This is a genomic window from Candidatus Amarolinea dominans (genome assembly GCF_016704685.1).
Lineage (GTDB): Bacteria > Chloroflexota > Anaerolineae > SSC4 > Amarolineaceae > Amarolinea > Amarolinea dominans.
Window position 1 is genome coordinate 173,014 of sequence record NZ_JADIZS010000001.1, and the last position, 56,601, is coordinate 229,614.

The window sequence follows — 56,601 nt, forward strand, 5'->3', positions numbered from 1 at the left end:
CTCCTGCGAACTGGGCGATCGGCATGATCTGGATTGCGTTGACGCCGAGCTTTCTCAGATGCTCCAGCCGGGCCGACACCGTGGCAAACTTGCCGGGGACATTGTCGTCTACCTCGTTGAATGTGCCGACATGCAGCTCGTAGACGACGAGCTCGTTCCAGGGGGCGAGCTGAAAGTCGTCCCCCGCCCAGTCGAAGCTCGGGTCGTGGACGATGGCGTTGCCGACCGAATTGGTTACCTCGCGGGCATATGGGTCAATGCGCTTGAACTCGCCCTGCACGGTGGTCAGCAGGAACTTATACTGATCGCCGACATGCGCCCCGGCTACGTTGGCGTACCAGGAGCCGTTCTCCTCGGCCTGCATGGGGTGTTTGCCACCGTCCCATTCGTTGAATGATCCGATGACGGCGACCTGCTGCGCATAAGGGGCCCAGACGCGAAAGGCGACCCCCCCTGCGTGAGGGATCGCGCCCATGCCCTGGATCCTGGTTTCATCGCTCATGGTTGCTCCTGACGTGATGACTGTTCTGTCTGCTCGAAAGGACAGACAGGACAGTCACTTTTCATGTTTACCCTAATGCGCGGCGGCCCTGCAACAGATTCACCGCCATGACGACCAGGGCGACCACTAACAGAATGTGAATCAGCCCACCGCCGATGTTGGCTACCAGACCTAGTAGCCACAGAACCACGAGAATCACTACAATCGTCCATAACATTGGAACACCTCCTTTGTGAAAACTTCGATTTGCCATGCCGCAGACACCGTTTGGCGATGTCCCGCAGCCCGATTCGCGCTATAGTCCGCGCCCTGGCTAACGCCTGCGGCCGGATATCAAGCGCAGGAGCGCAATTAAGACCACTGCGCCGAGGAAGGTCAACAGGACGCTGGTGACAATGTACCTTGATGCATCATCCGTCGCATCCTGGACTCTGCTCTTCGTATCATGCGCCGCATCCTTGACGGCGATCTTGGCGTCGTGCGCCACATCCTGGGCGGCGATCTTGGCGTCGTGCGCCGCGTCCTGAACCGCGTACTTCACGTTGCGCGCCATGCCCGCATCCTGGACCTTGTCTTCGGCATCGTGCGCCGTGTCTGCATCCCGGACCTTGGCCTTGGCGTCGTGCGCCGCGTCCTTGACAGCGTTCTTCAGGTCGTGCGCAGTGTCCTTGACAGCGTTCTTCACGTCGTGTGCCGTGTCCTTGACGGCGTTCCTCACGTCGTGTGCCGTGTCCTTGAGCTTCTGTTCGGTGTTCGACATACGTTTTTCCTCCTATACCACGGGGTGCGCCTGTCTTAATGTTGACATAATGTCGCTAAAGGCATCCAAATCGCCGTAGCCGACGAATTGCAGGGCCTGTCCGTCCAGGACGATCAGGATGACGCGCGCTGGCTCGCCGCTGAAGGTGACGATGTCGGCGCGCACCGCGGGCACGCCATTAATGGCTGTTTGACGCAAGGCGGGGGGCGCGCCCTCGTGCGCCTGCATCAACTGTGCGGCCAAATGCGCCAGGATGGTCACGCCGGCGCGACCTTCTGCGGAAACGTCGGGTACGGGCACAATCTCGATTTTGCTCTGCGGTGCCTGCACCGTGCCCACCTCAGTCGTGGCCGGGTAGGAGTAGAGGGTCGTCAGCCAGCCTTCGTCCGCTTCCACCCGCCAGCCGGCCGGGTAATCGAGTTCATACCCGGCAATGCCATCGCGCAGCGTCAGCCGAGCCGACGCTGTGTTGATTTCCTGCGCCATGGCTGCACTCGACGTGGCGCTGCTTGCGCGCACGACGGTCTCTCGTACCACCACGCCGGCAAGCACAAGAATTGCGGCCACCAGCCACGGCCAATGGGTCGTTCTCGGCATGGACCGTGGCTTCGTAGATGACCACTCAGTTTTCACCATTTCCCCCAGGCGCCTTGACCTTTGCACATCCCTATGCTCCATAATTCGGCGTTCAACATTCCCTGTAGCAGTTCCGCCAGTTCAAGTCATTACGGCAGATCACGTATGCCCAAGGTGCGATGTCGGCCGCGGTCCCTTCCAAATCAGTACGATGGCGAGCAGCCCGAGCACCAACAAGGCTACCATCGCCGTCAGGGTCCAGGTGTCGGCCGGGACATCGGCAATGGCACGGGGCAACACGGCCGGCAGGACTGGTGCGACCAGCAGTGCAACCGGCGCCGGATTGAGCGCCAGGCGTGCTGGCTCGGTATTGATTTCACCCAAAGCCCAAGCGGCCTGGGCCTGCACCGCGGGATCCGGGTCCGAGAGCAGGCGGGCCAGATCGGCCACCGCGCTCGCAGGTTTCAGCCAACCGAGCATTTCTGCGGCATTCGTGCGCACCACGGCGCTCGAATCATTCAGGGCGGCCACCACTGCGGCCACGGCGGGTTGGCCGGCCCTCTCAAGGGCACCCATCGCCGCGTGACGCGCCGGCGTCATCGGTTGGTCGGCAAGCGGCGCCGTCAGGCCGGCCATCGCCGCAGGGGTCCCGATGGTTGCCAACGCCTCGGCCGCGTGCCGGCTGGCCCAGGGCCCATCGTGTCGCAGCATGGCGCTCAATGACGGGATCGCTTCTTCAGCATGCAGCCAGCCCAGGGCCGTGGCCGCGCGGGCGCGGATGATCTCGTCGGTATCAGACAGGGCAGGCATGAGCAAGGGCACGGCGCTTGCATCGCCTAACCGGCCGATGGCCTCAGCCACCTGATCGCCGGCAAGCAGGTCAGGATCGCGCAGGTCCAGCAGGAGGATAGGCAGCAGCGCGCGATCATGAGAGAAGCCTATGGCGCGAGCGGTCGCGGCACGCATGCCGGGGTCGGGGTCAGACAGCCCGGTCGCGAACGCGAGGCCTACGTCCAAACCAACCACCTGAGTTCCGTGAGGGGTTGGAATCAGGACGGCGAGCAGCGGGCCAACGAGCGGGGTCATTTGCGCGATGGATTGGTCAAGATGTTGTGCCGGCGTCATTTCAAACCAATGGCGGCCGTCGTCAACACTGATGAACGCAAGCTGAATGCTGTGCAGCCCTTGGGGAGTAGCCATGCTGAACGTTGCGGTCGCATAGACGACCTGCTCATCACCAGGGCTTACCGCGAGGGCGTTGATCGCGAGCGAGCCTGCCCCCACCTGAGACAGCCTGCCGCCGGCCGCCTGCCAGGTCTCGCCGCCATTGAGGCTGGTATAGAGACCCTGGGTATCGGTCCCCAGGAAGAGCAGGCCCGATGGGTCGGAATGGCCGGTCATCGCCAGAGCCAGCGGCCGGCCGGGCAGCGAGGCCACGCTTGCCCAGTTGACGCCACCGGTCTCGCTGTGCCAGAGGTTGGCGCCGGTGCGGGCGAACACCACGGTGTCGTTCATAGGGTTGGACACCAACTGCAACACACGCTCAGGGACCATGCCCGCGTCCGCCCAGGTGCGGCCGCCATCGGTACTGCGCTGCACCTGCGTGGTGCCATCTGTCTGGCTGGTGTAACGATACGTGGCCTGTGGCGCATCGAGCGCGGGTGTGCCCGCCTGTTGCGGAACCGTCGCATCACGATGCGAAGCGGCCGCGATTGGCGCCATGCTGCCGATGAGGGCGCAAAGCGCCAGGCAGAACATCACCCGCATGGGTGTTATCTGCCGCGAATCGGCGTGTATCCCAACTATCTTGTGAACCTGCGAAGCATTTTGTACGATCATGATTGCCCTCTCCCGGGGCGTCCTTCACTAGGCACGACCCGTGTACATTCCTATTGATAAATCACATATAGGACGGCCCCTGAGTAGACAGGCAGCGGCATCGGGCCGACGAGGCAGTAGGGCGGGGTTGCTACCACCTCGTCGGGCGTCATAACATAGGCGGGGAGCTACATGGGCGGGGAGCTATTTAGCGGCCGATTCTGCGCTTGCTGCGATTTGCCGCGGCCTTGACATCGCTTTTGGCGTCGTGAGCAACGTCCTCAACCTTGTGCTTGGCGTCGTGAGCAACGTCCTCAACCTTGTGCTTGGCGTCGCGAGCGACATCCTCAACCTTGCTCTTTGTGTCGCGTGCGGCGTCCTTGAGCTTGTTCTTCACATCGTGAGCGGCATCCTTGACATCGTTCTTCACGTCGTGTGCCGCGTCTTTGACGGTGTTCTTCGCGTCTTGAACGGCATCCTTTGCCTTCTGTGTGTTTTTGGACATAGTTCCCTCCAGATTGACGAAATGGTGAACTGCAGAATGCAGATTCAACGGCTAATTTTGACTAACGCCTGCGGCCGGACACCATCCGCAGAATGGCGATCAGGATCACCGCGCCGACAAAGGCGACGAGAATACTGGTGACGTTGATGCCGTTCACGGCATCCGGCATGTTCAGCAGGTTGGCGGCCAGGAAACCGCCGATCAAGGCGCCTACCACACCCAGAATGATGTCACCGATGACGCCGTAACTCCCACCGCGCATCACCTGGCTGGCCAACCAACCAGCGATTAACCCAACGACGATCCATGCAAGAATACCCATAATCCTACCCTTCCCTTCCTACCCTTCCTTTTGCCGAGAGAAGACTAGCTCCGCCAACAACCTGGCAGATCACTTTTCTTTCTGGTCGTAGTCTATCGGAAGCGGTCAGCCCTGTCGTCTGCAATTACGATTGATTTTACATAGCAAAAAGGGCCGCCTGAGAAGGCAGCCCTTGATACGTTTAATGTACATGGTTTGGTGTAGACGTTCCACATTCTCTAGCCTTGGGTGACAGAGGAAAAGCACACGGGTTCTAAAGTAAGAACTATTACACCGCTTGCCTCACCTACGTGAGATACTATGTATACTCTGTTCATTCTTTCCAGGGAGCATAACCTATGCCAAGCACATTGACCTATCCGGGCGTCTATGTCGAGGAAATTGCCAGTGGTGTGCGCACCATCACAGGGGTCAGTACGTCCGTTACTGCGTTTGTCGGTTCGGCGCGGCGCGGGCCGATCAATCAGGCCACTCGCATGTTGAGCTTCAGCGACTTCGAGCGCCGGTTCGGCGGTCTCAGCGCCAATTCGGAACTGAGTTACGCGGTACGCCAGTTCTTTACGAATGGCGGCAGCGAAGCGTGGGTGGTGCGACTGGCCAAGGATGCCGGCCCCGCCGCGCGCATCTTGCAGAACAGCACGCTGACCAACGTCCTGGAGCTCACAGCACAGGATGAAGGCTTCAGCGGCAACGGCATCGAGGTGCGCATTGACACCAGGACCGCGAACCCGGCCAGCACCTTCAATCTGACGCTGAGCTACACCTCGCAAGAGGCGCCCGATGAGAACCGCAGCGAGACCTTCCAGAATCTCTCCATGAACAGCCACGATGCCCGCTACGTGGAGAATATCTTGCGCACCTCACAACTGGCGATTGCCAAGCGGGTGGCATCCCTCGCCGTGCTGGCGGCGTTGGGCGCCGGCACGAGTCTCAGCGATGACCTGGCTTCGGGTGGCGCGTTGGTGGACGTAGCAACGCTGAAAGATGCGAACCACGACCAGTTCCAGGTTTCCGTCAACGGCTCCCCTCCTGTACCCGTCCAGATCGCCGACGCCGACCTGGTCGGCGCGAACGATGTCGCACGGCTGGCCGCCCTCTGCACCGCGATCACGGCCAAGGTTACCGCCGCGGCAGGCAGCAACCCGCTGGTGGCCGGCTTCACCTGTGCGCCCGACGGCAACCGCATCCGCATGACCTCCGGCGTCGCGGGCGAGGCTTCCAGCGTGCGTGTGCTGCCCGGGGCTCGCAACGACCTTTCGGCCCGCCTGAAGTTGGGCACAGCCAACGGCGGCGCCGAAACCGATGCCGTGGCGACGCTTCGTCCCGTGGAGCTGCCCGATCACGGCACACTCACCGGTGACGTGTTGGTTGCGGCTGATGTGCCCGCCAACGCTGCTGATCCTGCTGCGATCCCCAGTCCAACCCACAACAGCTTCAAGATCAGTCTCGATGGCGATACAACTGCCGTCGTAAACCTGGGCAATACGGCTGTTGGAGGCGGCAGCCTTGGGGACCGGCTGGGCATTATCGCCGACCGGATTCAGACGGCCGTGCGTGCCCTCAAGCCGTCCAAGCCCGCTTATCGCGACTTCACGGCCTCAGTGAGTGGCGGCAACCGGCTTGTCCTGACATCCGGCTCACGCGGGGCTGGCTCGTCCGTCGTCGGCGGCGCTGCCGACAGCAGCGACATCGCCGGTAACCTCAAACTGTTGGTCGGGGCCACGACCACGCTACCGCAGAACGTGATGTTGCAGGGCGGTACTGAGAGCGCCTTCACCGCGGACGAGGCCTACAACCTCTTCATTGGCAACCGTTCCCTGCGCAAAGGCATCTACGCGCTCGAGTCGGTTGATCTGTTCAACATCTTGTGCCTGCCAGGGGTGAGCGATGCAGGCATCCTGCAGGACGCGGATGCGTACTGCCAGGAGCGGCGAGCGTTCTTGATCATTGACCCGCCGGAGATCACGACGAAGCCCGACGCCATGGGCACATTGGCCACCGGCAGCTCGCTGCCCAAGTCCAAGAACGCCGCGGTGTACTACCCATGGATCTCGGTCGCCGATCCACTGAACGGCGGCAAACTGCGCAACACCGCTCCCAGCGGCGCCCTCGCCGGTCTCTATGCGCGCACTGATGCCACCCGGGGCGTGTGGAAGGCGCCAGCCGGCACCGAGGCGACCCTGGGGGGCGCACAGGGTGTTGCCTACCTCCTTACCGACGGGGAAAACGGTACGCTGAACCCCCTGGGCGTCAACTGCATCCGCAGTTTCCCCGTCTTCGGCACGATCTCTTGGGGCGCCCGGACATTGCGCGGCGCCGATCAGATGGCCGATGAGTGGAAGTACGTTCCTGTCCGCCGGACCGCGCTCTACGTCGAAGAAAGCCTGTACCGCGGGCTGAAGTGGGTAGTCTTCGAGCCGAATGACGAGCCACTCTGGGCACAGATTCGGCTTAACGCCGGGGCATTCATGCACAATCTTTTCCGGCAGGGCGCTTTCGCCGGCAAGACCCCGCGCGAGGCCTACTTCGTCAAGTGCGACAGAGAGACGACCACCCAGAATGATGTCAATCTCGGCATCGTCAACATCCTGGTCGGCTTCGCCCCGCTCAAGCCGGCAGAGTTCGTGATTATCAAGCTTCAGCAGATGGCCGGCCAGATCGAGGCATGAGGGGGACACCATGGCACAATTCACGGTCAACGCGCAACGGTTCGATCCATACAAGAACTTCAAATTCCGCGTCAAGTGGGACGGCCGCTACGTGGCAGGAGTGAGCAAGGTCGGTTCCTTGAAGCGCACCACCGAGGTCGTCAAGCATCGGGAAGGCGGCGATCCCAGCAGCACCCGCAAGTCGCCGGGCCGCACCGAGTACGAGGCGATCACGCTGGAACGCGGGGTGACCCACGACACCGAGTTCGAGCAGTGGGCCAATAAGGTCTGGAATTTTGGCTCGGGTCTGGGCGCCGAGGTCTCACTGAAGGATTTCCGCAAGGACATCCTCATCGAGATCTACAACGAGGCGGGCCAACTGGCCATGACCTATAAGGTGTACCGCTGCTGGGTCTCCGAGTTTCAGGCCCAGGCCGACCTGGACGCCAACGCCAACGCCGTGCTGATCCAGCATATCAAACTGGAGAACGAGGGCTGGGAACGCGATCGGGAAGTTCCCGAGCCGAGTGAACCGATCCTGGCCGCGTGAAGATGCCACGGCCAACTTCAGCATCGAGATTGCTTGACACCTGGGAGCAAGGCCTGGGCCAGCCCCAGGCGCTGCAGGCGCTGGCCTTTCTGCAATGGGCCAGGCCGGACGCCGAGCGGGCCGCCCTGGAGCGCCTGACCATCGGTCAACGCAACGCCGAGCTGTTGGCGCTGCGCCAGCAACTATTCGGCCCCGATCTGGCGGCGCTGGCAAGCTGCCCCAACTGCGGCGAGACGCTGGACCTCAGCTTCCGGACGGCCGATATCCGGACTCCGCCCCCCCCTCTGACAGATGAGCGGGTGGGGGGGGAGATCCTGCATGAGGGCCACCGGGTGCAGTTCCGCCCCCCGGATACCGCCGACCTGCTGGCGGTGGGACAGGTGGCGGATGCGGCGGCTTTCCGCCAGGCGTTGCTGGCACGTTGCGTGGACGCACCGCTCGACACATTGCCAGGGGCCTTGCTGGACGAGATCGTGGCGCGCATGGCCGAGGCCGACCCGGGGGCCGATGTGCAGTTGAACCTGACCTGCCCGGCCTGCGTCCATGCGTGGCAGGCGCCCTTTGACATCGCCTCCTTCTTGTGGCGCGAGGTGGACGACTGGGCCGGACGTACCCTGCGTGAGGTACACCTGTTGGCGTCGGCCTACGGCTGGCGCGAGGCGGACATCCTGGGATTGAGCGCGCAGCGCCGGCAGCATTACCTGGACATGATCGGCGGATGAACAGCGATGAGTGACGACTTCCTGAGCAGCCTGGCTGCCCAAGCATTGGGCACAGCAAGCGCGGTACGCCCCCGGGTGGCCTCCCGTTTCGAGCCGCGCCCGGCCGGCGGCGCCTTGCGCCGAGGCTGGCCGGAGCCGGCAGAGCTTGAGCTCGACACACAAGCCTCTGCGGTTCCGGCCGCGAGGGATGCCCGGCGGCCTGATCTCGCCACGATCAGCCCGTTGGCCGGGCGGGTGATGCGCGACATCGAGACCGAAAGGAGTGCGCCGATGGGCGCGCCGGCTCTCCCGCGCTCAAATCCCACCGGGGCTGTGCCTGAGCACTGGGAACGCCCCGGCGGAGCGGATGGCGTCAGCGTGTCGGCGCCACGCGCGGCGGGGCGAGAACCGGCCCCCGCATCGCCTGCGCCCGCCACGAATGCAGCGGGTCAGAGCCACCCCGCCGCCCCGGAGGTAGTGCCACCGTCAGCGGCCGGCGGTCTTGCCCCGCAGCCGGCGGTGCGGCCGGCCACGGCTGTGCCAGAGGTCAGCTCGACCCGCCCGCGTGTGGTTCCTGTGCAGACGCGGCGCGCGGCTCGGGAGACACCCCCTCCGCAGGCGCCGGCCGATGCCGGGCCGACGATCCAGGTGACCATCGGTCGCGTCGAGGTGCGCGCGACGACATCGCCTGCCGCACAGCCGACCGGGCGTCCGGCGTCGCCGATCATGACTCTGGAAGAATACCTGCGCCGCAAAACGGAGCGAGGGAACCCATGAGCAGCCCACTTGCTATTGCCGCGGTGACGGCCGTTCTGAAGGACCTGCTCAACGACGGCCTGATCAACCACGACCTGGCGGCTCATGTGGGCAGCATCACGGTCAGCGCGCTGCCGCCGGATCGCATCGAGACCGGCGCACAGGAGCCGAACCAGCTCAACCTGTTCCTTTACCAGGTGACGCCGAACCCCGGCTGGCGCAACACCGGCCTGCCCTCGCTCGACAGCCGGGGCGATGGCCGGCTCAGCAATCCGCCGCTGGCACTCGATCTGCACTACCTGCTCACCGCGTACGGCCGTGACGATCTCAACGCTGAAATCCTGTTAGGGTACGGCATGTTCCTGCTCCACAAGACGCCGGTGCTGACGCGCAAGGCCATCCGCAGGACGCTGACCGGTAATTCGCCCGTCACCGCGGCGCTCATGCCGCCCTCAGTGACGGAGCGCACGGCCGCCGACCTGGCCGACCAGATCGAGCAGATCAAGCTCACGCCGCAGACCATGAACACCGAGGAGCTCTCGAAGCTCTGGTCGGCGTTGCAGGCGCGCTACCGCCCATCTATGGCGTACGTTGCTTCCGTGGTGTTGATCCAGGAGACGGCGCCCGTGCCAGCGGCCATCCCTGTGCGCCAGCCTGTCGTCACGGTCACGCCCTTCCGTCGCCCGTTCATTGCCGAGCTGGAACCACAGGCCGTCCTCGCAGGCGGGACGCTGGCGATCAAGGGGTTCAACCTCAAGGGCGCCAGCACGGTGGTGAGTTTCGGCGCGAGCGCAGTGTCCGTCAGCCCCACCAGTGACGAACGCATTGATGTATCGCCGCCTGCCAGCCTGGCCGCGGGTGTGAACACCCTCCAGGTTCGCCACGAGGTGAGCCTGGGCAAGCCCCCGACCGCGCACCCAGGCGCGGGATTCGAGTCCAATGTAGTAGCGTTCGTCCTGACCCCGCGCATCACCACTGCCCCGCCCTTGACGGCCGCCCGCGAGGCGACGCTCGTGCTCGATGTGACGCCGCCGGTCGCGAGCGGCCAACGCGTGGCCCTGCTGATCGGCGACCAGGCGCTCCCTCTGCCTGCACGATCTGCTGACGACCCGCCGGCAGCGACGCTCAGCTTCCCGATCCCGGCGAGCTTTGCACCGGGATCGTTCCTGCTGCGCGTGCAGGTGGACGGCGCCCAAAGCCCACTGGAAGTGGACACCGTCGCGAGCAGCCCGACGTTCAACCAGTACATCGGCCCGCAGGTGACGATCACATGACAGACCTGGCGCGCTGGCAGCAGAACAACGAAGCCCACCTGGCCGCGGGCCTGGGCTGGCTGCGCGCCCGCCTGGCGTCGCTGGCCGGTGAGGGGCGAGTTGGCAACTCGCCCGCCGAACGAGTTCGGCACTCCGACGAACACCTTCGCGCGATGGTCGTGGCCCGGGCTGCCATGCAGGCTGCCGAAGATGCCTCCTCGGAGGCCGCCGAAATGCCGCCCGCGCTCGCCATCCTGAGCGAGCGGCTGGGGCTGTCGCGCTTCGAGGCGCAGGTGCTGCTGCTGTGCGCGGGGATGGAGCTGGACACGCGCCTGGCCGGGCTGTGCGCCCGTGCCCAGGACGACCCCGCCAGGCCGCATCCCACGTTCGGGCTGGCGCTGGCCGCGCTGGAGGAGCCAGCCTGGGAGGCGCTTGCGCCCGACCGGCCGCTGCGCTACTGGCGGTTGATCGAGATCAACCAGCCCGGGGCGCAGCCGCTCATCGCCAGCGCCCTGCGCGCCGACGAGCGCATGGTCCACTACCTGAAGGGGCTGAACACCCTCGACGACCGCCTCGAGCCGCTGCTGACGCCCATGGACAGCCGCACTGGCCAGCCTGTCGCAGGCGCGCTGCCGCCATCGCAGCGCGCCGCAGCCGACGAGATCGCCGGCGAGCTCCGCCGGGCCGCGACCGCGGGACGCCTGCCCGCGATCCAGTTAACCGGCCCGCACGCCGCCAGCAAGCGGTTGATTGCCGGGCAGGTGGCCGCGCTGTTGGGCGTGCAACCCCACAGCCTGTCGGCCGAAACCCTGCCGGCGAACCCGGCCGAGCTGGAGACCTTCGCCCGCCTGTGGCAGCGGGAGACGATCCTCCTGCCGCTGGCGTTGTACGTCGACGCGTCCGAAACCGCCCCTGTCGGCCCGCAGATGGCGGCCCTGAAACGACTGCTGGCGCGCAGCCACGGCATCTTCTTCCTGGATGTGCGGGAGGTGATTGCAGGCTTGTCCGAGTCCATACCTGCGTTCGAGGTTGCCCAGCCCACGGCGGCGGAGCAATACGAGCTTTGGGCCGGCGCGCTGGGGTCGTTCGCAGGTGAGGCGCCGTCTGCCCTTGCCGCCGAGGCCCTTGCAGCTCAGTTCAACCTGGATCCCGCAACGATCGCGCAGGCTGCCGCGACAGCGCAACTGGATGACGCCGGCGCCGGCGGGGTGGCCGACCGTCTGTGGCGGGCGTGCCGGAGCGCAAGCCGACCCCGGCTGGAGTCGCTGGCCCAGCGGCTGGAGCCGGTGGCGACGTGGGACGACCTGGTGCTGCCCGCGGACACCGCGGCGCTGCTGCGACAGATCACCGGCCAGGTGCGGCAGCGGCTGCGCGTGTACGATGGCTGGGGTTTCCGGGCAAAGATGAACCGCGGACTTGGCATCAGCGCCTTGTTTGCCGGCGAAAGTGGGACGGGCAAGACGATGGCAGCCGAGGTGCTGGCCAACGACCTGCGACTCGACCTGTACCGCATTGACCTGTCCGCGGTGGTCAGCAAGTACATCGGCGAGACCGAGAAGAACCTGCGGCGCCTGTTCGACGCGGCCGAGGACGGCGGCGCCATCCTCTTCTTCGACGAGGCGGACGCGCTGTTCGGCAAGCGCAGCGAGGTCAAGGACAGCCATGACCGCTACGCCAACATCGAGATCAACTACCTGTTGCAGCGCATGGAGGCGTACCGGGGCCTGGCAGTTCTGGCGACCAACATGAAGAGCGCGCTCGATCCGGCCTTCATGCGGCGGCTGCGTTTCATCGTCAGCTTCCCGTTCCCCGCCCTGCCCGAACGCCGGCTGATGTGGCAGAAGGTCTTCCCGCCGCAGGCGCCGGTGGCCGGGCTGGATCTCGACCAGTTGGCGCGGCTCAACCTGACCGGCGGCCTGATCCACAACATTGCGCTCAACGCGGCGTTCATGGCTGCCAGCCAGCAGCCGCCGCTGATCACCATGCCGATCGTGCTGGAAGCGATCCGGGGCGAGATGCGCAAGCTCGACCGGCCGATCAATGGGATCTAAACCATGAAAATTCACGTTCACATCGAGCGCCTCATCCTGGACGGGTTGCCCCTCGGCCCCGGCGGCGGCGCGCGCGTCCAGGCGGCGGTCGAGGCCGAGCTGACCCGCTTGCTGTCCTCGGACAGCCTGGCCGAAGGCGGCATCGCCCAGGCGTGGCCGGCGGGTGGCGCCGTGCCCGATGTGCCGGCCGCGGCCATCCGGCTCAACGCAGGCGCGCGCCCGGCTGAGATCGGCGGGCAGATCGCGCGCAGCGTCTACGGCGGCATCGGGAGGAAACCATGAGCGGCCTCGCCCGCACCCTGATCGCGCAGAAGGCGCAGCAGATCCAGAAGCCGGCGGCCAGCGGCCTGTTGCAGCGCCAGTGCGCGTGCGGCAATCACACGGTTGCAGGCGGGGAGTGTGCCGCGTGTGCGCAGAATCGGCAAGGTGCGCTCCAGCGCAGCCCTAGCAGTTTGGCGATCAATCGCCCAGGCGATCGCTACGAGCAAGAGGCCGACCGTGTGGCCGAGGCCGTGATCAGCGGGGGGGTGCTGCCCGGACGGACGCTTAGCAGCGCGCCGGCGCTGCGGCGCGACGGGCCACCCTCGGCTCCATCGCCCCGCGACCCCAGCGCCGAAGAGCGCCGCAAGTACCCTGGCAGTTCACTGCCTGACCTGGGGTTCAACGAGGCAAAGAACGACCAGCACGTACAACAGCCGTCTGAAAAGCTGGAGACGAACGAAGATAGGTTTGGCGCAGCGGGTGAGAAGTGGGCGGAGACGTTCCTGGAAACGACGCTGGGCAAACAGCTAACCGACCAGGCCGAGAAGTTCGGCGAAGGCTTCGTCTCAACCTTGCCCAGTTTGGCCGTCACGCTGGGCATCGCCGCCAGCACGGTCGCCACGATGGCGCTGCGCAACGAAGAATTTCCGTTAAAGGGGCTGGTGATCAAGCTGCCCAAGATCGCTCCGGGCCTGAAGGTGAAGCTGACCTACAAAGGGCCGCTCAGCGCGCCGACTGAGGCCGGTATCACATTTGTCTACGAACCTGAGGCAGCGAAGAAGCCGCAGGCGAGCGATACTGATCGTACTCGCGCCGAAACGGAGCGCATGGCTGCTGATCAGGCGAAGTTTCAAAAGGGAACGAAAACCCCGGCCGCGCGCGCGGCCGAGCAACGGCAGCTTGACGCGATCATACGCGGCCGCCAGGCACAATCGGGCAACATCCTCGGCATTCCGGGCCTCACGCCCCGCCGCGATTACCGGATGCTCCAGCGCGACGCCGCTGGCAGCAGCGACCTCTCCGTGGCCCCGCCGATCGTCCACGATGTGTTGTCCTCGCCCGGCCAGCCCCTCGACCCCGCCACGCGGTCGTTTATGGAGCCGCGCTTCAGCCACGACTTCAGCGGCGTGCGGGTGCATACCGATGGGCGGGCCGCAGCATCGGCGCGGGAGGTGAGCGCCAATGCCTACACGGTGGGACCCAACATCGTGTTTGGTGCGGGTTGTCCACCCGCATGGTGGACATATCAAGCCAACAAAGAAGCCGGTACCGCTGGTGCCTGGGTGGCATAAGGTGGTCGACGAGAATGGCGTCATTCTGGGGTATCTCCACCTTTTGGTCGGAGTCACAAGAGTGCTCGATGCAGACGGCAAGTACGTCGGCGGGGACGAGCTAGGTCTCGAGCGTCCATTTATCGATCCAATTGATATCTTTGCTGGCGGGATTGGCGGTGTTGTTCGCGCTCGCTGCGCGGCGCATTGTCCGCGCCACCAGGCGTGCTGCCCCGCGAATTAGAGTGGCCGGGTTTCTCGCGTCGCAGGGACTCAGGAGCACAGTGCCCGTGCTCGCCGGCGACTTTGCGCCGAGCGCGTTCGTAATGGCGGAGACGCTCGCGGCCGAGTCTGTCCCTAGCGCAGTTCGAGGTGTGTCTGGAACAGCGGTCAGAGGTGCCGTGAGTCAGGGCGCACGTGCAGAATCTGCATCGGTGATCGAGGCTACGAGTACCAAAGGAGCGACTGCAGCGGCGTCCCCGGGTGCGGTCACGGCAGTCCCGGCCTCCAGCCCTGGTGCGCAAGCGGTGGCCGGGGCGGCGGGTGCAACCGTCGCATCGAACGTGACGGCACAACAGATGGATCCACGACATGCCCGCGGCTACGGGGGAGAACAAACGATGGGATTCCAGCACTATTCACAGAAGGACGGTTGGGAATTCATCCAGGGACCCAGCGGGTCACAAGGGCACTTCGTCACTGGCTCAAGCTTTGACGGCATGGCCTACAACAAGAAGCTCGATCTATTAGATCTCATCGACAACAAATCGCTCAACAGAGCTGGAAACGTCAGCAGCGCAACCGCGATCGACCCCGCCAAGAATCTTGCGCAGAATCTCGACGCAGAGATCGCGCGGTTGACTGGCATGAGCGACGTTCCCAACAGAATCCGCATTCTCGAACTCTTGCGCGCAAAAAGGGCGGCGCTCGCCACCGGGGCGCCGGGTCCAAGCCAAGTCAGATTGGTGGTAACGCACGAGGGCGGGCAAACGACGGGTGTAAGTGCCCCTCTGCAGAGCCGTGGCGTACAGAGCAGGTGAGAAGTGAATCAATGTGGTCAGACTCGATCAATATCTACCCATCAACCAGCATGAGGCGAAAATGCGATGTGAACCATGACCGGTTTTTCCAACTCACCCAAACTGCTGAAGGGCGGCATTGTGGTGATAGATCTGGGCACGTCGCAGTTACTAAGTAGCATTGCTCTGAAATACAGCCTGGTCACCCCATGGTCGTTGGGGGTGTTTGCGAAGAATCTCAAAGACAATTGGCTAAACTTTTAAGGATACCATCATGCCCAGAACTCTCCGCATCCGTTCGTCTGGTGACGACGTCAAGTTTTTGCAGGAACAACTGAACTCGCGGCCGCCGACGGCGCGGCCGCTGCTGGCCGCCGACGGTAAGTTCGGGGCGAAGACGCGGTCTCAGCTGCAAGAATACCAAGTTAACAACGCGTTGACCGTCGCCAAGACGACCGGCTTCTGTGTTCTCGGTCGAGATTTGTACGACCGGCAAGGCGCCAGGGTCATCCTCCGCGGGGCAACACGATGTCGGTGTTCGATAACGACGATCCAATCGGCTTTGTATCGTTCCCGGGAATCAAACAAGCGGGTGCGAATACCGTTGGGAGACCCAAGCGATGACTACCTTCCCAAACTCTCCCCGCCTGCTGAAAGGCGGCATCGTCCTTTTGGACCCAAACACGGGCGCGGTGCTGCGCATCATCGCGCTGCAATACAACCCGGACACCCTCAGCCGCACCTTGCAGGTGAAGGGCGCGGGCGCGGAGGGCGGCGACCGCTCCGAGGCGCTGCGATTGAAAGGCCCGCCGGTGGAGACGATCAAGCTGGAGGTGGAGATTGACGCCGCGGATCAATTGGAGATGGCAGATCGGCAGACCGCGCAGCTCGGCATCCATCCGCAGCTGGCCGTGCTGGAAACCATCGTCTATCCGACCAGCGCCCAGCTTGCAGCCAACAACCGCCTGGCCAGGGCGGGCACGCTGGAGATCGCGCCGATGCAGGCGCCGCTGACGCTCTTCATCTGGAGCCGCAGCCGGGTGGTGCCCGTGCGCCTCACCGACTTCAGCGTGACCGAGGAAGCGTTCGACCCTGCGCTCAACCCGCTGCGCGCCAAGGTCAGCCTGAGCCTGCGCGTGCTGAGCGTGGACGACCTGGGCTTCGACCACCGGGGCGGCAGCCTGTTCATGAGCTACCTGCAGGTGAAGGAGCAGATGGCCGCGCGCAACCGGGGTGGCGCCTTCAGCGCCTTCGGGATTACGGGACTACCGTGATGACAACAAACTTTCCGCCTAACAGCCGCTACCACGGCATCGAGACCAGCGAAACCGCCGCGCCCGACGGCCGCAAGATCGTCTACCTGCGGCGCCGCTTCGTGCCCTCGCCGCGGCGTTTCGCCCTGCTGCAGGAGCACACGGTGGCGGAAGGCGAGCGGCCGGACCTCATCGCGGCCGCCTACCTGGGCGACCCGGAGCAGTTCTGGCGTTTATGCGACGCCAACGGCGTCATGCGGCCGGAGGAGCTGACCGAAGAGGTCGGCCGGCGCCTGCGCATCACCTTGCCGGAAGGCATCCCGGGGTTGCCCGATGCTTAAAGGTGTGCAACTCACGCTGATGATCGGGCCGGTGGCGCCGATCCCTGTGCCGAAGCTGGTGCTGGACGCGCTCACCAGCGTCGAGGTCACCGTCAACGACACGGGGCCGAGCGTGTTCCAGTTGTCCTTCACGCTGGGCAACCGCTCGCCTCTGCAGACGCTCTTCCTGCTCTCCGGCGGCAGCCCCATCCCGCTGGCGCGCGTGGTGATTGTGGCGACAATCAATGGGACACCGAGCGTGCTGATTGACGGCGTGATCACCAACCACCAGGTGGCCCCGAGCGCCGAAGGCGGCACGTCTACGCTGATCATCACGGGCGAGGACCTGACCGCGGTGATGAACCTGCAGGATTTCAGCGGCCTGCCCTACCCAGCCATGCCGGCCGAGGGCAGGGTGGCGCTGCTGATCGCCAAGTACGCCATCTTCGGCATCGTGCCGCTGATCATCCCCAGCGTGTTGATAGACGTGCCGATCCCGACCAGCCTGATCCCGACCCACCAGGGCACCGATCTGGCGTACATCAACGAGCTGGCCGAGCGGGTGGGCTACGTCTTCTACATCGCCCCAGGCCCGGCGCCGGGCGTCAACGTCGCCTATTGGGGGCCGCAGATCAAGGTCGGGGCGCCGCAGCCGGCGCTCAACATCAACATGGACGCGCATACGAACGTGGAGAGCCTGAGCTTTACCTTCGACAACCAGTCCAAGGGGCTGCCGACGGTCATCATCCAGGAGAAGATCAGCAAGGCGCTGATCCCGATCCCGATCCCCGATATCACGCCGCTGAACCCGCCGCTGGGGTTGATCCCGCCGATCCCCTTGAACCTGCGGCCGGTGCATGGGGTGGCCAAGTATTCACCGGCGCGCGCCATCATGATCGGCATGGCCCAGGCTGCCAAATGGTCGGATGCGGTCAAGGGTCAGGGCAGCCTGGATGTCCTGCGCTACGGGCGCATCCTCAAGGCACGCAGCCTGGTCGGCGTGCGCGGCGCCGGTCTGGCCTTCGACGGCCTCTACTATGTCAGCAGTGTGACGCACAAGATCAAGCGCGGGGAATACAAACAGGGCTTCAAGCTCGTCCGCAACGGGCTGATTTCGACCCTGCCGGCGGTGACTTCATGAAAGAGATGAAAGAGATGAACAAGTACTACGGCAAATATCGCGGCACCGTGTTCAATAACATCGATCCGGAGCAGTGCGGGCGCATTCAGGCTTTCATCCCCGACGTGTTGGGCATCGCTCCTTCCAGTTGGGCGATGCCCTGCTTCCCGATCGCGGGCAAGCAGATGGGGGCGTATATGATCCCGCAGATCGGCTCGGGGGTGTGGATCGAGTTCGAGCAGGGCGATCCGGACTTCCCGATCTGGGCCGGTTGCTTCTACGGCATCGTGGCCGAGGTGCCGCCGCTGGCGCTGGCAGGCAACCCCGCCAGCCCCAACATCGTGCTGCAGACATCGCTGCAGAACACGCTGGTGATCAGCGACCTGCCCGGCCCGACTGGCGGAATCATGCTCAAGAGCGCCACGGGCGCCACGATCATCGTGAACGACACGGGAATCACCATTCAGAACGGCAAAGGCGCCAGTATCGTCATGGCCAGCCCCACGGTGACCATCAACAACGGCGCGTTGGTCGTGATGTGAGATAGGAGCAAACGATGCCAGGATTCGTGTTACACGTGGGCGCCACTGTCTTGTGCGCGCATGGCGGGCAGGCGCAGCCGACCGTCCCGAACCCTCGCGTGCTGGTGAGCGGCCAGCCGACGGTGACCATGGCCGCGCCGTACGTGGTGGCCGGGTGCGCATTCGCGCCGGGTGCGCCCAGCCCATGCGTCACCGCCCAGTGGATCGTCGGGGCCACGCGGGTGACCAGCAACGGGCAGCCTCTGCTGCTGCTGGACAGCCAGGCGATCTGTGCGCCCAACGGCACGCCGCTGATGATCGTGGCTACGCAGGCGCGCGTGACAGCGCAGTGAGGCAACTATGAACATTGCTTATCCATTCCGCTTCGACGGCGGAGGGCGCACCGCCACTGCTGACGATGACCGCCACATCCGTGACTTGATCGAGGGCGTGCTCTTCACCAATCCTGGCGAGCGCGTCAACCGGCCGGACTTTGGCAGCGGCCTGGGGCAACTCCTCTTCGCGCCCAACAGCCCGGAACTGGCCACCGCCGTGCAGTTCCTGGCGCAGGGCGCGCTGCAACAGTGGCTGGGGGACTTGATTGCGGTTGAGCGGGTGCAGGTGGACGCCGTGGATTCCGCCCTGTCTGTGCAGGTAGATTACGTCGTGCAACGCACGCAGCGGCGCGGGGCCGCGCAGTTCAGCCGGGAAGCGTAAGATGAATACCCAATATCGCTGTGCAAACTCCGTCCGGCGCACGTTGGTGCGCGATACCAAAGGCAGCAACGGCCAGCCAGTGGTCAACGGCATTGACTACCTGGAGGTTGACCCGGCCGATCACAAGAAGCTGCTGGTGCACTTCGTCCATCCCCTGCCCGGCCAGCCGAACGGCGTGCCCGCAGCCCCGGCCCTGGGGGCGGACGCTGTCGTCATCACGGGCGGGGTCCGGGTCACGGCCATCGGCATCCTGAAGGTGGAGCCGGCCGGGAACGTTTTGACCGTGACTGTGGGCAGTGTGGGCGACTTCTCGACCTACGTCCTGCGCCTGGTCTCACCGGTATCGGCCGAAGGGACGCCGCCGGCCGGCTTCGACCCGCAACTGGCCGAGGTGGCGTTCTCGTTCAGGGTACACTGCCCGAGTGACTTCGACTGCGTGCAGGCCGAGGTGTGTCCCGAGCCGGCCTTTCCGTCACCCCCGATCAACTATCTGGCCAAGGACTACGCCAGCTTCCGCCGTCTGCTGCTGGATCGCCTGGCGGTCGTCATGCCGGATTGGCGGGAACGCAATCCGGCTGACCTGGGGGTGGCGGTGGTCGAAGCGCTGGCCTATGCCGGGGACTACCTCAGCTACGCCCAGGACGCGGTGGCTACCGAGGCCTACCTGGGCAGCGCGCGGCGCCGCGCCTCGGTGCGTCGCCACGCTCGGCTGGTGGACTATGTCATGCACGACGGGGCCAACGCCCGCACCTGGGTCTGCTTCGAGGTTGACCGGGACCTGATCGGGACACCCGACAAGCCGGTATTGAAGACTGGGCGGGCCATCACGGCGCAGGCGGACCCGTCGCTGGTTTTCGAGACGCTGCACCCGGTCATTTCGCTCAGGGTTGAGCGCAACCCGATGGCCTTCTACACCTGGAGCGATCCGGACTGCTGCCTGCCCAAGGGCGCCACGCGCGCGCACCTGACGGGCAGCGCCGCCGATCTCGACCTGGCCCAGGGAGACGTGCTGATCTTCGAGGAAGTGCTGGGACCGGATAGTGGGCGCCGCGAGGATGCCGACCCGTCCCACCGCCACGCGGTACGCCTGAGCGCCACACCCCAGGAGCAGACCGACCCGCTGTCTGAAACGAAGGTGCTCGAGGTCCAATGGCACGCTGAGGACGCGCTGCCCTTCCCCCTCTGCCTGCGCGAGTTCCCCGATCCTGCAGGCCCCGGCAAGAGATTGGCTGTCACTGTAGTACACGGCAACGTCGCGCTGGCCGATCATGGCCGGACGGTGGAAGAGAACGAGGCGGCCGGGACGCTCACCCCGACGATCGTGCTTATGGGCCGCCCTTATCGGCCCCGGATCGAGGAAACCGGCTTGACGCACGCGCTGCCCTACGACGATAAGGAGGCGCGTACCAGGCCGGCCGCGGCCGCGCTGCGCCTCGACTTGCGACAGGTGCTGCCGGTCATCAAGTTGCATGGCGAGGGTGCGTTGTGGCGGCCCAGACACGACCTGTTGAACAGCGGTCGCTTTGCGCCAGAGTTCGTCGTGGAGATGGAGGAGGACGGGCGAGCCACGCTGCGTTTCGGTGATGACGCGCTGGGCCGGCGTCCGGTCGAAGGAACAACTTTCCGGGCATCCTATCGCATCGGCAACGGCCCGGCCGGCAACATCGGCGCCGACGCGTTCGACCGGCTGGTCGAACCGATCGCCGGCGTCAAGGTGCGCAACCCCATGCCTGCCGCCGGCGGGACCGCCCCCGAGCCAACGGAGCAGGTCCGGCTGTATGCGCCCCAGGCCTTCCGCTCCCAGGAGCGCGCGGTCACCGAGGCCGACTACGCTGCCGCCGCCGAGCGCCACCCCGGCGTCCAGCGCGCCGCAGCGACACGACGCTGGACAGGTAGTTGGTACACCATGTACGTCACGGTTGACCGGCGCGGCGGCCGGCCCGTGACCGCCGACTTCGAAAATGAGATGCGCCTCTGGCTGGAGCGCTTCCGTCTGGCCGGCTACGACCTGGAGATTGACGGGCCGCGCTACGTAGCTCTCGACATGGCGTTGACCGTATGCGCCGCGCCGGGGTACTTCCGCAGCAGCGTCAGGAAAGCGTTGCTGGACACCTTCAGCCGCAACAGCCTGCCCGATGGCCGCCGCGGCTTCTTTCACCCCGACAACTTCACCTTTGGCCAGGCGGTCTACCTCAGTCAGATCATCGCGGCGGCCATGCAGGTGCCGGGCGTGCAGTGGGTGGATACCGAAGAAGGGCCGGGCAAGTCCAATCGCTTCCGGCGTTTGGGGCAGGACGCCCACGGCGAGGTCGCCGAAGGCCGCATGACGCTGGGCCGCCTGGAGATTGCCCGTCTGGACAACGATCCCAGTGCCCCGGAAAATGGCAAGCTGGACTTCATCATGGGGGGTGGCCTATGAGCAACACCGACGATGTCCTCCTGCGGGTGCTGCGAGGCGAGCATCCCGGAGCCGACCGTGGTTAACCGTCCTGGACTGCCGGCGCTGGCCTATCGGATCGGCACGCATGGTACGTTTCTGCGGCGCATGCTGGCCCGTCTGCCCAGTCAGCCGATCCCTGACGGCCCGCACGCGGGTCAGCGCCCCCTGGCCGGCCTGACCACGCGGGCGATCGCCGATCCGGCGATCGCGCTGCTGGACGCCAGCGCGGTCCTCATGGACGTACTGACCTTCTACCAGGAACGCATCGCCAACGAGGGCTACCTGCGCACAGCTACCGAACGGCTCTCGGTGCTGGAGCTGGCGCGGGGAATCGGTTATGAGCTAAGCCCAGGTGTGGCGGCAAGCGCCTTTCTGGCCTTCACTGTGGACACGGCCACCGGGGCGCCACCGACCGCCATCATGCCGAAGGGCACCCGGGTGCAGAGTATCCCCGGCCCCGGCGAGCTGCCGCAGACGTTCGAGACAAATGCCGGGATCACCGCGCGCGTCGAGTGGAATGCGCTGAAGCCGCGTCTCACCCGGCCGCAGGAACTGGCGATCCGGGAAACTGATAACAAGCTTTATCTGCTCGGCATCAGCACACGCTTCGGCGATCTCTTGGACCAGCCGATGACGGACATGTATGCGCTTGACGCCGGCCTGGCTGCCGAGCTAAAAGACATAACGGAGGCCCAGGCGGCAGAGGTGCAGCGGGTCTTCTTCACCGGCGTCAATACCGGCCTCAAACCCGGCGATATCGTGCTACTGGTGGGCAAGCGGTCCGATCCAGGGGACCTGGTGACGCTCGTGCGCTCGATCGGACAAGTCACGGCCAATCCGGAATTGAACCGCACCCAAGTGGATTTCGAAGATGAAGTGACCGCCGAGCCACCAAAGCCGCCTTCTTTCACACCCCAGGTCCACAAATTCGCGGTAGCCAAGCTGGTTCAGCTTGCTTTCACGGCAGACAAGATCAAGACGTCGGTCGTCCGTCAGAGCTGGCGCGAAAGCGAGTTGAGCGCCTTTGTTGCCGTCCAGGGCTGGAGCCGAACAAAGCTGACGCTCAACATCAACTACACGCCGCCACCGCCTCCTGCGCCGCCCCTCGCGCCGGCCGATCCGGGCGCTTTTGCGTTCCGGTCACGGCTCGGCATCTTCGGCCATAACGCGCCGTATTTCCCCAGCTTGCCGGCCGTTCCCCACAGTAACTACTTCATCCCATGGGATGACGGCAGCGGTCTGTCCATCTGGAAGGATTCCAGGAAACCTGCCGACGCTCCGGCCGTCGCGGTTTATTACACCGGCGCCGATCTCTATCTGGAACGTAACGTGCCTGGCCTGGCGGGCAGCGGCTGGGTGGTTCTGGAGCGGCCGATCAATCACTACGCAGCCTACCGGTTGCGCTCTGCCACCGACGCATCCGTGGCGGGCTTCGCCATGAGCGCCAAATCCGTCGGCTTGAAATTGGGCAAGCCCGATGATAAAGCCACGGAACTTCAAGCGGACACGACCGACAGGCCCGAAGATTTCAGGGTGCGTAACACGACGGCACACGTCCAGAGTGAGCGCCTGGTGCTTGCCGAGCTGCCCATCGAAGATCCGATCGCGGCCAAGAGTACTGAGATCCAGCTCGACCGCATGCTGCTCGGTCTCCAGGTCGGCCAACCAGTGGCGATCACGGGTGAGCGCGACGACCTGCCGGGAGTGACCGTCAGCGAGATAGTGATCCTCGCCGACGTCATCCACGTCGGCGGCTTCACGACGCTGGTCTTCCCCTCGCCGGGCCTGAAGACCACGTACGTCCGCAAGACCGTGACCCTCAACGCCAACGTCGCGGCCGCCAGCCACGGCGAGACCGTGACGGAAGTGCTCGGGGCCGGTAATGGCGCGCAGGCCAACCAGCGCTTCACCCTCAAGAAGCCGCCCCTCACCTACACATCGTCCGCCGATGCGAGTGGTGTGCAAAGCTCGCTGGAGGTGCGCGTGGACGGGGTGCGGTGGGAGGAGGCGCCGCGGCTGTATGGCCTGGCGCCCACCGACCCGCGCTTCAGCGCCCGCGCCGGTGACGACGGCAAGACGACGGTCGTCTTCGGCGACGGCGTCACCGGCGCGCGGCTGCCCACCGGGGTCGAGAACGTCACGGCAACCTACCGCAGCGGCATCGGCCTGGGCGGGATGGTGGGCGCCGGCAAGCTGACGCTGCTCCAGTCGCGCCCCTTGGGCATCCGGTCGGTGATCAATCCGACCCCTGCGACGGGCGCCGCTGACCCGGAAAACCGCGACAGCGCCCGGAGCAACGCGCCGCTGACGGTGCTGACGATGGATCGCATCGTCTCGCTGCGCGACTTCGAGGATTTCGCGCGTGCCTTCGCCGGCATCGGCAAGGTAAAAGGCGTGGCGCTCTGGCGCGGTGAGACGCACTGGGTGCATGTCACCGTGGCGGCCGAGGCGGCGGTCGGCGACGATCCCGATGCGGCCGCCTCACCCCTGGCCAGCCACCAGGTGGATGCGACGTCGGAGCTGTACACCAACCTGGTAGCGGCCATGGCGGCGGCGAGCGACCCGTCGCAGCGCTTCCGCGTCGATACTTACCAGCCCGTGTTCTTCGACCTGCGGGCGCGGATCGTGCGCGACGCGCGCTACCGCTGGGCCGATGTACAGGCGGCCGTCACGACGGCCCTGCAAGCCGCCTTCGCCTTCGGCGCGCGCACGTTCGCCCAACCGGTGACCGCGGCCGAGGTGATCTCGGTCATCCAGCGGGTGGCAGGCGTCGTGGCCCTGGATCTCGAGCAGCTCTACCGGCTGGACGGGCCGCAGCCCAGCCCCAGCACGATCCTCGAGGCGGCGCTGGTACGTTGGGAGGCGCAGGAGGAAGCTCCGCAGCTGGCCGAGCTGCTGCTGATCAACCCGCTCGGCATTGGACTGGAGGAGATGCTGCCATGAACGACGCGACCCAAGAACGCCTCTACGGCCTGCTCCCTGCCATCTACCGCCTGCGCGATGCGGCTGAGGGCGAGCCGTTGCGCGCCCTCCTGGCGGTCATCGGTGATGAGCTGGGGCTGGTTGATGACGACATCTCCCGCCTGTACGACAACTGGTTCATTGAGACGTGCCAGGAATGGGTCGTGCCGTACATCGGCGACCTGCTGGGCGTCCAGGGGCTTTACCCGATCCAGGCGGCGGGCTTCACCCAGCGGGCGTATGTGGCCAACACCGTCGCCTACCGGCGCCGCAAGGGCACGGCGGCTGTGCTGGAGCAGTTGGCCCGCGATGTGACCGGTTGGCCGGCCGTGGCGGTCGAGTTCTTTGAACGGCTGGTTACGACGCAGAACGTCAACCACGTGCGGCCCCACGCCCCTGCGATGCCCGACATTCGAGACGCAAATCAGCTCGGATTCCTGGGTGGGCCGTTCGACCGTACGGCGCACACCGCGGACGTACGGCATATTGACAACGGCCGCGGCAAACACAATATCCCAAATGTTGGTTTGTTCCTGTGGCGCCTTCAGGCCTATCACATTGATGGCGTCACCGCGCGCCAGGTAGCCTCGAACGACGAGCGCCGGTACGCCTTCAGCCCGCCAGGCAAGAATCAGTCGCTTTATCATCTCGCCAGGACGGAGGATAGCATCACCCAAATGGCGCAGCCGCTGGACGTCCCGCTGGCCCTTAGTCGGCGCTTCCTGCTGCGCAACCTGGATGCCTGCTACGGCACAGAGAACGAGCCTCGAAGCCTGCTGATTCGCGCTGGAGGCCAGGTTCGGCCCATTGGCGATATCCTCGTCTGTGACCTATCGGACAAGCAAGGCGGAGGATGGGCGCATTCACCGCCGGCCGGCAAAGTGGCTGTTGACCCGGAACTGGGCCGGATCGCGTTCGGGAGCGATCCCGCCGGCGCCATCGAGGTGGGCTACACCTATGGCTTCGGGGGTGACCTGGGCGGCGGACCATACGACCGCCGCGATTCTGTCGAAGACTTCCTGCGGGACTTTGCCGCCAGTCAGAACACCTGGCAGATGGGCGTAACACAGCAGCCGCCCGTCGGGGCTGGAACACAGATCGTGACAACCCTGGGCCAGGCCGTGCAGGCCTGGAACGACCAGCCCGCCGGCGCCCAGGGCATCATCGCGCTCATGGATAGCCGCACCTATCGGGAGGATCTGGTTGGTGCGCTGGCGATCCGTATCCCGGCCGGCAGTCGGCTGCTGCTGGTCGCCGCGGGGTGGCCCGAGGAGCCGGACGCGTCGGGGCAGCGCATCGCCGGGCGCATTGCTCCCGCCGACTTGCGGCCCCATCTGCACGGCGCGCTTGAAGTAATCGGCACGGCGCCGGCCGGCGCCCTGCAACCAGGTGCGTTCGCACTGAACGGCCTGTTGGTGGAAGGGACTGTCACCATGTTGGCTGGCAACCTGGCTGAGCTGCGTCTGGCACATTGCACACTTGTACCCGGCAGCTCCAGCCTGGCGATCAAGATGGAAAACCAAGCGGGGCAGGGGAACGAGAACCTGACTGTGAGGCTCAACCGCAGCATCTGCGGCCCGCTCAGCCTGCCGGAAACTATCCGCGCGGCCAGCATCACGGCCAGCATCGTTGGCGGCGATCTGAGCGGCCCTATGTTGGATGTGCAGGCAAGCACGGTGTTGGGCGCGACCCAGGCAGCGAGCCTGGAGGCATCGAACAGTATCTTCGATGGCATGGTGATCGTCGAGCGCCGCCAAATCGGCTGCACCCGCTTCTGCTACCTCCCGTTCGAGTCGCTGGCGCCGCAACGGTATCGGTGCCAGCCCGCCGATGCGGCGTCGGCCGGGCGCATCTTCCCGACCTACGCCTCCACAACCTACGGCGAGGCGGATTACGGGCAGCTTGCCGGCACAGTTGACCCTGAGATCGGCACTGGCGCCGAGGACGAAGGCGAGATGGGGGCTTTTCACTTTCTGCAAGCGCCGCAGCGGCTCAAAAACCTACGCGTGAGCCTGGACGAATACCTGCGCTTCGGCCTGGAGGCCGGCGTTTTCTTCGCTTCCTGACAGGGAAGCGCACTTGTATGTAGAGGAGATAGAGGAGATAGTATGAAAGGCGATTTCTCACGTCTGACCTTCCGACGGGATAAACACTATAGCAGCGTGCGTATGCAGCAAGGCCGCGTTCTGCTTGACGCAGAATGGAACGAACAGGCCGATATCCAGGCGCAGCGCGCTCAGGCAACCACGCGCGACGTGATCGGACCATCCGGGGCGCCTGTGTCCCCGCTGGGGCAATTCAGGAACTTCCAGGTCAGGATCGCAGGAAGCGCCTTCGAGATCGCCGACGGCCAACTCTATGTGGATGGCATCCTCTGCGAAGCCACTGAGATCGTCCCGTACGATGCCCAGCCCGACTACCCAGGCGCGCCCGCGCTCGTCTCGGGCCAGGCTTACCACGCCTACCTGGACGTCTGGGAACGTCATCAGACCGCCCTGGAGCAGTCGGGCGACGACCAGCCACAGATTCGCGAGGTGGCGCTCGGTGGGCCTGACACGACGACCCGCCTCAAGACCATCTGGCAGGTGAAGGCGCAGGCGTTGGCCAACGCGGCCGCTACGTGCGCCGACTTTGGCCCGGATTGGATCCCTGACGGGGTCGCGGGCGCCGGCAGGTTGCGCGCCGATGCTGCGCCGGCGCAGCCTGCCGCCAACGACTGCCTCGTCCCGCCGGGCGGGGGCTATCGCCGGCTGGAGAACCAGCTCTACCGGGTGGAGATCCACGAGGCTGGCGCGCCCGGGACCGCCACCTACAAATGGTCACGCGACAACGGCAGCATCCTCACGAAGGGGGTCAAGGTTGACGCAACGACGCCGGCCGCGCCAGTCATTACGGTGTCCGATCCGGGCAAAGACGCCGTGCTCGGCTTTGCGGCGGCCGCGTGGGTGGAGATCAGCGACGAAGAGCGCACCTTGCGCAACGAACCCGGTGTGTTGCTCGAAGTCACTGCGGTCAAGGGGGACAGAATTACGCTGAAGAACCCGGCCAATTTGGCGCTGGCAACGGGCACCCGGCCGACCGTACGGCGTTGGGATGGCATCGGAACGGTCCAGATCGGCACACCCGAGGCGCCCAAGTGGGTGGAGCTGGAAGATGGCGTCATGGTGGAGTTTAGCGACGGAGCTTATGTGTCGGGCGACTACTGGACGGCGCCAGCCCGCAGCTTGACGGGCCAGGTCGAATGGCCACGAGGGGCAAGCGGCCCGGTCTTCGAGGGGCGTCATGGGCCTACGCATCACTACGCTTCGCTGGCGCTATTGATCCCCGCGGGGGATACCTGGACGGCGACGGACTGCCGCAAGCTATTCCCGCAGTTGACCGCGTTAACGACCCTGCTGTACGAAGGCGGCGACGGCCAGGAGGCGCTGCCGGGCCAGCCGCTGACCCTGCCGCTGCGCGTACGCGTGGTGAATGGCCAGGCGCCGGTGATCGGCGCGCCGGTGCAATTCGCGCTGATGGCGGGCGGCGGGAGCCTCTCTGCCAATGCGCCGGTGGCTACGATTGCGCCTGATGGCATCGCCGAGTGCATCTGGACGCTGGGCTTAGACGGTCCGCAGCAGGTGCAGGCCGTGCTGTTGGACGCCGGCGGGAACGCGGCGCCGGGTCAAGTCCTGGACTTCAACGCCACGGTCAGCGTCGCCAGCCAGGTGGCCTACGACCCGACACAGTGCAACAACCTGGGTGGCGTCAGTACAGTCCAGGAGGCCATTGACAAGCTCTGCGGGCTCCTCGGCGTCGGGCCGCAGGACGAAGTGGTCCACATTGTGGAGGTGCTGGCGCGCGCGGACGGGGGCCCCATCGAGAATGACGGCGACCTGCCGGTCGAACGCCTGCTCGCCGGGATCGAGATCGTCTGCGACCGGGATATTTTCCCGGAAAGCGTCAGCAACCGCGTCGATCGGTTCCAGAACGCTGTCTGCTTCGTGACCCTCGACCTGCCCTTCCCCAGCCGGACGCAAAGCCAGGACTGGCGTGCTGCCCCATTGACTGTACTGGGTTTTCAGACCATCACCCTGGCAGCCGAAGTGAGTTCGGAGGGCAACAACGTCATCCGTTGGCGGCCCACAGAACCTGCAAGTCAGTGGCTGAGGACATCAATGTTCAGTGCAATAGAGGGCAATACTCACGGCCAGATAGGGGCAGTCCTGACGCGGCTTACCCTGAAGGGCAACTTCATCTGGTCGCGTGACACCGATCCGGAGAAGCCCGAGATCTACCTTGACGGAAACACCTTCGGCGCGTTCGTCAATGGCCGCACGGCGGCCAGACTGCCCCGAGGCGACGGGCGACGCGGCGGGGATTTCGAAATGTGGTTCTGGCTGCGGCCGGGATAGCATGACGACTACCTGATCTGGGGGCGTCGCCACGCACTGGCACTTATTGGCGCCTGAGCACGACCTGGCCCTTGCGATGACCAGGTTCCACGAGGAATGTCGTCGCTGCGGCTACGCCTCTTCCGTCATCGCCGCGTCCGTCAACCCTTCCCGCACTGCGTAGAGCGCGGCCTGGGTGCGGCTGGTCAGGTGCAGTTTGCCGAGGATCCGGCTTACATGGGTGCGCACGGTCGGCTCGCTGACCGCGATCCGGTCCGCAATCTCCTGGTTGCTCAGCCCCTGGGCAATCAATTGGAGCACCATCATTTCGCGCGCCGTGAGCGCTTCCGGGGCAGGCTGCTGCTCGACTGGGCGCGCGATCTCTTGCAGGAGCTTGCGGGCAATGGTCGGATGAAGGGATGGCTCGCCGCGATGCACCTGGCGGATGGCCCGCACGAGTTCCTCAGGCGAGGAGTCCTTGAGCAGGTACCCCAAGGCTCCCGCTTTGATCGCGGGGAAAACCTTGCTGTCGGCCGCAAAGCTGGTCAGCACGAGGATGCGCGTCTGTGGCTGACGGCTGATGATCTGGCGCGTCGCCTCGATGCCGTCCATGCCAGGCATCAGCAGGTCCATCAGGATAACGTCAGGGTGGGTCTCTTGGGCACGCAGCACCGCTTCCTGGCCGGTATCGGCTTCCGCCACCACCTCGAACCCGTCGGCTTCAGAGAGCAGGGCGCGGATACCCTTGCGCACGATGGCATGGTCATCAACAATCAAGACACGAACGCTCGGTTTTGCCAACCGAACGTTTTCTTCCGTCATATGGTCACCTCAACCTTTACCCGCGTGCCCTCGCCAGGCATGCTTTCGTACGTCAGTTTCCCACCGACGCGTGCAGCGCGTTCGGCGATGGTACGCAAGCCGCCCCGCCCCTCGACGGGCACCGCTTGCGGATCGAAACCCACGCCATCATCCACCACTTCGAGGGAAAGGGTCGCGACGGTGAAGTGCAGATGCACGGCCACATGCCGGGCCGCCGCATGTTTGCGCACGTTGTTGAGTGCCTCTTGCGCGATCCAGTAGAGGTCGCCCTCGATCGCGATGGGCAACCGCCGCTCCCCCTCGACGCGGAGCTCAGTTTGCAGACCCGCGCGACCCTCGACGGCCGCCAGGCGCAACTGCAATGCGGCCACCAGCCCTTCCGTCTCCAGCACTGGCGGGTGCAACTGGAAGATGAGGAGCCGCATGTCGCGCATCCCCTCCTGCGCGGTCTCCTGCAGATCCTGCAGATAGCCGGCCGTGACCTCTTGTTTGCCGGCCGCCAGCGCCAGGGCCGCGGCGTTGGCATACAGGGTCACGCTATAGAGCGATTGTGTGACCGAATCGTGCAACTCACGGGCCAACCGTTGCCGTTCCGCCAGCACGGCCAACTGCTCCGCCTGCTCTTGCAGCCGGGCGTGCTCGATGGCCATCGCGGCCTGGTTGGCGAATACGGACATGATAGGAACGTCGTCCTCAGTGAAGCCGCCCACCTTATTCACCACGTCGAGCACGCCGATGACCGCGCCGTTGACGTGCAAGGGCACGGCGAGCAACGCCGTGAGATCCGAAGGCCACTGGTAGACCTGGACCTGCGCGAAGGAAGCTGGATCATTCAGCCGCACCGGCGCACCCTGGCGCACGACCTGACCCGCCACGGAGCCATCCACCGGCACCGGTTCGGCCGCCGCCAACGGCTTGCCCAAGCGATGCTTGACCTCCAGCCAGGCCTGGTCGGTCAGCAGCAGGACCGCGCTGCCCGTCGCCCCGACCAAGCCCTGGGCCTCGGCGCAGACGATGTCCAGCACTTGTTCCAGCACTGTTTTTTGGAGCAAGCTCACCAGAAGGCGGTTGAAGCTCTCGCTCTCGGCCAGCCGCCGTTGCAGTGCATCATTCAGTTCGGCGTTCTTGCGCGCCAGCGCCGCGCGCGCTCTCTCGCGCTCGTCAATCTCGGCCTGCAGCCCATTCAGAATTTGGCGTAGGCGCAAGATGACTACAGGATCAGAAATCTGGTAGGTCATGATGCTACCTCCTGTGCTGATTTTACCCGATCTGGCATTTTTTTTCAACATACGTAATTGAACACCGAAGACATCAATGAAGACATCAATCACCCCTCATCCGGATGGCAACGACGGCCCATAGCCACAGGGAGGCGAAGGTGATCGAGCCCAGGGTGTCGCTGGGGTAGTGTACGCCCAGGTAGATACGGCTGACAGCCACGACGAGTACCCACGCTGCGGCGCAGATGGCCCCGGCGCGGTGACCCTGCCGCCATAGAAAAATGGCCAGGAGGCCGTAGACCGCGACCGAGGTCGTGACATGACCGCTGGGAAAGCTGAAACCGCTTTCGACGACCAGGGGTGGGAAGAGCGCAGGTCGCGGGCGCGCGAACAGCAGTTTCAGCACCATGTTGAGTGCGGTCGCGCCGACGAGGCTGATGGCGACGGTCGCGGCATCAAGCGCGCGGCGCCGCCAGAGAAACCAGCCGGCGAGGACCAGCGCCAACCCAATGGCCCCGGCCTGCCCGGCCTGGGTAACGACCCGCATGACCGTATCGAGCCACGGTCGGCTGAACTGGTGCAGCGCCAGGATCAACGGTGCATCCCAGGCAAACCCCTCGCGGAACCAAACGTCCTCGGCCAGCTCCGTGAAGACGGCGACCAGCGCTAACAGGATACCTAACCCGATGAGCCAGCGCAGCACCATGCCCCGCGGCGGGGGATGCTTGCCCCAGGCACGCAAGCGTTGCATCTTTGACATCCCTTTTGATCAGGGGAGAGGGCCAGCGGGCGCGCCGGCGGTCGGGCGCACGGTACTGATAGTATACATGGCTTCCGGCTAATGAGGCAAACGATTGACTCACCCCCACCTCCGTGCAATCCCCGCGTCGCCACTGGGCCGAGGTAGAGTGGCCCGAACCAATCACTTGTCAATCCACTTGGGGAACTTCCCTCACGCTCGATTTTGCGAGTTGTACAGTCTCGCAAAGATGACTATAATGAGAGTGACGCCTCGACATGGGCAGTTGCAGCTTGCATCCGCGCCGGTTTTCAAGAGGCCGCTAATCGAATTCTCACGCTTGAGGTTCATCGTCCGTGCCATCCTACTACGCGTTCAGCATCCTCCTTTCTGCCTTTCTGCTCTTCCAAATCCAGCCGATGATCGGCAAGATCATCCTGCCCTGGTTTGGCGGCACCCCAACCGTCTGGTCAACAGTCCTGTTGTTTTTCCAGGTGCTCTTGACCGCCGGTTATGCCTATGCCTATTGGCTGCTCGGCCGCGTCCGTGGCCGCTGGCAGGGAACAGTCCACCTGGGCCTGCTCGCCCTTTCGCTCGCCTTGCTGCTGGCCACGGCGTTGCTGTGGCGTTCGCCGCTGACACCGCCCGCCAGTTGGCGACCGCTGGACGGTGATTTCCCCGTCTGGGACATCTTCAGAGTCCTGGCTGTCTCGGTGGGCATCCCCTATTTCCTGCTGGCGACCAACAGCACCCTCATGCAGGCCTGGTTCAGCCGCGACCACGCGCAGCAGACGCCCTATCGCTTGTACGCGCTGTCCAATGCCGGCTCGCTCGTGGCCCTGGTCAGCTATCCCCTCATCTTCGAGCCACTGCTGACGCTGCGGACGCAGGCCTATCTGTGGACTGCAGGGTACACGCTCTTTGTCGCCGTGGCAGCCTATCTGGCTTGGCGAATCACGGCCGGGCGCGCGGTCGCAGAGCAGCCGGGGACGCCGGAAAGTCAGCTTGGCGCGGAAAAACGCTCCCGACTCGGCGTCTATGCCCTGTGGCTTGGCCTGGCCGCATGCGCCACCACGCTGCTCATGGCGGTGACCAATCAGGTTACCCAGGAAGTGGCCGTCATCCCCTTCTTATGGGTGCTGCCCTTGACGGTGTACCTGCTGACCTTCATCCTGGCCTTTGCCGGCGGGCGTTGGTATTCCCGCCGGCCATACCTGGCCGCTTTTTTCATCCTCAGTCTCATCAGCCTGTGGATGCTCGTGAAGAATCCGCCGTTCAGTATCAGCGCCCAACTCATCGTCTACACACTGCTCTTGTTCAGCGCGTGTATGCTTTGCCATAACGAGCTGTTCAGGCTGCGTCCCTCGCCCCGCGGCCTGTCGTCGTTCTACCTGATGGTGGCGCTGGGCGGCGCGCTGGGCGGCATTTTCGTGACCCTGGCCGCGCCGTTGCTGTTCACCACCGGCTTCTGGGAACTGCAATGGGGATTGGTCGCCTGCGGCATCCTGCTGACCCTGGTTCTCCAGGCTGACAGCGCGCCGGTCGTGCGCAAGCGCGGAGTCAAGGCCTCTGTGCGCCACGCCGCGCCACGCCGCTTCAAGCCGGCGGTGTTCGCATCCGCGGCTGCGGTGTTCGTGCTGGGTCTCTTGATCGTCCTCATCATGCGCGCCATCTCCACCGACACCCTCGTGGCCACGCGCAACTTCTACGGCGTCCTCCGGGTGTGGGAGATCAACACCGCGCAGCCCGAGCTGCTGGCCTATCAACTGACGCATGGCAGGACCGCGCACGGCTTTCAATTTGCCGCCAATGAGATTCGCAAAGTGCCCACGGCGTACTACAGCGAGCCGAGCGGTGTGGGCCTGGCGATCGCCAATCACCCGGCCCGCCCCGGCCCCTTGCGGGTGGGCGCGCTGGGACTGGGCATCGGCATCATCGCCAGCTATGGCCAGCCGGGTGACGTCTATCGCTTCTACGAGATCAACCCCGACATCATTCGTATCGCGCAGGGCGAGGATGGCCGTTTTTCGTTCTTGCGCGATTCGGACGCCGACATTCAGATCGTCCCCGGGGACGCGCGCGTTTCACTCGAACGTGAATGGGCGGCCGGCGGTTCGCAGCGCTTCGACCTGCTGGTGCTGGACACCTTCAGCGGCGACACCATCCCGCTGCATCTGCTCACTCAAGAGGCCTTCGCCATCTACCAACAGCACCTCAACCCCGGCGGCGTCATCGCCATCAACGTGTCCAACCGCATCTTCGACCTCAGCCAGGCGGTCTACCGGTTGGCGGATGAATTTCAACTTGGCGCGGCCCTGATCGAGCATCCAGGCGACAGGCTGCAAAGCTACGACTCTCTGTGGATGCTGCTCAGCCGCGAGCCGGCGTTCCTGCAACTGCCAGCCATCGCCAGCCGCAGCACACCCCGCCCCGCCTCACAGGCAGCCGCACGCCTGTGGACAGATGATTACAGCAATCTACTTCAGATCATTCGGTGAGCAGTTGTACGATCCAATTCATCTTTCATTGGGTGAACGCCAGCGCGTGATCTGCTCAACCGGCATTCCGCCGGCAGGCGCGCGACTCTACAGGCAGCCGCGCAAAATTTAAGGGCTTGACCCATTCGGTGGTAAAATGGCGCCCATGAAGGAGGAGCTTTTCATGGCTTACGATAAGATTGTTATCCCCTCAGAGGGTGCGCGCATCAGTGTGCGCGAAGGAAAATTGCTCGTGCCCGATCATCCCATCCTGCTGTTCATCGAAGGCGATGGCATCGGCCCGGACATCACGCGGGCCAGCATGCGTATCTGGGATGCGGCCGTGCAGAAGGTCTACGGCGGTCAGCGCAAGGTGGCCTGGGCTGAGATTTACGCGGGCGAGAAGGCGTTCAATACCTATGGCGACTACTTCCCGCAAGAATCGCTCGCTGCGATCCGCGAGTTCTATGTCGGCATCAAAGGCCCGCTGACCACGCCGGTCGGCGGCGGCTTCCGCAGCCTCAACGTGGCCCTGCGCCTGGAACTCGATCTTTACGCCTGTGTGCGCCCGGTGCGCTGGTTCCCCAACGTGCCCAGCCCGGTGCGCCACCCCGAAAAGGTGGACGTGGTCATCTTCCGTGAGAATACCGAAGATGTCTACGCGGGCATCGAGTACAAGGCCGGCTCGCCTGAGAACGAAAAGCTGGCGCGCTTCCTGCGTGAGGAGATGGGCGCACACTTCTTCGAGGGCGCGGGCATCGGCATCAAGCCGATGAGCGCATTCGGCACCAAGCGCCTGGTGCGTAAGGCCATTCGGTACGCCATCGAATACGGCCGCAAGAGCGTCACCTTCGTACACAAAGGCAACATCCAGAAGTTCACCGAAGGCGCGTTTCGCAATTGGGGCTACGAGTTGGCCAAAGAGGAGTTCGGCGACATCACCATCACCGAGGATGAACTGTGGCAGGCGCCCTACAACGGCCAGGCGCCGGCCGGCAAGATCGTCATCAAGGATCGCATCGCGGACATCATGTTCCAGATGATGCTGCTGCGGCCGGATGAGTTCGATGTCATCGCCACGCCTAATCTCAACGGCGACTATCTGTCGGACGCCGTGGCCGCGCAGGTGGGCGGCGTCGGTATCGCCCCCGGCAGCAACATCGGCGATCACATGGCCGTCTTCGAGGCCACACACGGCACCGCGCCCAAGTACTCCAACCTGGACAAGGTCAACCCCGGCTCGCTTCTGCTCTCCGGCGTCATGATGCTGGATTACATCGGTTGGAAAGAAGCCGGTCAGGCCATCATTGAAGCCTACGTCAAGACGGTGGAGCAGGGGATCGTCACCTACGACTTCGCTCGCCAGATGCAGGGCGCCACTGAGGTCAAGACCTCCGAGTTCGCCTCGGCCATCATCGCCAATCTGTAGTAGTGCAAAGTGCAGAGTGCAAAGTGCAAAGCCCTCCCAACGTTCTGCATTTTGTACTCTGTACTTTGCACTTTGTACTTTACTCGTTCTGCCTGTATAATCACTTATGTGTGACTTTCTGAACAAACTGCGCTGCGTCATAGCCCGCGTGGCGGTGAAGGTTTAGGATGGCACATCGTTTACTGGCCTTAGGAGTTTTCGGCATTTTGACCTGAGGCCTGAACTCAGGCCGTGGCTCGCAGCTTCGTTGTTGAAGCTGCGATGCAGTTCAACCACACTAGGAGGCTAACTCGTTATGGCGGCGCTCATTAAGTCGTTTTGGCGGGGCATCACCTACCGGGGCAGTGACGGTCACTGGGCCTGGATGATGCATCGCGTCGGCGGATTAGGTATTTTACTTTTCCTCGTTCTGCACGTATTCGACATCTACCTGATGAACCTGGGTGAAGAGACCTTCTCCAAATTCCTGTTCCTCTACAGCGGCCCCCCCTTCAAGGTCATGGAAGTCTTCCTGATCTTCGGCGTCATCTATCACGCGATCAACGGCCTGCGCATCATCATCGTTGACTTCTGGCCCTCCTCCACGAAGTATCAACGCTTGATGTACCGGATCGCACTGGTTATCGTCTTACTCATCTTCGTGCCCACGGCCATCATCACCCTGAGCACCATTTTCAACCCCGCCTAGGAGGAGCCATCATGAATGCACTGTCGCAATATCGTGTGCGCGGCCGCCGCTTCGAGGCGCTGTCCTGGTTTTTCATGCGCTTTTCTGGCCTGGTGCTGCTCTTCCTCGCCATGTTCCACCTCCTCTACATGCATCTGTACCTGCGCGTCGAGGAGATCACTTTCGATGTCATCGTGCAGCGCTGGACTGGGCCTTCCGGCTGGTTCTGGAGCCTTTACGACCTGGCGCTGCTCCTCTTCGCCATGCTCCACGGCGCCAACGGCGCGCGCTGGGTCATTGACGACTACGTGCGCCGCCCTGGCTGGAACATGGTGGTCAAGAGTGTGGTTTACCTCTTGATCGGCCTGCTGATCCTGATGGGCGTCATGACCATTTTTCGCTTCCAGGTTGCGGCCTGAGACGGAGATCAACTATGCCAACCCATCAATTTGATGTCGTCATTGTCGGCGCCGGCGGCGCCGGTTTGATGGCAGCCCTCTACGCATCCCAGGGCGCCAAGACCTGCGTGGTCAGCAAGCTCTATCCTACCCGTTCCCACACCGGCACGGCGCAGGGCGGCATCGGCGCCGCGCTCGCCAATCTGGAAGAAGACCACTGGGAATGGCACGCCTTCGACACCGTCAAGGGCAGCGACTACCTGGGCGACCAGGATGCCATTGATTTCATGTGCCAGGAGGCCGTCAATGTGGTCTACGAATTGGAGCACATGGGCCTGCCCTTCGACCGCACGGCCGATGGCCGCATTTCGCAGCGGCCGTTCGGCGGCCACACCAACAATACCACCAAGAAACCGGTGCGCCGGGCCTGCCACGCGGCCGATCGCACCGGCCACATGATCCTGCAGACCCTCTACCAGCAGTGCATCAAGAACAACGTCACCTTCTTCGACGAGTTCCACGTGATTGACCTGCTCGTCACTGACGGCAAGGTCAACGGCATCGTGGCGCTGGAAATTGACACCGGCGAGTACCACGTCTTTCAGGCCAAGGCGGTTTGCTTTGCCACCGGCGGCTTTGGCCGCGTCTGGCAGATCACCAGCAACGCGCACGCGCTGACCGGCGACGGCAACGCCATCGCCCTGCGCCGCGGCATTCCGCAGGAGGACATGGAATTCTTCCAGTTCCATCCCACCGGCATCTGGCGCATGGGCATCCTGATCACCGAAGCGGTGCGCGGCGAAGGCGGCGTGCTGATCAACGGCAAGGGCGAACGCTTCATGGAACGCTACGCGCCGACGGTCAAAGACCTGGCCTCACGCGATGTCGTCTCACGCGCCATCTACCTGGAAATCATGCAGGGCCGCGGGGTGGAGGGCAAGGACTACGTCTATCTCGACGTGCGGCCGGAGACGATCAACAAGTACGCTGAGTTAGATGGTCGCAAGGGGCTGGATGGTCAGCCGATCCGGGTCACGGCCGAGCAGATCGAGAGCAAACTGCCCGACATTGCCGATTTCTGCCGCACCTACCTGGACGTGGACCCGGTGAAGCAGCCGATGCCGATTCAGCCGACCGCACACTACGCTATGGGCGGCATTCCCACCAACCTGGGCGGGGAAGTGGTGATTGACGACAAGGGGACGGTGCTGCCCGGCTTTTACGCGGCCGGCGAGTGCGCGTGTGTCTCGGTTCACGGCGCCAACCGCCTGGGCACCAACTCCCTGGTTGACATCGTGGTCTTCGGCAAGGTGGCCGGCGTGCGCATGGCGGCTTACGCCAACCAGGTTGACTTTACGCCGCTGCCGCCCAACCCGGAGGCTGAGATCAAGGCGCGGCTGGAGGGGATTCGCAACGCCGCGGGCGCCGCGGGCAAAGAAAACGTGGCCGACATCCGACGCGACATGCAACTGCTGATGATGGCGAATGTGGGCGTCTTCCGCACAGAGCAGTTGTGCCAGGAGGCGTTGGACAAGCTGGCGGAGCTGAAGCGGCGCTATCAGAACATCGCCATCATGGACAAGGGCAAGCGCTACAACACCGAGCTGCTGGAGGCGGTCGAATTGGGCAACCTGCTCGACCTGGCGCAGGTCACGGCCGCGGCCGCGCTGGCGCGCACCGAGAGCCGCGGCGGCCATGCGCGGGACGATCATCCCAAGCGTGACGATGCCAACTGGCTCAAGCACAGCCTGGCGCTCCTGAAGGACGATGTGGAGGGGACCGGCGTGGAATTGACTTACAAGCCGGTGACGGTGATCAAGTACCAGCCGAAGGAGCGAGTTTACTAAGCGCTGAACGCTGAATGCTGAATGCTGAATAAGGAATGCTGATGATGCAAGTCAATATCAAGATTCAACGCTTCAATCCTGAGCAGGACAAGAAGCCCTACTGGAAAACGTATCAGGTTGAGGCGGCGCTCAATGACCAGATCCTTGACGTGTTGCACCAAGTCAAATGGTATCAGGACGGCACCCTGACGCTGCGCCGCTCCTGTGCGCACGGCATCTGCGGCTCGGACGCGATGGTCATCAACGGCCGCAACCGCCTGGCCTGCAAGACGCTGGTCAAGCATGTCGGCGCCAACATCACCGTGGAGCCGATTCGCGGCATGAAGGTCGTCAAGGACCTGGTGGTGGATATGCGGCCCTTCTTCGCCAAGTATCGCTCCGTCCTGCCTTTCCTGATCAACGACAGCGCGCCTCCGGACACCGAGCGCCTGCAGACCATCGAAGCCCGCGCGCGCTTCGATGACACCACCAAGTGCATCCTGTGCGCGTGCTGCACCACCGCCTGTCCGAGCTTTTGGGCCAACGAGGACTACGTCGGCCCCGCGGCCATCGTGCAGGCGCACCGCTTCATCTTCGACGACCGCGATCAGGGCACGATGCAACGCCTGGAAGTGCTCAACGAGCGCGACGGCGTCTGGCGCTGCCGCACCGTCTTCAACTGCGTCGAAGCCTGCCCGCGTGATATTGACATAACAAAAGCCATCGGCGACATCAAGAAGGCGCTCCTCTACAGCAACTTCTAAGCCCCAGGCCCCCAAACGCGGCTTCCAGTCCACGCAGGTGGACTTCGCAATCGTTGCAGCGACCTCGTCGCCCGACGACAAAACCATCCTGCCAGGCGCCTCCTGGCAGGATGGTTACTTTGTGGGGGGATTCGATGACGATTTCTCTTTTTCTACCGACCGCCGGTCGTCAGGTGCCCATCAATGACCTTTCACTGGGCGCTTTCCGCTCCGCCTTCGCCGCGCTGACCGCGCCCAGCCTTGACAGCCTGACCGGCGACTACCGGGCGGAGTTCGTGGGACCGGCCTGGCTGCGCCGCTTTGCGCCTCCTGGCCTGGCCATCACCCCGCTGGCCGGCTGGTTGGGCAAGTCCTTCGACGGCCAGGGAAACGGCATCAACCTGGTGCGGCGGCGCGGGGTGGTGCAGCGCGTGCTGCCCATGCGCGCCCAATGGCTGCCCTCGGCCGTAGATGGCCGCCCCGGCGTCACGTTGACCTACGCGCCTGGCTCGCTGTTTCCCTTCGCCTACGTGGTGGACGAACTGCGCACCATCGAAGCCGACACCCTGCTCGGCCTCAGCTTTGCCACCGTGCCCTGGCTCGCACGCCTGCCCATGCCTTTTTTGCTGCGCCACGTGCCTGTTCTTCTTGACGATTCCGATGATGCAGAGTAAAATCTAGTCAGACTAGACAGGTGTGCATAAGGTGCATAAGGGAGGTGACTCATGACGCAGGTTTGGCAATTGCAGGAAGCAAAGAGTAGATTCAGCGAAGTGGTGGAGGAAGCCGTGAAGAATGGTCCGCAGCTAATCACAAAACGGGGCGTGGATACGGCGATCGTCTTGTCCTTTGCGGACTATCGCAGACTGTTACTGCACCAGAAAAAACTATTGGAATTCTTTCGCATTTCGCCGCTGGTTGGCGTGGATCTCGATCTCAGGCGAGATACCAGTCCGTTGCGCAACGAGGAGGTCCTGTGAAGAACCTGTTGGATACCAATGTGATCTCGGAGCTTGTCGCTGCGCGTCCCAACGAGCGCGTTGTTGCCTGGATTGATGCAATTGATCCCGCCAGTGTGTACCTCAGTGTGGTGACTGTCGGTGAATTAGCAAAGGGCATCGCGAAACTCGCCGAGTCGGCCCGCAAAACTGCACTTCATCGCTGGTTGACCGAGGATCTGTTGATCCGCTTCGACGATAACCACATTTTGGAACTTAACGTTCCCGTGATGCTGGTCTGGGGAGAATTGGTTGGCCGTTTGGAGCGGAGCGGGCATCCCCTGCCGGCGATGGACTCACTCATCGCAGCCATTGCCCTGTACCATCAGTGTGTCCTGGTCACACGCAATGACGCCGATTTTCGAGACACGGGCGTTTCGGTATTCAATCCCTGGCAATGATCGCTGCCAGAGATCGGATCGCAGGTGGTTGTGTCGGAGATTCTCGCGGGCAAGCGTGAGTTGAAAAACACATCCTGCCAGCGTCCCTGGCAGGATGTTCCTTATCAGGCGATTACCACATCGCTCGGTGTGAAGAAGTGAATGTTGCCCTCTTCCCGGCCGAGGGCTTGCACCTGACCCAGGTTGCGGGCAAAGAAGGCGTAATGAACATCCCAACGGGCTGTGTCGCCGCGCAACCAGAGAAGTCCCTTCTCCATCAAGGCGTTGAGATCGGCCGTCGTCACCGGCGTCGCGCGCCAGCGGGCTTCACCGAAGACGACCCGGCGCACCATTCGTAAATCAGGCTCGATTTGCCCACGCGGCGCCGGCCGTACAGCACGGCAAACTCCGCGCCCGGTCGGGCATAGCGGGCATCGAGATAGGAGAGTTCAGGCTGGCGGTTCAGAAACATCCCCACCTCCACAAACGTCGCTCGCCGAGATAGCTTTGTGAAGCGTAGCCCCGCAAGATACGCTTGCCAAGAACGCGGTGCTGATTCCTGGCGGGCGGCAGAGTCTTACCACGAATCGAATTTTCACGAATTCACAGAAACCAATTCGTGAAAATTCGTGTAATTCGTGGCGAAATTCCTGGCGCCCCTCACGCCGATGTGATCGCGAGGGCGACGGCGCCCAGGCCGAAGAAGTCGAGCTGCTGCTTCTCGATCTCGTCGAAGATCGCGAGCAGCCGCTCATCGGCCGCGTCCAGCGGCTCGGAGGGCAGCAGGGGGCCGTCCGCGCTCATGTCGCGCCGCCGCAGTTGACCTGCACCTTGACCACCAGCCCGCAGCCGGGCGAGCGGCAGGGCAGGGCCAGGGTGTTCAGCCCCTTCTCCCCGCGGTAGACGACGCGATACTTGGCGCACGCGTCCTGGCGCTTGTACCAACTGATGTGCCCCTTGGAGCACCTGAACGCAAACCGATCTTCGGTCGCGTCCGGGGTCGTTGTCGTTTCATCCATCATAGTATCTCCTGTGGTTGTCTCTGCGTTCCACCGCGCGGTAATTTACCAGAGAGAACGCAGAGAATACAAAGAACACTTACCATAAGTAATTGGATCGAACAGCGGCTGCGGAGGCCGGCCGGGAAGCATCTCATCCGGCATGAGCGTGCGCAGGTCGAACGCGTGTGAGGGCGCGCCGTCGCAGGTGACGGCAACGTGGGAATCAGACGTGCGGGTTAGGGTGAGTTCCATGGGACAGAAATTCGGAATGATGAACGCTGAATGATGAATAAGAGGGGGATGATCGTTTACAGTGTAATGGGAGAGAGAAGGATTGTCAAATCAATCAGATATTGCGCCATATCTCAGTATGATTGTTTGTTTTGACAGAACATTTGTTTTGTTTCATAATAGATGTCATCACAGATGATGCTTCGGCAGTCATTGATTTGGAGCCTGACTCAATGAGTAACATGCATGGCTATCACGGACGATTGAACCGCCTGGTTGATGACATTCTCGCCGCGAATCCAGATGAAGCGCCGACATATTATCGTTACCTGGCAGCTCTGCGAAGCGGCGGCTTCTGAGGCCTGGTATGTGGACATTGTTGGATTTGTCTCCATGACAACGATCGTGCAGCACCTACTGTATGCCCGAGGTGTGGCCCGTTGGCCGTATGGCAGTCGCTATTTGACGATCTTGTATCGGGAGAACCAGACACGTTGGCCAGCAATGGACTGGTCTGTAGGTGACGAAAGCGCTTGACATCTCGATTCATCCCGGCTATACTATACGTTGTAAAATGTACGTTTTACAACGTATAGTATAGCCGGAGTGAAGAAGGGAAAATGAGGTGACAATAATGGCAGACACGGCCAGCGGCGCAACCATTGCTACAACCATTGAGCGCTTTCTGAATGATGCGATGGTAAGTACGCGCGGCACGCGTAAGACGTATCGCACGGCGCTCAACGCCCTCATGGAGTACGTGCAGGACAAACATGAACTTGATCCTGCACAAGCCCTGGTAACTGACCTGACCGTTGAACGACTCCTTGCGTGGGCAACGTGGCTTATTGACAGACGCGCCCTCCAGCGGCGCACAATGCAAACCTATCTCGCCGCGCTCACTTCTTACGTCAAGTTTCTGCATGTCAACAATCTGATTGACTTGCCAAGCAACCAGGCTGTTCGCCTCACGGAGGGACAGCGCCAAATACGCCGGGCCCAGCGGCCGCCACAAAGCGTACCCCACCCCCCCACCGCGGAGCAAATCGAAAAAATCCTCAAAGCTGTTCGTGAGCGCGTCATCGAACCCGGCAACGAGCGCCTGGAACTGGCACGCCTGCGCAACATCGCCATCGTGGAAACACTGCGTTCAACCGGCTTACGCGTCGCAGAACTGTGCAATTTGCGTCGCAAGCAGTTACGTCAAGACAAATCTGCCTGGGTCATCGGTAAAGGCGGCAAGGAACGAGAGGTATTTTTTGACAACACGGCATGGCGCGCGATCCAGACTTATGTCGAAGCTCGGCGCATGTTGGACGGCGCCAGCGGTCGCCCTCAGGGCGAATTGCCGGTGTTCGCTCGTCACGATAAGCGTGCCAGCAACAAAGTATTGAAGATCACAACCACGTCGGTCGAGCGGTTGTTCGTTGAGATCATGGCCGCTGCAGGCCTGAGCGACGCTGGGATTACGCCACACTCTCTACGCCACTATTTTGCCACCAAGGTCTATCAGGCCACGCACGATCTGGGTGTGACACAAACCATCTTGGGCCATAGCTCACCCGTCACCACTCGAATCTATGCCAAGTTGGAAGATGGGGCTTTACGCGCTGCGCACGAGGCTGCGTTTGGGCGAAGCATTCGCATCGAATCGCAGGAATAGTCAGAATACGTCAACTGGCTCCAATCTCAGGATACGCAGCAACTCATCAGTTGGAACAAATTCAACAAGCACTTCATTGCACCATCCCTGGGCCAGGTAGTCTGTACACCAGGGCCGCTGAATGAGGGCCGCTGAATGAGGAGCGTTGAATGGAGACCAGAGATCTGAGACCGTCAGAAACGGAATATGCAGCGCACTCTGCTCTCTTCCTCATTCAGCATTCAGCCTTCCTCATTCAGCATTCAGCATTCAGCCTTGCCACCTAGCGCCGATAGCGCGCAAACAGCGGCGCGACCCGCTCCGGCAGCCGCCCCACCAGCGTCGTGCCGGTGGCGTCGTGCTTTTCCTCTTCGATCAGCCCGCGTTGGTGAAACAGCGCGACCAGCTCTCCCTCGCGGTACGGGATGTGAACCTTGATCGCGGTGAACGACTCGGTCAGGAGTTCTTCGATGACCACGATCAGCTTCTCAAGCCCCTCCCCCGTCAGCGCCGACACCGGAATGCCGTCTGGAAAGCGCGCGCGCAACTCATGCGTGCGCTCCGATTCGTCTGGCAGCAGGCGGTCTATCTTGTTCAGCGCGGTGACAATCGGCTTGTCGGTCGCGCCGATCTCTGCCAGCACTTCCCCCACTGTCTCGGCCTGCTCCAACGCATTCTGATGAGTTATGTCTACTACGTGTAGCAAGAGGTCGGCTTCGCTGACCTCTTCCAGCGTCGCCCGAAAAGCAGCCACCAGGTCGGTCGGCAGCTTCTGGATGAAACCGACCGTGTCGGTCAGCAAGACCTCGCGACCGCCCGGCAGCACCAGCCGTCGCGTGGTGGGGTCGAGCGTGGCAAACAGTTGGTCGGCCGCGTAGACCGCCGCGCCGGTCAGCGCGTTGAGCAGCGTGGATTTGCCGGCATTCGTATAGCCAACCAGGGACACCACCGGAATCGCGGCCTGACGTCGGCGCTGGCGATACTGCTGGCGGTGTTTGCGCACCTCTTCCAGTTCGTGCTTCAGGTGCGTGATGCGCCGGACAATCTCGCGCTTATCCACCTCCAACTGGGTTTCGCCCGGGCCGCGCAGACCGACGCCGGCGTTGCCCCCGCGGCCGCCGCCCCCACCCGCCTGTCGCGCCAGGTGCGTCCACTGTCGGGTCAGGCGCGGCCTGCGATATTCGTACTGCGCCAGCTCCACTTGCAGCGCGCCCTCGCGCGTGCTGGCGTGCTGGGCAAAGATGTCCAGAATCAGCGCGGTGCGGTCGAGCAGTTTGATCTCCAGGCCGAGCAGTTTTTCAAGCACACGCTGCTGGCGCGGCGACAGCTCTTCGTCGAAGATCACGATGTTGGCCCCGCTGGCTGTACACAGGGCGATCAACTCCTCCACCTTGCCTTTGCCGATGAGCGTGGCCGGGTTGATCTCATGCAGCGTTTGGGTCAACGTCGCGACCACCTCCACATCCACGGTGCGCGCCAACTGCGCCAACTCGGCCATCGAGTCCTCAAGCGTCCAGGGCGTGTCCTGATTCGGTAGTTCGACGCCAACCAGCAACGCCACATCACGGGGTTTATCGGTTTCAATCAAATGCGTAGAAATAGTCATTCTCCTCTTCGTTACCAGCGAAATGCGCCCACGCGGCGCATCGCTTCCTGAATGCGTTCGGTATCGAGTCCCAGGGAAGCACGCACAAAGCCCTCGCCGTGCGCGCCGAAGGCCGAGCCAGGCGTCAGACTGACGCCCGTTCCCTCCAACAGCAGGGTGGCAAAGGCGGCCGCGCTGAAGCCGGGCGGCACGGCTGCCCAGACGTAAAGGCCGGCTTGGGGCGCTTCCGCCTGAATCCCGGCCGCGGCCAGTCCTGCCAGCACCAGGTCGCGCCGCGCTTGGTAGATGGCGTTGCGCGCCTGCAGCCAGGACTGATCGCCCGTCAGCGCCGTGATAGCTGCTTCCTGAATGGCGGTGAAGATGCCCGAATCAGCATTGCTTTTGACCAGGGTCAGCGCCTTGATGGCCGTCGGGTTGCCCAGCGCCATGCCCACGCGCCAACCGGCCATGTTATGCGACTTGCTCAAGGAGTTGAACTCCACCGCCACCTCCCTGGCGCCCGGCACGGACAGCAGGCTGGGCGCCCGATAGCCGTCGAAGGTCACGTCACAGTATGGGGCATCATGGCAGAGCAGAATCTCATGGCGCCGGGCAAAATGCACCGCCCGCTCGAAGAAGGCCAGGTCGGCCGTGGCGCCGGTCGGATTGTTCGGGTAGTTCAGCCACAGCAGCCGCGCGCGCTGCGCCACCGCGGCCGGGATGGCGTCCAGGTCAGGCAGGTAGCCGTTTTCCGCGGCCAATGGCAGGGTATAGACCTCTCCGCCCGCGATGAACGCGGCCATCTGGTAGACCGGGTAGGCGGGGTCCGGCACGAGCGCCAGGTCGCCCGGATCGAGCCAGGCGACGGTCAGGTTGACGATACCCTCTTTGGAGCCAATCAGCGGCAGCACTTCCTGGTCAGGGTGCAGACTGACGCCGTAACGCCGTTCGTAATAGGCGGCGATGGCGCGGCGCAGCGCGGGCGTGCCGGTGTAGCTGGGATAGCCGTGCAGATCGGGCCGGCGGCTGGCCGCGGCCAGCGCCTCGATGATGAAATCGGCCGGCGGCAAATCCGGGCTGCCGATGTCCAGGCGAATGATGTCCAGGCCCTGGGCTTCCAGGGCACGGACGCGCGCGGCCAGGGCGGCAAAGACATAGGGGGGAATGCGATCAAGGCGATGTGCGGGGCGCAGAGTCATGCGTTACCTCGTCTCTTCGAGCCAAACCTCCAGCACGCGCCCCACTCGTTCCAGGCTGTCCCCGCTGAGTTTGTCGGTCGTATCCTGGGTCGTGTGCCAGTAGGGGTAATCGAAATCAATGATGTCCACGGCCGGAATTCCCGCTTCCTTGAAGGGGATATGGTCATCCACCATGGTCCACTTGGGCTGGGGGATGAATACCGTCTCGAAACCGAGCCTGGCCGCGATTTGCCAGAGCTGCTGCTGGTACTTCTCGTCTGAGTTGCGCTCCAGGTAGATCTGCTGATCGGCGTCGCCAATCATGTCCACAACAATCACCACCTCGGGCTTCGTCGGCATCGGCAGATTCTGCGCCATGAAGCGCGAGCCGGCGATGAACTCCCAGCCGTTGATGCGGCCGTTGTCCTCTGCGTCGAAGAAGGCCAGCCAGATGTCATCCCCGATGGCCGCCGCGTCCAGGCTGCGCGCCAGCTCCAGGAGAACCGCCACGCCGCTGGCGCCGTCGTTGGCGCCCGGCACCGGTTCATCACGCCGGCTGACATCCGGGTCGTTGTCCGCGTACAAGCGTGTGTCATAGTGCGCGCCCAGCAGCACGACCGGACGCCTGGCGCTGCTCCGCGTTGGCCCTGGCGTCGGCCCGGCCGCTGATACAGCGGCACGGTGGGCCAGGATATTGCGCGCCGGGGTGTCGCGATAAGTGAAGTCCTGAATGGTCGTCTGCCAGCCGAGCGCTTGCAAGGTCTGGGTGATGGCGTCGCCCAGGCGCAGGTTGGCCTCGCTGCCGGTGGGGCGCGGGCCGAAAGCCATTTGGGCCTCAACCTGCTCCAGCGCCAGCGCGCCGTCGAAGGTCAGGCGGGGAATCGGCGTCGGCGTCGGTTTGGGAATGGCCTCATAACCAATGTAGCCAAAGAAGGTCAACGCGGCCACCAACGCGACGAGCAGGGTTATTTCAATAAAGCGAATACGCGACATGAATCCTCATCCCCCATCCCCCTTCCCCCTTCCCCCTTACTGAAGGGGGAAGGGGGATGAAAATCCGAAATCCGAAAATCATCACACCTCTGCATCGTCGGCGCCGACTTTGCCGCGGAACACCAGCTTGATGGGCGTGCCCTCGAAGGGGTATTGCGCGCGAATCTGGTTCTCCAGGTAGCGTTCATACGAAAAGTGCAACAGCTCCGGGTCGTTGACGAAGATCACAAAGGTGGGGGGGTTGATACTGGCCTGGGTGGCAAAGTAGAAACGCAAACGCCGCCCGCCCTTGAAACGCGGCTGGTTTGCGTCCACCGCGCTGCGCAGCAGACGGTTCAACTCACCGGTGGTGATGCGCAGCCGCCGCGCTTGCACCACGCGCAGTGCGGTGGGCAGAACCGTGTTGACGCGCTGGTGCGTCTTGGCGCTGATGAAGATCACCGGGACATAGTCCATGAAACGCAACTCGCCGCGCATCTGGTCGCGGTACTCGTTCATGGTATGCTCATCTTTCTCGATGGCATCCCATTTGTTGACGATGACGACCGCGCTCTTGTGCTCCTCCAGGATGAAACCGGCGACGTGGGTGTCCTGGGCCGTGACCTTCTCCACGGCATCCACCAACAGCAGCACCACATCGGCCCGTTCGATGGCCTTGAGCGCGCGCAGGACGCTGTACTTTTCGATGCCCACCTCGACCTTGCCGCGGCGGCGGATGCCGGCGGTGTCAATCAGGGTGATGGTCTGCCCTTCATAGGTCAGCGCGGTGTCAATGGCATCGCGCGTGCTGCCGGGCAGCTCGCTGACGATGGCACGATCATGGCCTAACAGCGCATTGAGGAGCGAGGACTTGCCGACGTTGGGACGGCCCACGATGCCGATCCGGATCGAATCGTCGGTCACTTCTTCGACCGCGGGCGGCAGAAGCTCGACAATGGCATCGAGCAAGTCGCCGGTGCCGGTGCCGTGGATGGCGGACACTGCCAGCGGTTCGCCCAGCCCCAGTTCCCAGAACTCTACCGCGGCCTGGCGCCGCTCTGCGTTGTCGGCCTTGTTGGCGCACAGCACCACCTTGTCGGCCACGCGGCGCAGGATCTCGGCTACGTCACGATCGCCGGCGGTGATGCCTTCTTCGCTGTCCACCACGAAGACGACCACGTTGGCCTCCTGGATGGCGATGAGAGCCTGCTCACGAATCTCGCGCACATAGCCTGACGAAGCCGTCGCGAGGGCAGCCGGCTGTTCCGGTGACGGGCGCGCGGGCTGGGTTAGTGCTTCCAGGCCGCCGGTGTCCACCAACGTAAAGGGAACGCTGGTCCATTGCGCTTCGGCATAGATGCGGTCGCGCGTGGTGCCCGGCAAATCCTCGACGATCGCCAGGCGTTGCCCCACCAGGCGGTTGAACAGGGTAGATTTGCCTACATTAGGTCGCCCGACTAAGGCGACAATTGGTTTTGTCATAGCTTCTCTCTATTATTCTCTCAGCGCCTCGGCGGCACCACCGGGGTGGATAGCGGCCTGGGCGTGACCGTGATGGTGACTGTCACTGTGACTGTGACCGTCACCGTGGGCGATGGTATGAGTCGCACTTCCACCGGCACCGTGCGCGGCACGACGCTCTCCGCGCGCAGCCCCTCCGGCACAATGACTTCTGGTTCCAGACTGTGCAGTCCCGGCTCCAGACCGACCAGGTTGAGCACGACCCGCACATCCCCCGGCGTCAACGCGTTGAGGCGCGGCACCGGGCCGGCCAGCACGATCTCTACAATTTTCAGATTGGTCGTCGCGGTCAGGCCCTCGCCCAATCCCAGGAAGACCGGCGAGCGACTGACCGTGATGCTGTCCTCCAGCGGGGTGATGTGAATGCGCACCAGGACGCTCTGCGTGTCGCCGACGACCGAGACATTTTCAGGCAATTCCAGGGCCACGCGCTCGCTCACATCACCCACTGCGCCCTCGATGGGCACCTCGGCCGTTCCCACATAGCCAGGCAGGGTATCAATGGTCGCGGGGCTGCCATAGACGACTACCTCTGACGGTTCCACATCAATGCTCGTATAGCGATAACCGGGCGCCGGCTGACCGGTGCGCTTGGGCACGACGGGTAATACGCGATAGCCAGGGCGCTGTTCGACGGTCGCCGAAACGACCACCGTCGGCGGCTCCACCGTCAGACCGTTGCTGATCTCCCCGCCTTGTAGATCCAGCAGAATGACCGGGCGACGCACGGCCACCGGCGCGGTGACGTTGGCGAGGGAAACCTGCGCGACGGCCGAGGCCACCTGCTCTACCAATTGCTGCGCGCCGCCCACCGTCACTGTCATCGGCGTTATCACCAGCGGCGAGGGCATGTGGTAACTGAACGACGGCTGCGCGGTGATATTGACCAGCACCTGCATCTCGAGTTCGATGAAAGGCTCCAGCACCACCGATACATCTTCGGGCTGGCGGCTGACAATCGTCACGCGCGGGTCACTGCTCGTAACCAGCAGGGGATGTTGTATGAGCCGGCCGCGAGGCCGCGCAGGTCCAGCTGCGCGGCGAAATTAGAGGCCGCCAGGGTGGTCCAACTCGACTGCGGCGCACGGATACGAATCTGCACACGCTCCAACAGGCCGCCAAACGGCACGACGCCCTGGTCCGGGCCAATGCGGGTGATGGGAATCGTGCGGTCATAGACATTCTCTACCAGGGGGTCCTGCTGCTGCACCGCGACGACCCATACGATCAGGGCCAGGATGAGCGCCAGCAGGATGGAGCCTATGTTGTTGAAGAACCCGGAGACTCTGTTCATCGTTTTTATCGCGTTCTCAGCGCTCTCGTCGTTCTCGTCGCTCTCGTCGTTCTCAGCGCTCATTTTGCGGCTGCAGCCGCGGTTCGTAGAAACCCTGCAGGATCTTCCGCAGCCGTTTTTCGTCCAGCCGGCGCACGATGCGGCCATGGCGCGAGACCGAGATGATGCCTGTTTCTTCCGAAACGACGATGGAGAGGGCATCGTTTTGCTCGGTGATGCCGACCGCGGCCCGGTGCCGTGTTCCCATCTGCGTGTCTGCAAACTGCCGCTGTGTCAGCGGCAAGACGCAGCCAGCAGCCAGGATACGGTCGCTGCGCACGATGACGGCGCCATCGTGGAGGGCCGTGTTAGGAAAAAAGATCGTCAGTAACAACTCATGCGAAACGGCTGAATCGAGCCGCGTGCCGGTTTCGATGTACTCCTCCAGGCCGGTCGTGCCTTCCAGGATGATGATCGCGCCATGCTTCCGCTGGGAGAGCGTGTCCACGGTGCGAATCAACTCACTGACCAGGAATTCGGTCGCGGCCTGCGATGCGCGCCGGCCGAAGAGCGGCGTTGTGCGGCCTAGCTTTTCCAGCGCGCGGCGCAGCTCTGGCTGAAAGATGACCGGGATCGCCACTAACACGACATTCAGCGAATTGCTGACCAGCCAGCGAAAGGCGGTCAGTTCCACCATGTTGGTGACAAGCACTACTCCGAAAGTCAAGACCAGGATGCCGCGCAACAGTTGCACGGCGGCGGTGCCCCGGAACAGGCGCAGTAACGCGTAGAAGACCGCCGCCACGAGTAGTATGTCGACGGCGCTCTGGAACGTGAAGCGACTTAGAATTCCGGTGATCGCGCTCAAGACGAACGAACTCCCTGGATGAGTCAGGCCAATAAGAGGGCCAGGATGGCTTTCTGGCAGTGCATCCGATTCCCGGCCTGGTCCCATAACAGCGAGTGTGGGCCATCCGCGACGTCATCGGTGATTTCCTCGCCGCGATGCGCGGGGAGACAGTGCATCACGAGCACGTCGGCGTTGCCGCTGGCCTTGAGGAGCGCGTCATTGACCTGGTAGGGGGGGAAGACCAGGCGCCGCTGGCCGGCCTCAGCCTCCTGGCCCATGCTGGCCCAGGTATCGGTGTAGATGATGTCGGCGCCGGCCACGGCCGCGAACGGGTCAGCGGTCAGGGTGAGGCTGCCCCCCTGCCGGAGCGCCTCGGCCGCGGCGGCCTGCCCCACGGCGGCGGCAATCTGAAAGCCGGGCGGCGCGGCAATCGTGATGTGCATGCCTGTGCGCGCGCCGGCCTGCGCCAGTGAGACAGCCACGTTGTTGCCGTCACCGACGTACGCCAGCTTCAGCCCGGCCAGGCGCCCGTGCTTCTCATAGATGGTGAACAGGTCGCTGAGGGCCTGGCACGGATGACTGAAATCAGACAGGCCGTTGATGACGGGCACGCCGGCGACTTGAGCCAACTGCAGGATGTGCTGATGATCGAAGACACGGGCCATGATGGCATCCACATAGCGGGCCAGCACCCGCGCGACGTCCGGCACACTCTCACGCGCGCCCAGGGAGATCTCGTTGGGCGCGAGGTAAATGGCGTGACCGCCCAGGTGCTGCATGGCCATTTCGAATGAAACACGCGTGCGCAGCGAAGGCTTCTGAAAGATCATGCCCAATGCCTTGCCGGCCAGGATGGGGGCATTACCGGCCTGACGCCACTCTGCTTTCAGGGCTGCGGCTGTGTGCAGAATCTGCCATACCTCGGCGGGTGACAGGTCGCTGATATCCAATAGGTGACGCATGTGAAAAACTCTCCTCGAAAATCCTAGATGACCGCATTGCGCAGCTCGCCGATGCCGCTGATGCGTACGACGACCTCATCGCCGGCGTGCAGCGGGCCTACCCCGGCCGGTGTACCTGTCATGATGACATCGCCCGGCTCCAGGGTCATGGCCTGGGTGACGTAAGCGATCAACTGTGCGACCGGGAAGATGAGGTCTGCGGTGGAGCCGCGCTGGCGTTCGGCGCCGTTGACCAGGCAGGTGACTTCGACCTGGGTTGGATCGAGGTCGGTTTCGATCCACGGGCCAAGCGGGCAGAAGGTGTCGAAGCCTTTGGCGCGCGCCCACTGGCCGTCCTGGCGCTGCAAATCGCGCGCGGTCACGTCGTTGCCGCAGGTGTAGCCCAGGACCATCGCCAGCGCCTGCGCGGCGGGCACATGGCGGCAACGACGGCCAATGACCACCACCAGCTCGGCCTCATGCTCGACCTGCGCGGATAGCGGCGTCAGCTCGATGGCGGCGCCGGGCGCGAGCAGTGCGCTGGGCGGCTTGAGGAAGATGAGCGGCTGGGAGGGCACCGGCGCTTGATGCTCGGCCGCGTGGGCGGCGTAGTTGCGGCCAATGCACACGATCTTGCTGGGTTCGCAGGGCGCCAACAGCTGCACCTGGGCCAATGGCACAGGCGCGCCCATTGTTTCCCACGCGCCATGAAACGGAGACGAAGCCAGCCTCAGAATGTGCTCGTCCTGTTGCAGCACACCATGCGCCACACATGGCGCAGAGCCGATGACATCCTCTGCGCCATAATGGCGCACTGCGCCACGCAATGGCGCCTGATATGCATAGCGTACAATTCGCATGGGTTATCCTTGCGCCATTATGGCGCAGTCCATTCGTAACTGCTCAGCCAGGCAGTGAGAATGGTCTCGGTAGCGCCCGGAGTGCCCCCCTGCCCCCCAATCCTGGGGGAGCCGAATGCTTTCCCCCCCAAATTGGAGGGCAGGGGGGCCGCCTGAGCAGTTACGTTCATTCAACATTTTTCTACGCGCCAGCTGCCACCAGCAGGGTAGCGAGCAGCCACGGGTACACCTGCGCCCAGTGTGCGGCCGAGATGGTGGCCGGTTGCCCCAATCCGTACCAGTACGGAATCAGGCCCAAGAAACCGGTCAGGCCGGCCGCAACCGGCGCCGGTTGCAGGATGAGCGTAACGACCACCACTATCGTCCCGAGCGGCGTCAGCCACACCAGGGGCGCTTGTTGTTGACAGCGCAGCAGGCCCCACACCAACAGCGTGAATCCCGCGATCAAACCCAGCGTCGTGACCGTCGCCGGACCCACCAGCGCCTGCCCCAGCAGCCAGGGCAGCGTCACGCTGAGCAAGGCCAGCAGGCTGGCCGGCGCCCGGCGCGTGCGGCGAATCCAAACCAGGCCCAGCAGGCTCACCAGGATGACAGCCAGGGTCAGGCCGACGGCGGTGCGACCGAGGGGGAAGGCCACGAGAACCGACAAGAGTAACGCCAGGGGCCAGCCCTGCAGGGCATAGCCTGGTTGCGCTTCGTCTGCCAGCCAACGCCACAAGCGCGCGGCCGGCGCGTCCGTCAGCGCGTACGGCAAGCGGGCAGGTCGCTTGCGCGCGGCCGGCGCGATACTGACTGCGGCCGGGTCATAGCGCAACACCTGCCAGAAGATGCCCCAGATCGCATCGGCCAGCACGACTGCGCTGAGCAGTTGCAGCAGAAAGGCCGCGTTCCAGGCGGCCGGCCGCGCATGCCACGCGGCCGCCGCGACTACCCAAGCCGGCCCGATGCGCCAGAGACTGGAGCTAATCCCGCCCCGTACGGAGATCAACGGCACAGCGAGCGGGGACAGACGCACGCGATCCCCGACAGGTGACCAGGAAGCAGGAGGGGGGGAGGCTGGCGTGTCACGATTGAGCTGAGTCGTCGTTGAGAATTCCATTGGGGAAGATTATACCACAGCGTATGCCGGATGCCCGTATCAGACAATCATCTCCAGGCGGGCAGGTTGAATGGAAATGTCCAGGCGTTTGGCGTCGGTGTAGATTATCTCGCCGTCGGCATGCACCGGCAGGGGGTAGTCTGACTCCACCGTGATGTGAGTCGAGCGGGTTAAAAAGATGGCGGGGTCATTCTTGTGCGTGCCGCGCATCACCTTGGGCAGCAGTTGCAAAATTTGCAGGCGCGGCAGGGCATTGGCCACGCCCAGATCGAGCAGGCCATCGTCCTGAACGGCGTCCGGTGTCACAAAGAAGCCGCCGCCGGTGCGTCGGCCATTGCCGATGGAGACCATGAGCAGAGAGCGCTGCAGTTCGCCGTCGTCCCAGGTGATGCGCATGGTGGGTGATGGGTAGTGTGACAGTGCCCGAAACACGGCGATCAGATAGAGCAGGGTGCCACGCAGGAGCTTGATCTTGCGGCTTTCGATGGTGACCTGCGCCTCGAAGCCGGCGCCCACGTTGTTGTCAAAATAGCGGCCATTGACCACGCCCAGGTCAATGCGGCGCGTGCGCCCGCGCTTGATCGCCTCACAGGCCGCCCGCAGCTGGATGGGAACGCCGGCAATCTCGGCCATGTCGTTGGCCGAGCCAATCGGCAGCACGCCCAGGATGCCAGCCGTGGGCTTGCCCAGGGCATCAGCCGCCAGGGCCAGGCCGTTGACCACTTCATTGACCGTGCCGTCGCCGCCGGCAGCCACCACCACCGGAAAACCATCCAGGCTGGCCTGGCGCGCCATCTCAATGCCTGTCCCCGGCTTGGTTGTGAGCTCCAGCTCGAACGGAACATCCAGGGCCGTCAGCGTTTCCTCGATGACTGGGCGCAAACGTGAGGCCAGCCAACGGCCTGCATAGGGGTTGAGAATCACCTTGATCTTATCCATCGCTCCTCCTTCTCACTTCTTACTTCTCACTTCTTACTTCTCACTTCTTCTCAGTCACTACTCATCTTGCCTGCCAGCCCCAACAGGATGGCTGCGCAACGAATGAAACCCGTAGTCGGCACAAAAGCTACGTTTGACAAATCGGCAATTACGGGCGTACAATAACAATCAGAGCCCCGGATGCGCCCACGGCGCGTCATTTTGAACGCACGAACGAGAGGAACGCTACCTGCCCTGGTATGTCGTTATGCCGACGACGAACCGTTATCCCTTGCGCGGGTTACTGGGGAGGCAACATGTATGCAAGACGATAATTTGCCCTCGCGTAGCCAGTCTGATAATAGGCAGTTCGATGGCGGCAACGTTGTTGGTTTGCTCATCTTGACGATGCCCTTTGCGCAAACCCCAATCGTTGCACCAAGAGAAGCCAGCAACCAGGAGGTATGCAACGTCACCCTGACTGACCGCGCCATGCCTTGAATTTTGCGGGCGGCACGCTGTGTTGCAACCCGCTCCTGTTGTCTGACTTCGTCGCTTGACCTGTGGAAGCAGCCTTGCGCTCCGGCGCATAGTTAAACCAAGCAAGAAGGAGGCAACATGGAGCGGGTTTTTGATTTAGATGAGACCCTGGCTTCGGTGCGAGCGGCACTCGAAGTCGGAAATTTCCAGGCCGCGGTAGGCGTCCTGGAGCAGCTACGGCCGGCCGACCAGGCGGAAGTCTTCTCTGAGTTGGACGAACAGGATCAAGAAGAACTCCTACCCCAGATGGACGAAGAGGATTCAGCCGATATCCTTGAATGGCTGGACGACCAGGAAGCGGCTGACCTGGCCGAGTCGTTGAGCGATCAGGACCTTGTGCGCATCATTGATGAAATGGAGCCTGACGAGGCGGCCGACCTACTGGGCGATTTGCCGCCCGAGCGCACTTCTGCCATTCTGGCCGCCCTCGAAGATCCCGATGAAATCAGGCCGCTCCTGGTACATCCGGAAGACACAGCTGGCGGCATCATGACCAGTGAATTCATGGCGCTGCGTCGCCGCATGACCATCAGCGACGCACTCACCGCTGTGCGCCTGTGGGCGCCCGATCCGCGTGCGGAAACAGTCTACACCTTGTACGTGGCTGATGCCCAGGGCCTGTTGTGTGGCGTGGTAACGCTATACGAACTGCTCAGCGCCCCGCCCGACGCGCTCGTGCGCGACATCATGCGCTCAGACGTGATTGCCATCGAAGCCAGCGCCGACCAGGAAGAGGCCGCACGGCGGATGACCCGCTATGAACTCCTGTCCTTGCCGGTGGTCAACGCCGACGGGCGCTTGCTCGGCATCATCACCCACAGTGACGTGGTCGAGGTGATCGAGGCGGAAGCCACCGAAGACATCCAGCGCCTGGGCGGTGCACAACCGCTGACCCGCGCGTATTTATCAACGTCGGTCATGCAGGTGGCGCGCAGCCGCGTGGGCTGGCTGCTGCTGCTGTTCCTGACCGAAACCCTGACCGGAACCGTGCTGCGCGTGTTCGAGGGCGAACTAAAGGCCGAAGTGGCATTGGCTTTCTTCGTGCCGCTGCTCATCGGCACCGGCGGTAATGCCGGGTCACAATCCACCAGTACGATCATTCGCGCCCTGGCCATCGGCGAAATCGCGCTGCGCGACGCCTTCCACACCCTGTGGCATGAGCTGCGCACCGGTATTGTGCTCGGCGTCGTCATGTCGGCGGTGGGCGTCGTTCGCGCCTTACTTTGGCACACCAATCCCGGTGTCGCGCTGGCCGTGGGCGTCGGACTGCTGCTCATCGTCATCTGGGCCAACATCGTCGGCTCGCTGCTGCCACTGCTCGCCACGCGCCTGAAGGTGGACCCGGCCATCGTTTCCGGTCCGTTCATGAGCACCCTTGTGGATGCAACCGGCCTCTTCATCTACCTCAGTGTGGCCAAGCTGATCCTGGGTCTTTGACCGGTAAGTCGTTCGGACAGGATTGACAGGATTGACAGGATAGAGCGAAACCCCATCCTGTGCATCCTGTCAATCCTGTCAAAATCGTTCCTGCTTTGTGCAAAAGCGCTTGAGTACCCCCGGCAGGACTCGAACCCGCGACCCGCTGTTTAGAAG

The 56,601-nt window shown here is 63.6% G+C and carries 57 protein-coding genes and 1 tRNA gene (2 of these 58 cut by a window edge); 32 read left to right on the forward strand and 26 right to left on the reverse strand.

Features of this window, described 5'->3' with window-relative positions; genetic code table 11:
* The 7 genes from IPF85_RS00665 to IPF85_RS00695 form a co-directional block, all read right to left on the reverse strand.
* A protein-coding gene (locus IPF85_RS00665) for an alpha-amylase family glycosyl hydrolase (protein ID WP_343406131.1) crosses the window boundary here: on the reverse strand, positions 1-502 show its 5' portion. The gene continues 1,283 nt to the left of window position 1, outside the view; the window shows 502 of its 1,785 coding nt (coding positions 1-502); it begins with the start codon at positions 500-502; its stop codon lies beyond the left edge, outside the window.
* A gap of 67 nt (positions 503-569) precedes the next feature.
* On the reverse strand, positions 570-719 hold the full coding sequence (locus IPF85_RS00670; protein WP_343406132.1) for a lmo0937 family membrane protein: 150 nt from the start codon (positions 717-719) through the stop codon (positions 570-572).
* Between the two features lie 96 nt (positions 720-815).
* The gene (locus tag IPF85_RS00675) at positions 816-1,262 is read right to left on the reverse strand and encodes a hypothetical protein (protein ID WP_343406133.1); all 447 of its coding nucleotides are present in this window, start codon (positions 1,260-1,262) and stop codon (positions 816-818) included.
* 12 nt (positions 1,263-1,274) lie between these two features.
* Entirely contained in the window at positions 1,275-1,859 is a 585-nt protein-coding gene (locus IPF85_RS00680; protein ID WP_343406134.1) for a hypothetical protein, read from the reverse strand.
* Between the two features lie 138 nt (positions 1,860-1,997).
* Positions 1,998-3,677: a HEAT repeat domain-containing protein gene (locus tag IPF85_RS00685; RefSeq protein WP_343406135.1), complete on the reverse strand. Its 1,680-nt coding sequence runs from the start codon at positions 3,675-3,677 to the stop codon at positions 1,998-2,000.
* Positions 3,678-3,864: 187 nt separating this feature from the next.
* Complete coding sequence (locus IPF85_RS00690; protein ID WP_343406136.1) at positions 3,865-4,161, reverse strand: hypothetical protein; 297 nt, start codon at positions 4,159-4,161, stop codon at positions 3,865-3,867.
* A gap of 61 nt (positions 4,162-4,222) precedes the next feature.
* Positions 4,223-4,483, reverse strand: a complete 261-nt coding sequence (locus tag IPF85_RS00695) for a GlsB/YeaQ/YmgE family stress response membrane protein (protein ID WP_343406137.1) — start codon at positions 4,481-4,483, stop codon at positions 4,223-4,225.
* Between the two features lie 338 nt (positions 4,484-4,821).
* Here IPF85_RS00695 and IPF85_RS00700 point away from each other — a divergent pair, with 338 nt between their 5' ends.
* The 19 genes from IPF85_RS00700 to IPF85_RS00790 all read left to right on the forward strand — a co-directional run bounded on the left by IPF85_RS00700 (position 4,822) and on the right by IPF85_RS00790 (position 28,719).
* On the forward strand, positions 4,822-7,152 hold the full coding sequence (locus IPF85_RS00700) for a phage tail sheath subtilisin-like domain-containing protein (RefSeq protein ID WP_343406138.1): 2,331 nt from the start codon (positions 4,822-4,824) through the stop codon (positions 7,150-7,152).
* A 10-nt stretch (positions 7,153-7,162) separates the two neighbouring features.
* On the forward strand, positions 7,163-7,681 hold the full coding sequence (locus IPF85_RS00705) for a phage tail protein (protein ID WP_343406139.1): 519 nt from the start codon (positions 7,163-7,165) through the stop codon (positions 7,679-7,681).
* Positions 7,682-7,683: 2 nt separating this feature from the next.
* The gene (locus tag IPF85_RS00710; RefSeq protein ID WP_343406140.1) at positions 7,684-8,403 is read left to right on the forward strand and encodes a phage baseplate protein; all 720 of its coding nucleotides are present in this window, start codon (positions 7,684-7,686) and stop codon (positions 8,401-8,403) included.
* Between the two features lie 6 nt (positions 8,404-8,409).
* A complete protein-coding gene (locus IPF85_RS00715; RefSeq protein WP_343406141.1) occupies positions 8,410-9,159 on the forward strand; it encodes a hypothetical protein in 750 nt (249 codons plus the stop codon).
* Positions 9,156-10,412 carry a DUF4255 domain-containing protein gene (locus IPF85_RS00720; protein ID WP_343406142.1) on the forward strand — a complete coding sequence of 419 codons (1,257 nt, stop codon included), beginning with the start codon at positions 9,156-9,158 and terminating at the stop codon, positions 10,410-10,412. Before IPF85_RS00715 ends, IPF85_RS00720 begins: the two co-directional genes overlap by 4 nt.
* Positions 10,409-12,442 (forward strand): ATP-binding protein, encoded by a 2,034-nt coding sequence (locus IPF85_RS00725; RefSeq protein ID WP_343406143.1) that lies wholly within the window; start codon positions 10,409-10,411, stop codon positions 12,440-12,442. The genes IPF85_RS00720 and IPF85_RS00725 overlap by 4 nt, the downstream gene beginning before the upstream one ends.
* 3 nt (positions 12,443-12,445) lie before the next feature.
* Positions 12,446-12,724 (forward strand): hypothetical protein, encoded by a 279-nt coding sequence (locus IPF85_RS00730; protein ID WP_343406144.1) that lies wholly within the window; start codon positions 12,446-12,448, stop codon positions 12,722-12,724.
* Positions 12,721-13,995, forward strand: a complete 1,275-nt coding sequence (locus tag IPF85_RS00735) for a DUF4157 domain-containing protein (RefSeq protein WP_343406145.1) — start codon at positions 12,721-12,723, stop codon at positions 13,993-13,995. The genes IPF85_RS00730 and IPF85_RS00735 overlap by 4 nt, the downstream gene beginning before the upstream one ends.
* A 599-nt stretch (positions 13,996-14,594) precedes the next feature.
* Entirely contained in the window at positions 14,595-15,014 is a 420-nt protein-coding gene (locus tag IPF85_RS00740) for a hypothetical protein (protein ID WP_343406146.1), read from the forward strand.
* Positions 15,015-15,613: 599 nt separating this feature from the next.
* Entirely contained in the window at positions 15,614-16,267 is a 654-nt protein-coding gene (locus IPF85_RS00745; RefSeq protein ID WP_343406147.1) for a hypothetical protein, read from the forward strand.
* Positions 16,267-16,587 carry a LysM domain-containing protein gene (locus IPF85_RS00750; protein WP_343406148.1) on the forward strand — a complete coding sequence of 107 codons (321 nt, stop codon included), beginning with the start codon at positions 16,267-16,269 and terminating at the stop codon, positions 16,585-16,587. Before IPF85_RS00745 ends, IPF85_RS00750 begins: the two co-directional genes overlap by 1 nt.
* Positions 16,580-17,707 carry a hypothetical protein gene (locus tag IPF85_RS00755; RefSeq protein WP_343406149.1) on the forward strand — a complete coding sequence of 376 codons (1,128 nt, stop codon included), beginning with the start codon at positions 16,580-16,582 and terminating at the stop codon, positions 17,705-17,707. The genes IPF85_RS00750 and IPF85_RS00755 overlap by 8 nt, the downstream gene beginning before the upstream one ends.
* 5 nt (positions 17,708-17,712) lie before the next feature.
* Positions 17,713-18,228, forward strand: a complete 516-nt coding sequence (locus tag IPF85_RS00760) for a phage baseplate assembly protein V (RefSeq protein WP_343406309.1) — start codon at positions 17,713-17,715, stop codon at positions 18,226-18,228.
* A gap of 14 nt (positions 18,229-18,242) precedes the next feature.
* Positions 18,243-18,560, forward strand: coding sequence for a hypothetical protein (locus IPF85_RS00765; RefSeq protein WP_343406150.1), 318 nt, complete (start codon positions 18,243-18,245; stop codon positions 18,558-18,560).
* Positions 18,561-18,567: 7 nt separating this feature from the next.
* On the forward strand, positions 18,568-18,924 hold the full coding sequence (locus IPF85_RS00770; RefSeq protein ID WP_343406151.1) for a GPW/gp25 family protein: 357 nt from the start codon (positions 18,568-18,570) through the stop codon (positions 18,922-18,924).
* A 1-nt stretch (position 18,925) separates the two neighbouring features.
* A complete protein-coding gene (locus IPF85_RS00775; protein ID WP_343406152.1) occupies positions 18,926-21,343 on the forward strand; it encodes a putative baseplate assembly protein in 2,418 nt (805 codons plus the stop codon).
* 57 nt (positions 21,344-21,400) lie between these two features.
* A complete protein-coding gene (locus IPF85_RS00780; RefSeq protein WP_343406153.1) occupies positions 21,401-24,307 on the forward strand; it encodes a putative baseplate assembly protein in 2,907 nt (968 codons plus the stop codon).
* Positions 24,304-26,391, forward strand: coding sequence for a hypothetical protein (locus IPF85_RS00785; protein WP_343406154.1), 2,088 nt, complete (start codon positions 24,304-24,306; stop codon positions 26,389-26,391). The genes IPF85_RS00780 and IPF85_RS00785 overlap by 4 nt, the downstream gene beginning before the upstream one ends.
* Before the next feature lie 42 nt (positions 26,392-26,433).
* Positions 26,434-28,719, forward strand: a complete 2,286-nt coding sequence (locus IPF85_RS00790) for a DUF6519 domain-containing protein (protein ID WP_343406155.1) — start codon at positions 26,434-26,436, stop codon at positions 28,717-28,719.
* A gap of 111 nt (positions 28,720-28,830) precedes the next feature.
* Here the strand turns inward: IPF85_RS00790 and IPF85_RS00795 are convergent, their stop codons facing one another.
* From IPF85_RS00795 to IPF85_RS00805, 3 genes are all read right to left on the reverse strand, one after another.
* On the reverse strand, positions 28,831-29,520 hold the full coding sequence (locus IPF85_RS00795; RefSeq protein WP_343406156.1) for a response regulator transcription factor: 690 nt from the start codon (positions 29,518-29,520) through the stop codon (positions 28,831-28,833).
* Complete coding sequence (locus IPF85_RS00800) at positions 29,517-30,758, reverse strand: GAF domain-containing sensor histidine kinase (RefSeq protein ID WP_343406157.1); 1,242 nt, start codon at positions 30,756-30,758, stop codon at positions 29,517-29,519. Before IPF85_RS00800 ends, IPF85_RS00795 begins: the two co-directional genes overlap by 4 nt.
* A gap of 85 nt (positions 30,759-30,843) precedes the next feature.
* Positions 30,844-31,491 (reverse strand): phosphatase PAP2 family protein, encoded by a 648-nt coding sequence (locus IPF85_RS00805; RefSeq protein WP_343406158.1) that lies wholly within the window; start codon positions 31,489-31,491, stop codon positions 30,844-30,846.
* 344 nt (positions 31,492-31,835) lie between these two features.
* On the opposite strand from IPF85_RS00805, the gene IPF85_RS00810 reads away from it, so the two are divergent.
* The 9 genes from IPF85_RS00810 (at position 31,836) to IPF85_RS00850 (ending at position 40,418) form a co-directional block, all read left to right on the forward strand.
* Entirely contained in the window at positions 31,836-33,977 is a 2,142-nt protein-coding gene (locus tag IPF85_RS00810; RefSeq protein ID WP_343406159.1) for a fused MFS/spermidine synthase, read from the forward strand.
* 163 nt (positions 33,978-34,140) lie between these two features.
* Entirely contained in the window at positions 34,141-35,385 is a 1,245-nt protein-coding gene (icd, locus tag IPF85_RS00815) for an isocitrate dehydrogenase (NADP(+)) (protein ID WP_343406160.1), read from the forward strand.
* A gap of 295 nt (positions 35,386-35,680) precedes the next feature.
* Positions 35,681-36,073 carry a succinate dehydrogenase, cytochrome b556 subunit gene (gene sdhC, locus IPF85_RS00820; protein ID WP_343406161.1) on the forward strand — a complete coding sequence of 131 codons (393 nt, stop codon included), beginning with the start codon at positions 35,681-35,683 and terminating at the stop codon, positions 36,071-36,073.
* 11 nt (positions 36,074-36,084) lie between these two features.
* The gene (locus IPF85_RS00825) at positions 36,085-36,471 is read left to right on the forward strand and encodes a succinate dehydrogenase (protein ID WP_343406162.1); all 387 of its coding nucleotides are present in this window, start codon (positions 36,085-36,087) and stop codon (positions 36,469-36,471) included.
* Between the two features lie 14 nt (positions 36,472-36,485).
* Positions 36,486-38,297 carry an FAD-dependent oxidoreductase gene (locus IPF85_RS00830; RefSeq protein WP_343406163.1) on the forward strand — a complete coding sequence of 604 codons (1,812 nt, stop codon included), beginning with the start codon at positions 36,486-36,488 and terminating at the stop codon, positions 38,295-38,297.
* A gap of 44 nt (positions 38,298-38,341) precedes the next feature.
* Positions 38,342-39,040: a succinate dehydrogenase iron-sulfur subunit gene (locus IPF85_RS00835; RefSeq protein WP_343406310.1), complete on the forward strand. Its 699-nt coding sequence runs from the start codon at positions 38,342-38,344 to the stop codon at positions 39,038-39,040.
* Between the two features lie 134 nt (positions 39,041-39,174).
* On the forward strand, positions 39,175-39,693 hold the full coding sequence (locus IPF85_RS00840) for a hypothetical protein (protein WP_343406164.1): 519 nt from the start codon (positions 39,175-39,177) through the stop codon (positions 39,691-39,693).
* Positions 39,694-39,744: 51 nt separating this feature from the next.
* Positions 39,745-39,999 (forward strand): type II toxin-antitoxin system Phd/YefM family antitoxin, encoded by a 255-nt coding sequence (locus IPF85_RS00845; RefSeq protein WP_343406165.1) that lies wholly within the window; start codon positions 39,745-39,747, stop codon positions 39,997-39,999.
* A complete protein-coding gene (locus IPF85_RS00850) occupies positions 39,996-40,418 on the forward strand; it encodes a type II toxin-antitoxin system VapC family toxin (RefSeq protein ID WP_343406166.1) in 423 nt (140 codons plus the stop codon). The genes IPF85_RS00845 and IPF85_RS00850 overlap by 4 nt, the downstream gene beginning before the upstream one ends.
* Before the next feature lie 104 nt (positions 40,419-40,522).
* On the opposite strand, the gene IPF85_RS00855 is transcribed toward IPF85_RS00850, so the two are convergent.
* From IPF85_RS00855 to IPF85_RS00870, 4 genes are all read right to left on the reverse strand, one after another.
* A complete protein-coding gene (locus tag IPF85_RS00855; RefSeq protein WP_343406167.1) occupies positions 40,523-40,750 on the reverse strand; it encodes a hypothetical protein in 228 nt (75 codons plus the stop codon).
* Positions 40,699-40,869 carry a hypothetical protein gene (locus tag IPF85_RS00860; protein ID WP_343406168.1) on the reverse strand — a complete coding sequence of 57 codons (171 nt, stop codon included), beginning with the start codon at positions 40,867-40,869 and terminating at the stop codon, positions 40,699-40,701. The genes IPF85_RS00855 and IPF85_RS00860 overlap by 52 nt, the downstream gene beginning before the upstream one ends.
* A gap of 188 nt (positions 40,870-41,057) precedes the next feature.
* Positions 41,058-41,201 (reverse strand): hypothetical protein, encoded by a 144-nt coding sequence (locus IPF85_RS00865; protein ID WP_343406169.1) that lies wholly within the window; start codon positions 41,199-41,201, stop codon positions 41,058-41,060.
* Positions 41,198-41,416, reverse strand: coding sequence for a hypothetical protein (locus IPF85_RS00870; RefSeq protein ID WP_343406170.1), 219 nt, complete (start codon positions 41,414-41,416; stop codon positions 41,198-41,200). Before IPF85_RS00870 ends, IPF85_RS00865 begins: the two co-directional genes overlap by 4 nt.
* Before the next feature lie 446 nt (positions 41,417-41,862).
* Between IPF85_RS00870 and IPF85_RS00875 the strand changes: the two genes are divergently transcribed.
* Both IPF85_RS00875 and IPF85_RS00880 read left to right on the forward strand, forming a co-directional pair.
* On the forward strand, positions 41,863-41,988 hold the full coding sequence (locus tag IPF85_RS00875; protein WP_343406171.1) for a hypothetical protein: 126 nt from the start codon (positions 41,863-41,865) through the stop codon (positions 41,986-41,988).
* A 275-nt stretch (positions 41,989-42,263) separates the two neighbouring features.
* Entirely contained in the window at positions 42,264-43,292 is a 1,029-nt protein-coding gene (locus IPF85_RS00880) for a tyrosine-type recombinase/integrase (RefSeq protein ID WP_343406172.1), read from the forward strand.
* Positions 43,293-43,554: 262 nt separating this feature from the next.
* On the opposite strand, the gene hflX is transcribed toward IPF85_RS00880, so the two are convergent.
* The 11 genes from hflX to IPF85_RS00935 all read right to left on the reverse strand — a co-directional run bounded on the left by hflX (position 43,555) and on the right by IPF85_RS00935 (position 54,489).
* Positions 43,555-44,877 (reverse strand): GTPase HflX, encoded by a 1,323-nt coding sequence (gene hflX / locus IPF85_RS00885; protein ID WP_343406173.1) that lies wholly within the window; start codon positions 44,875-44,877, stop codon positions 43,555-43,557.
* Positions 44,878-44,888: 11 nt separating this feature from the next.
* Positions 44,889-46,055 (reverse strand): LL-diaminopimelate aminotransferase, encoded by a 1,167-nt coding sequence (locus tag IPF85_RS00890; protein ID WP_343406174.1) that lies wholly within the window; start codon positions 46,053-46,055, stop codon positions 44,889-44,891.
* Positions 46,056-46,058: 3 nt separating this feature from the next.
* On the reverse strand, positions 46,059-47,027 hold the full coding sequence (locus IPF85_RS00895; protein ID WP_343406175.1) for a M28 family peptidase: 969 nt from the start codon (positions 47,025-47,027) through the stop codon (positions 46,059-46,061).
* An 81-nt stretch (positions 47,028-47,108) separates the two neighbouring features.
* Complete coding sequence (der, locus tag IPF85_RS00900; RefSeq protein WP_343406176.1) at positions 47,109-48,488, reverse strand: ribosome biogenesis GTPase Der; 1,380 nt, start codon at positions 48,486-48,488, stop codon at positions 47,109-47,111.
* A gap of 20 nt (positions 48,489-48,508) precedes the next feature.
* The gene (locus IPF85_RS00905) at positions 48,509-49,492 is read right to left on the reverse strand and encodes a CdaR family protein (protein ID WP_343406177.1); all 984 of its coding nucleotides are present in this window, start codon (positions 49,490-49,492) and stop codon (positions 48,509-48,511) included.
* Positions 49,489-49,884, reverse strand: coding sequence for a hypothetical protein (locus IPF85_RS00910; RefSeq protein WP_343406178.1), 396 nt, complete (start codon positions 49,882-49,884; stop codon positions 49,489-49,491). Before IPF85_RS00910 ends, IPF85_RS00905 begins: the two co-directional genes overlap by 4 nt.
* Complete coding sequence (gene cdaA / locus IPF85_RS00915; protein ID WP_343406179.1) at positions 49,874-50,668, reverse strand: diadenylate cyclase CdaA; 795 nt, start codon at positions 50,666-50,668, stop codon at positions 49,874-49,876. The genes IPF85_RS00910 and cdaA overlap by 11 nt, the downstream gene beginning before the upstream one ends.
* A gap of 23 nt (positions 50,669-50,691) precedes the next feature.
* Positions 50,692-51,612, reverse strand: a complete 921-nt coding sequence (argF, locus tag IPF85_RS00920) for an ornithine carbamoyltransferase (protein WP_343406180.1) — start codon at positions 51,610-51,612, stop codon at positions 50,692-50,694.
* A gap of 23 nt (positions 51,613-51,635) precedes the next feature.
* The gene (locus IPF85_RS00925) at positions 51,636-52,451 is read right to left on the reverse strand and encodes a fumarylacetoacetate hydrolase family protein (protein ID WP_343406181.1); all 816 of its coding nucleotides are present in this window, start codon (positions 52,449-52,451) and stop codon (positions 51,636-51,638) included.
* A gap of 181 nt (positions 52,452-52,632) precedes the next feature.
* Complete coding sequence (locus IPF85_RS00930) at positions 52,633-53,550, reverse strand: hypothetical protein (RefSeq protein WP_343406182.1); 918 nt, start codon at positions 53,548-53,550, stop codon at positions 52,633-52,635.
* A 39-nt stretch (positions 53,551-53,589) separates the two neighbouring features.
* Entirely contained in the window at positions 53,590-54,489 is a 900-nt protein-coding gene (locus IPF85_RS00935; RefSeq protein WP_343406183.1) for a diacylglycerol kinase family protein, read from the reverse strand.
* 300 nt (positions 54,490-54,789) lie between these two features.
* On the opposite strand from IPF85_RS00935, the gene IPF85_RS00940 reads away from it, so the two are divergent.
* Together IPF85_RS00940 and mgtE are read left to right on the forward strand one after the other, a co-directional pair.
* On the forward strand, positions 54,790-54,969 hold the full coding sequence (locus IPF85_RS00940) for a hypothetical protein (protein ID WP_343406184.1): 180 nt from the start codon (positions 54,790-54,792) through the stop codon (positions 54,967-54,969).
* Positions 54,970-55,086: 117 nt separating this feature from the next.
* A complete protein-coding gene (mgtE, locus tag IPF85_RS00945) occupies positions 55,087-56,445 on the forward strand; it encodes a magnesium transporter (RefSeq protein ID WP_343406185.1) in 1,359 nt (452 codons plus the stop codon).
* A 114-nt stretch (positions 56,446-56,559) separates the two neighbouring features.
* On the opposite strand, the gene IPF85_RS00950 is transcribed toward mgtE, so the two are convergent.
* A tRNA-Arg gene (locus tag IPF85_RS00950) sits at positions 56,560-56,601 on the reverse strand (it continues 31 nt past the right edge of the window).

Bases quoted from the DNA above. Each gene is read 5' to 3' on its own strand.
- IPF85_RS00800 (WP_343406157.1), bottom strand. From the start codon at position 30,758: ATGACCTACCAGATTTCTGATCCTGTAGTCATCTTGCGCCTACGCCAA.
- IPF85_RS00895 (WP_343406175.1), bottom strand. From the start codon at position 47,027: ATGTCGCGTATTCGCTTTATTGAAATAACCCTGCTCGTCGCGTTGGTG.
- IPF85_RS00705 (WP_343406139.1), top strand. From the start codon at position 7,163: ATGGCACAATTCACGGTCAACGCGCAACGGTTCGATCCATACAAGAAC.
- IPF85_RS00840 (WP_343406164.1), top strand. From the start codon at position 39,175: ATGACGATTTCTCTTTTTCTACCGACCGCCGGTCGTCAGGTGCCCATC.
- IPF85_RS00845 (WP_343406165.1), top strand. From the start codon at position 39,745: ATGACGCAGGTTTGGCAATTGCAGGAAGCAAAGAGTAGATTCAGCGAA.
- IPF85_RS00805 (WP_343406158.1), bottom strand. From the start codon at position 31,491: ATGCAACGCTTGCGTGCCTGGGGCAAGCATCCCCCGCCGCGGGGCATG.
- IPF85_RS00910 (WP_343406178.1), bottom strand. From the start codon at position 49,884: ATGAGCGCTGAGAACGACGAGAGCGACGAGAACGACGAGAGCGCTGAG.
- sdhC (WP_343406161.1), top strand. From the start codon at position 35,681: ATGGCGGCGCTCATTAAGTCGTTTTGGCGGGGCATCACCTACCGGGGC.
- IPF85_RS00930 (WP_343406182.1), bottom strand. From the start codon at position 53,550: ATGGAATTCTCAACGACGACTCAGCTCAATCGTGACACGCCAGCCTCC.
- hflX (WP_343406173.1), bottom strand. From the start codon at position 44,877: ATGACTATTTCTACGCATTTGATTGAAACCGATAAACCCCGTGATGTG.
- IPF85_RS00835 (WP_343406310.1), top strand. From the start codon at position 38,342: ATGCAAGTCAATATCAAGATTCAACGCTTCAATCCTGAGCAGGACAAG.
- IPF85_RS00685 (WP_343406135.1), bottom strand. From the start codon at position 3,677: ATGATCGTACAAAATGCTTCGCAGGTTCACAAGATAGTTGGGATACAC.
- IPF85_RS00715 (WP_343406141.1), top strand. From the start codon at position 8,410: ATGAGTGACGACTTCCTGAGCAGCCTGGCTGCCCAAGCATTGGGCACA.
- IPF85_RS00765 (WP_343406150.1), top strand. From the start codon at position 18,243: ATGCCAGGATTCGTGTTACACGTGGGCGCCACTGTCTTGTGCGCGCAT.
- IPF85_RS00700 (WP_343406138.1), top strand. From the start codon at position 4,822: ATGCCAAGCACATTGACCTATCCGGGCGTCTATGTCGAGGAAATTGCC.
- IPF85_RS00725 (WP_343406143.1), top strand. From the start codon at position 10,409: ATGACAGACCTGGCGCGCTGGCAGCAGAACAACGAAGCCCACCTGGCC.
- IPF85_RS00770 (WP_343406151.1), top strand. From the start codon at position 18,568: ATGAACATTGCTTATCCATTCCGCTTCGACGGCGGAGGGCGCACCGCC.
- IPF85_RS00830 (WP_343406163.1), top strand. From the start codon at position 36,486: ATGCCAACCCATCAATTTGATGTCGTCATTGTCGGCGCCGGCGGCGCC.
- IPF85_RS00670 (WP_343406132.1), bottom strand. From the start codon at position 719: ATGTTATGGACGATTGTAGTGATTCTCGTGGTTCTGTGGCTACTAGGT.
- IPF85_RS00680 (WP_343406134.1), bottom strand. From the start codon at position 1,859: ATGCCGAGAACGACCCATTGGCCGTGGCTGGTGGCCGCAATTCTTGTG.
- der (WP_343406176.1), bottom strand. From the start codon at position 48,488: ATGACAAAACCAATTGTCGCCTTAGTCGGGCGACCTAATGTAGGCAAA.
- IPF85_RS00890 (WP_343406174.1), bottom strand. From the start codon at position 46,055: ATGACTCTGCGCCCCGCACATCGCCTTGATCGCATTCCCCCCTATGTC.
- IPF85_RS00825 (WP_343406162.1), top strand. From the start codon at position 36,085: ATGAATGCACTGTCGCAATATCGTGTGCGCGGCCGCCGCTTCGAGGCG.
- IPF85_RS00755 (WP_343406149.1), top strand. From the start codon at position 16,580: ATGCTTAAAGGTGTGCAACTCACGCTGATGATCGGGCCGGTGGCGCCG.
- IPF85_RS00865 (WP_343406169.1), bottom strand. From the start codon at position 41,201: ATGAGCGCGGACGGCCCCCTGCTGCCCTCCGAGCCGCTGGACGCGGCC.
- IPF85_RS00750 (WP_343406148.1), top strand. From the start codon at position 16,267: ATGACAACAAACTTTCCGCCTAACAGCCGCTACCACGGCATCGAGACC.
- IPF85_RS00940 (WP_343406184.1), top strand. From the start codon at position 54,790: ATGCAAGACGATAATTTGCCCTCGCGTAGCCAGTCTGATAATAGGCAG.
- IPF85_RS00735 (WP_343406145.1), top strand. From the start codon at position 12,721: ATGAGCGGCCTCGCCCGCACCCTGATCGCGCAGAAGGCGCAGCAGATC.
- IPF85_RS00690 (WP_343406136.1), bottom strand. From the start codon at position 4,161: ATGTCCAAAAACACACAGAAGGCAAAGGATGCCGTTCAAGACGCGAAG.
- IPF85_RS00795 (WP_343406156.1), bottom strand. From the start codon at position 29,520: ATGACGGAAGAAAACGTTCGGTTGGCAAAACCGAGCGTTCGTGTCTTG.
- IPF85_RS00880 (WP_343406172.1), top strand. From the start codon at position 42,264: ATGGCAGACACGGCCAGCGGCGCAACCATTGCTACAACCATTGAGCGC.
- IPF85_RS00925 (WP_343406181.1), bottom strand. From the start codon at position 52,451: ATGCGAATTGTACGCTATGCATATCAGGCGCCATTGCGTGGCGCAGTG.
- IPF85_RS00860 (WP_343406168.1), bottom strand. From the start codon at position 40,869: ATGTTTCTGAACCGCCAGCCTGAACTCTCCTATCTCGATGCCCGCTAT.
- IPF85_RS00745 (WP_343406147.1), top strand. From the start codon at position 15,614: ATGACTACCTTCCCAAACTCTCCCCGCCTGCTGAAAGGCGGCATCGTC.
- IPF85_RS00710 (WP_343406140.1), top strand. From the start codon at position 7,684: ATGCCACGGCCAACTTCAGCATCGAGATTGCTTGACACCTGGGAGCAA.
- mgtE (WP_343406185.1), top strand. From the start codon at position 55,087: ATGGAGCGGGTTTTTGATTTAGATGAGACCCTGGCTTCGGTGCGAGCG.
- IPF85_RS00775 (WP_343406152.1), top strand. From the start codon at position 18,926: ATGAATACCCAATATCGCTGTGCAAACTCCGTCCGGCGCACGTTGGTG.
- IPF85_RS00855 (WP_343406167.1), bottom strand. From the start codon at position 40,750: ATGGTGCGCCGGGTCGTCTTCGGTGAAGCCCGCTGGCGCGCGACGCCG.
- icd (WP_343406160.1), top strand. From the start codon at position 34,141: ATGGCTTACGATAAGATTGTTATCCCCTCAGAGGGTGCGCGCATCAGT.
- IPF85_RS00935 (WP_343406183.1), bottom strand. From the start codon at position 54,489: ATGGATAAGATCAAGGTGATTCTCAACCCCTATGCAGGCCGTTGGCTG.
- IPF85_RS00730 (WP_343406144.1), top strand. From the start codon at position 12,446: ATGAAAATTCACGTTCACATCGAGCGCCTCATCCTGGACGGGTTGCCC.
- IPF85_RS00870 (WP_343406170.1), bottom strand. From the start codon at position 41,416: ATGGATGAAACGACAACGACCCCGGACGCGACCGAAGATCGGTTTGCG.
- IPF85_RS00695 (WP_343406137.1), bottom strand. From the start codon at position 4,483: ATGGGTATTCTTGCATGGATCGTCGTTGGGTTAATCGCTGGTTGGTTG.
- IPF85_RS00760 (WP_343406309.1), top strand. From the start codon at position 17,713: ATGAAAGAGATGAACAAGTACTACGGCAAATATCGCGGCACCGTGTTC.
- IPF85_RS00790 (WP_343406155.1), top strand. From the start codon at position 26,434: ATGAAAGGCGATTTCTCACGTCTGACCTTCCGACGGGATAAACACTAT.
- IPF85_RS00675 (WP_343406133.1), bottom strand. From the start codon at position 1,262: ATGTCGAACACCGAACAGAAGCTCAAGGACACGGCACACGACGTGAGG.
- argF (WP_343406180.1), bottom strand. From the start codon at position 51,612: ATGCGTCACCTATTGGATATCAGCGACCTGTCACCCGCCGAGGTATGG.
- IPF85_RS00720 (WP_343406142.1), top strand. From the start codon at position 9,156: ATGAGCAGCCCACTTGCTATTGCCGCGGTGACGGCCGTTCTGAAGGAC.
- IPF85_RS00785 (WP_343406154.1), top strand. From the start codon at position 24,304: ATGAACGACGCGACCCAAGAACGCCTCTACGGCCTGCTCCCTGCCATC.
- IPF85_RS00740 (WP_343406146.1), top strand. From the start codon at position 14,595: ATGGGATTCCAGCACTATTCACAGAAGGACGGTTGGGAATTCATCCAG.
- IPF85_RS00875 (WP_343406171.1), top strand. From the start codon at position 41,863: ATGAGTAACATGCATGGCTATCACGGACGATTGAACCGCCTGGTTGAT.